The following is a 57,070-nucleotide window of genomic DNA, read 5'->3' as shown; positions in this document are numbered from 1 at the left end:
GGCCACTGGCCGTCCTGTCGGGCTCGGAGGTGCTCAGCTGCGCGGGGGTGAGCAGGGCTGACACCTCTGCACCCTAACGAGGATTAGCCATATTTATTGGCGTTGATGCTGGTGTGTCCGATATTGGCCGCCTTACTGAAGGCGAAGCCATCGGCCGCAATATTTCCGGCAGACGGCTCTCTTCGCGCACCTGGACGGCAGCGGCTACCTCTCCGGCAAGTGGGTCAACGTCCGCTCGGAGACCGGCTCGCCGGCCTACTCCGCCACCGGGGACTTCCGCTACACCCGCCACGCCGACGAGTTCGAGCAGGTGATGGCGTACTTCTGGGTCAACGAGGCGCAGGAGTACCTGCAGAGCCTCGGCTTCGGCAGCGAGCTGCCCGGCGCCAACAACAAGCCGCAGAACGTCCGCCTCGACCAGTGGGGCTCGGACAACTCCTTCTTCACCGACACCAAGAACGAGATCCGCTTCGGCAAGGGCGGGGTGGACGACGCCGAGGCCTGGCCGTCTCGGTCGGCCAGAACGCGGACGCCAAGTACGGCCGGCCCCGGCTCACCGACGAGGCCTGCGTCGCCGACTGGGACTCCACCGGCTACACGGCCGGCCCGGTCCACTGCCTGCGCCGCACGGTGGCCACCGCGCGCAGCATGTACGGCGACCAGGCCGCCGCGACGGTCCGCCAGGCCTTCGCCGCCCGGCAGATCCCCGGCCTGTAGCAGCTACTCCGTACGGCGTCCCGCGAGCACGGCCGCCCCGGCAACCGCCAGGGCGGCCAGCGCGACGGACTCGGCCAGGGCCGCCACCGGGAAGGTCACCTTCGCGGTGCGGGACGCCGTGATCAGCGACCGTACGACCGCGTTCGCCGGGGAACCGCTCGCCACCAGCACCAGGACGGCCGTACCGAGGCTCGCCGGGATGCCGTACTGCGAGCGCAGCAGCACCGGACGGCTGCACAGCGCACCCACCAGGACGCCGAGCAGCACGCACACCACCGTGCCGAGCAGTCCGGCGAGCAGCGCGTCCCGAAGGGGCGGGTCGGCGGCGTGCGGCTTCGCGGCGACCCGTCCGCTGATCGCCCAGACCGCGAGCAGCCCGGTCAGGCCCAGGGTCAGACCCGCGATCAGCGCGGCCAGCAGGGCGGCGAGATGCACCCGGGGCTGTCCGACCGCCGCGGCCAGGCAGGCCCGCGCGGCGGCGGGCTCCGCCGTCGCGGTGCAGCGCACGTACCAGGCGGTGATCGGTAGCAGTACGGCCGTGCCGAAGCCGTACGCGCCGAGCAGTGCCTCTCCTGCGGTCACTCCGATCACCATCAGCAGGACGTACGCCAGGAAGGGCGGCAGCCATCGCTGGGAGCGCAGCAGCAGCTCCAGCTGATAGCGGATCAGGACGTTCACTGCGCCTCCTCCTGCCGGACGGACCGGATGTGGGCGGGCCGTCGGCCGGTGAGCAGGAGGCGCAGCAGTGCGTCCGAGTGCCGGGCCCGCACCTCCAGCAGGGTGGCGCCGTCCTCGAGCGGCTTGCGGACGGGGGTGCCCGGCAGCCACTCGGGCAGCTCGCCCTCCACCTCGACGCGCACCAGCGGGCCCTCCTCGGCTGCCGTTTCGACGAGCCGGAGCTCGCCGCCCCGCACCGCGTGGGCGAAGGTGGTCAGGCCCGCGAGGCGGTTGGGGTCGTGGTCGACGAAGAGCACCCGGCCGCCCCGGGCCGCACGTTCGGCGGCGGCCTCGTCCAGCGTGGCGCGCGCCGCCTGGTCCAGGCCCGTCCAGGCTTCGTCCAGCAGGAGGACATCGGCCTCCGCCAGCAGGGCCTGGGCGACCGCGACCTTCTGACAGGTGCCCTTGGACAGCTCGCTCAGCGGGGTGCCGGCCCGGTCGGCGATGCCGAAACGGTCCAGCCAGTGGCCGGCCCGGCGGGCCGCCTCGGCCGCCGAGAGGCCGTGGATCCGGCCGAGGTGGTGCAGGTACGTCTGCGCATCGAAGGGCAGCGCGGGCGGGAAGCGTTCGGGAACGTAGGCCCGACGACCCGTCACCTCGACCCGCCCCGCGCTCGGCGGCTCGACCCCCGCGATCAGCCTCAGCAAGGTGGACTTGCCGCTCCCGTTCGCCCCCTCGATCCGCACCAGCTCGCCCGGGCCGACCGCGAGATCGACCCCGCGCAGGATCCACGGCGAGCGGCGACCGTACCTCTTGCTGATTCCGTGGAGTCTCACCGGCAACCCTTTCACCTTGCCCAGCAGCCTAGTTCGCCCATCCGGCCGCATTGGTCTTTCCGAACTGAGGATCCATAGGATGCGGGCCGTGACGATCACCACACGACGATTGCCGGCCCGGCTGGGCGGCCTGCTGGGAGCTCTGGCGATATCCGCCGGCGCCATGCTCAGCGCCGCACCCGCCCACGCCGACGAAACCACGCCCACCTCCTCCGAGGCCCCCCGAGTCGACCTCGTCCTCGACGTCAGCGGCTCGATGCGGGCCACCGACATCCAGGGCAAGAGCCGGATGGCGGTCGCCCAGCAGTCCCTGAACGAGGTGATCGACGCCCTGCCGGCCGAGACCGAGTTCGGCATCCGGACGCTCGGCGCGACCTACCCCGGCAACGACAAGACCGAGGGCTGCAAGGACACCAAGCAGCTCTACCCGATCGGGAAGACCAACAAGGTCGAGGCCAAGACCGCGGTGGCCACCCTGCGGCCCACCGGCTGGACCCCGATCGGCCTGGCCCTGCGCGGCGCCGCCCAGGACCTCGGCACCGGTACCACCACCCGCCGGGTGGTGCTGATCACCGACGGCGAGGACTCCTGCGCCCCGCCGGACCCGTGCGAGGTGGCCCGCGAACTGGCCGCCCAGGGAACCCACCTGGTGGTCGACACGCTCGGCCTGTCGCACGACGACAAGACCCGCCAGCAGCTGCTCTGCATCGCGAACGCCACCGGTGGCACCTACACCGACGTGCGCACCCAGGAACAGCTGACCGGCAAGGTCAAGCAGCTGGTCGGCCGCGCCGGGGACACCTACAAGGTGACGCCCGCCAAGGCCACCGGCACCGACAAGTGCGCCACCGCACCGCTGCTGACCCCCGGCGTCTACAGCGACCGGGAGAAGTTCTCCGAGCACCGGGTCTACCGCGTGCCCGTCAAGCCCGGCCAGGAGCTGCGCGCCTCGGTCAGCGTCTCGCTCGACCGCGCCGTCGCCCGGGACTACGGCGTGCTGCTGCAGGCCACCGACGCGAGCGGCCAGGAGCTGGTGCGCGGGACGGACGCCGGGAGCGGCCGTACGGACGTCGCCTCGACCGGCGTGCGCTGGTCGGCGCCCTCTGCCGGCTCCGCGTCCGCGTCTGCCTCTTCCTCTCCGTCTTCCTCCGGATCCGGTTCCTCGGCCGACCGTGCCGTCTGCCTGGTCGTCAGCAACTCCTTCGCCGCCCAGCCGGGTGTGCAGGCCGAGCCCGGTCTGCCGCTCGAACTGACGGTGGACGTGGCCGCTGCCTCCCCCGCCCCCGACGGCCCCGCCGCCGGGCTCGGCCGGGGCTGGGTGCTGCTGCTGGTGCTGACCGGTGCCGGACTGCTGACCGGCCTGGTCTTCGGCTGGATCGCACGCTGGCGGATCGCTGTCTGGCGGGAGAACTGACCATGCGTACCTCTCTCAAGGCAGCTCTGCTCGCCGTCGGCCTGGTGCCCGCGCTGGCCCCGGCCGCCGCGGCCGCCTCGCCGTCCGCCTCCTCCTCCGCCTCGCCGTCCCCGTCCGGTTCCGCGGCTCCCGTCGTGACCGCCGCGGGTACGTCCTTCCTGACCGCAACCACCCTCGCGCCGGGCCAGGACGCCCAGGTGGCCGCCTCCACCGGCGACTACCTGTACTGGGCCTTCGCCGCCGCCGAGGGCCAGACCGACACCGTCAAGGTCACCGTCACCCTGCCGCCCGCGGCCGACCGGCACGGGGCCCAGACCTGGTCGGTCGAGCTGTTCGACGGGCTGCGCCGCAGGCAGTCGTGCACGGCCGGGCCGCAGGACGCGACCGCCGAGACGGCCGCCGCATCGGTGACCATGAGCTGCACGCTCCGTCAGATCCGTTCCTGGGCCGAGCCGTGGTCGGGTGACCCGCTGCCTGGCACCTACTACGTCCGGCTGTCCGTGAGCGACGTCCAGGCCCAGGACCTCGGCCTGGCCGCACAGGTGCAGGTGCGGGTCACCGCCAAGGGCGGGGCGGACGACGCCCAGCCCGAGGGCGGCGAGCTGAAGGCCCCGCTGGTGCCGCCGGTGAACGCGGGCTCCACCGCCGCGCCGGGCGCGGCCGCTCCCACCGCCGCCGCGACCAGCCGGGCGGCGGCACCGGCCGAGGCCGAGTCCCACTGGTACTCCGACCTCTTCTCGGGCTGGAACACCCGCTGGTTCTGGACCCTCGGCGGCGGCGCGCTGGCCGCCCTGGCCGGCGTCGCGGGCTACACCCTCACCCGCCACCCGCGCGGCCACCGCCGCCCGGCCGCCCCGGCGCCCGTCCCCCGTCAGGCCCCGGCACCCCAGTACGACCAGTACCGCTCCTGAACACCCGTCCGGCCGGGCCCACGGCCCGGCCGGACGAACAGGTGTCGAGCCGATCGGTCACTTGCCGTCCCGGAGGATGATCTCGTCGATGGCCTTGGCGTGTGCGGCGACAACCTGGTCGAGGTCCGCCTTGTCCGTCAACTCCGGAACCTCGACGGTGATGGTGGTCGCGCCCTGCCGGGCAGAGGTGGGCACCGGTCCGTACATACCCAACGAGTTGCCCTCGCCGTGAGCTGACGTGCTGTAGCGCACGTTGGACGTGGAGGTACCGGGGCGGGGAGCGTTCCCGGCGAACGAACCGGCCCGCAGGGATGTGGGCACGTACGCGACGGCCCGGGACATCAGTTCGGTGGTGAGCGCGTCGTCGGCGGTCACCGCCGCCGAGTCCTTGACCGCCCCTGTGCGCGGGTCGATCCCCCGAGGGTCCACGAAAACGCCAGGTGCGTCACCGACCCCCTTCGTGAGTCGGTGCGCATGGACGCTGACAATCCGCTGGGGATTGAAGCGCTCCATCAGGCTGAGCAGAGCGCGTGTCTCGGGCAGCATCCGCTCGCTGCTGGTGGAGAACTTAGAGGTGTCGCGCGGAGTCCGGGGTTTCTCGCTGTAGATCGGGTTGCCGTGCTCGTCGCTCGGCAGTGTTTCCAGCTCGGGCTTCCCGCCTGCGCCCAGCTTCCGCGCTTCCTGGTAGCTCACACCGGGGAAGGGCAGGTTCCGGTTCGGCTCGACCTTTCCCGGCTTGGATCGCGCACTTCCCGCCGGCAGCAGGCGTGTCTCGAACGCCGGGCGCTCGCCATAGGGGTGGTGGGTGGCGACGATCAGTTCGGGGACGAGGATCGTGGTGAACCTGGGCGGCCTGCCCTCCGCCGACTCCTTGGCCAGTTGGGCGCGCAGCCGCTCGACGACCTCCCGCCCCTCGGGCTCGTTCCCGTGCACGCCACCGATGATCAGGGCTCGAAGGTCTGGCTCGGTCCCCGGGAACAGGTACACGGGAATGGGGTCGATCTTTCGCGGTGCCACACGGCCGGTGCCGACGTCCGGATCAGGATCCACCACCCCGGCGGCGATGTTGCCCGCCTCAGCCGCCCACGGGTGCGTACCGGTGGCCCGCCGACTGCGTTCTGTCAGGTCAGCCGCACTCCACAGGGGCTCAGGACCGGACCGGACGATCGTCTCGGCGAGCCACAGGTCATCGGGCTGCTGGGCGAAGCGGGCGCGTACCTCGCGGAGCACCGCGGGGTCGGCACGTTGCTCCGCGGGTTGGGAGCGTAGGGCGTCGAACACGGCGCCTTTGGTTGCGGCCGTGCGCACCGTCTCCGACAGCTCGGAGTGCTGTGCTGCGCCGACCGGCGCCGCACCGGAGACGGACGCCCGGCCGCCGGCCGCGACAACGTCGGCTGCCTGCCGCGCCTCGTTCTCCAAGGACGCCGTCGAGCCGTGACCCACGGGCGCGGCACCACCGTGTTGCTGCTGCAGCCCGTGTCGCTGTTGGAGGACGTGCGCGAACTCGTGGGCGAGCAGACGTCGGTGCTCGCGCGGGTAGCCGGCGGTGTCCATCGGGGCGATCCGGACTTCCTCGTCGCGTGCGGTGCCCTGCACACCGCCCGTAGCGCCGCTACCCCTCACCGAGACGCCCGAGAAGTCGGCACCGAACGCGCGCTCCAGGTCCGCCCGGATGCCACCGGGCAGGCCGCTGCCACCCTCATGGAGCGGCGCCCGGGCGACGTCCGCGGGTCTGGGGGCCCTGGTGGTGGTGTCGGCCTTCGGCTTACCCGGGACAGCGAACTCTGCCATCTCACCAGAGTCCCATCGGGGGAAACGGCCGTCGATAGCCCGTTGGCGTGACGACCGGCCCGGGCCCGGAATGCGATCACGGGCGGTTGCCCAACCTGACGATCACTCCGATCGGTCTGAACGGAGAAGTGGTTCTACAACGGCGGCAAGGGTTCGGTGGATCTGATCGCCGACATCACCGGCTACTTCGCCCGCTCGTTCTCCAATGGCTACACCGCCACCAACCCGGGCCGCCTGGTGGACACCAGGCTCGGGGTCGGCACGGCCAAGGGCTCGGTGCGCAGCGGCGGTTCGTTCACCGTGCAGATCGCCGGCAACAACGTGGGCCCGCTGCCCGCCGACGGCGTCACCGCCGTGGCGTTGAACGTCACCGTGACGGGCCCGCAGGGCGGCGGCTCCCTGACGGTCTTCCCGAACGGGACCGGGCTGCCGACGGCGTCCAACCGGAACTACAGCCCCGGCCAGACCATCGCCAACGCGGTGATCGCGCCGGTCGGAGCGGACGGGAAGATCAAGATCTACAACGGCAGCTGGGGCTCGGCCGACGTGGTCGTGGACGTCGTCGGCTACTACAGCCCGGCCCGCGCCAGCGCCTACCTGCCGATCACCCCGTTCCGTTGGCTGGACACGCGGAGCTGGGGCAAGGGGCCGCCGTACGACAGCAGCCGGTACCACATCTACTCGCGGTTCGGTGACCCGGGCGACACCGGGTTCGTCCTCAACACCACCGTCACCAACACCACCGGGGGCGGCTACCTCACCGTCTCGCCGGACCCGAACAACATCGATGCGTACAAGGGCAAGTACGCCGGCCGGCCGAACCGGCCGCTGGTCTCCACGCTGAACTGGAAGAAGGGCGAGACCGTGTCGAACCTGGTCCACGCGACGCCCGGCCCCGGCGGCATCATCGACGTCTGGAACACCGGCACCGGCTCCACTGACCTGGTCGTCGACGTCTTCGGGTACTACACCGTCTGAGCCAGGTACGCACCGCGATCCGACCGATTCGCCCGGCCGGACAGCCCGTCGATGCTGTTGGCGAATTGCGAGTGATCGGCTGCGGTGAGTGACGACGGTCTTCGAGACTTGTGCTCGGAGGCCGTCGCCCTGTTTTCGGGGGTTCGGGGTTGTCGATGCGTGAGGGTGAGCCGGGTGCGGTTCCGGTTGGGACCGAGCGGGTGGCGCGGGCAGCGTCCTTCCCACCCAGCCGCCATCAACGGCAGGGCCATGAGCCACCGACTCGACATCGCCGAGCCGAAGAAGCGCCTCGCCCACGGCCGGGTCGCCCAGACCATCCTGATCGCGCTGATGATCTGCACCCTCAACCTGCAGATCCGCCACGACTGGCAGCGCACCACCGGCAGCCGGACGCCCGACCTGGATCAGCCGCCCAGCGACGACGCCGGTGAAGACCCGTCACGATCACCAGCCACCCGAACAGCCGCCCGCCGCAATCCCCCTGACGAGCAGTCCTGCCGCGTCCTGAAGACCCTCTCTCCCGGCCGCGGCCGGCCCACCGAGTTCGCACACCGCCTCGAACGGGCCCGCGGAAAGCAGAAATCCCGCCCAGCCACATGGGCTGGGCGGGATCTCGTCAACCGCTCCCGAGCTAACTCGTGAACGGTCGTTGGGTGGGGTGTTCACGCGTGACCGTGACCAGGACCGCGAAGCACCGGTTGAAGATCGCTTCCCGCCGGGCAGGTGATCGTTTCCCGAAACTGAGTCGCTGGAGGTTGTGTGAAGCAGATTGCCAGGCTTGAACGGGAGTTGGAGCGCAGTCCGCTGACCCATAGCTGGGCGTATCAGCGGTGGACGCCGGCGCGGGTGAAGACGCTGATCGGAGGAGATCTCGGGAACCCCGATCCGCAGGGCGAGGCCTGAAAAGCACGCTGCCGCGCCGTCCGGGTCGGGCGGCGCGGCAGTCGGTGCCGATCGGGATCAGGACGCGAAGTAGCCGTTCAGGTCGGCGATCACGTGGGCGTCACCCCAGGCGTTGGCGAAGGTCACCCGGCCGTCCACGACCGGGACCACCACCAGGTTGGGGACGGTCTGGCCAGCCGTGTAATTGAGGTTGGAGACCCCCGGCCGGTCGATTCCGTGCGGGTAGACGGTCAGGTAGCTGCTCTTGGTCGGGTCGGTGACCGTGACGTTCAGCACGACGGCGGTCACGCCGGTCGCCGGAACGCCCGCCACCCCGGACAACTGGATGCTGACCAGGCCGCCCTGGCCGACCGCGCCGGCCCGGGCACCGATGCCCAGCCGGGTGTCCAGCAGCCGGACCGGGCCGGCGGCGGAGTACGTCGACCCGGTGGCCGAGTAGTACCCGGTGACGTCGGCGACCAGGTCGACCGAACCCCAGGCGTTGCGCACGTCGACCTTCCCGTTCACGACGGGGACCACCACCAGGTTGGGGACGATCTGGCCGGCCGTGAAGTTGAGGTTCGAGACCCCCGGCACCGCCTGGCCGTCCGGGTAAACGGTGACGTAACCGGCGTTCGTCGGGTTCACCGCGGTCACGTTCATCACCACCGCGGTCACCCCGGTCGCCGGGATGCCCTTCACACCCGCCACCTGCAGCGACACCACACCGCCCTGGCCGACCCGCGCCTTCGGGGCACCGATGCCCTCACGGGTGTCCAGGAACCGCGACGGCGTGATCGGGGTCAGCGCGGACCCGGTGCTGCCGTCGGTGTAGTAGCCGGTGACGTCGGCGACCAGGTCGACCGAACCCCAGGCGTTGCGCAGGTCGACCTTCCCGTTGGCGACCGGCACGGTCACCAGGTTGGGGACGATCTGGCCGGCCGTGAAGTTGAGGTTCGAGACCCCCGGCACCGCCTGGCCGTCCGGGTAAACGGTGACGTAACCGGCGTTCGTCGGGTTCACCGCGGTCACGTTCATCACCACCGCGGTCACCCCGGTCGCCGGGATGCCCTTCACACCCGCCACCTGCAGCGACACCACACCGCCCTGGCCGACCCGCGCCTTCGGGGCACCGATGCCCTCACGGGTGTCCAGGAACCGCGACGGCGTGATCGGGACGAGCCGACTCTTGGCCGGGTTCGCCGCGGCTGTCACGGTGTACGCCTTCGGGAAGTAGCCCGGCGAGGGCGTCCCCTGGGTGTAGCCGACGCCGTCCAGCACCACGTCGTACATGCCTGCCGTCAGACCGTTGGTGTCGACCAGCACGTTGAGCGCGGTGCCGTCGGCGCTGACCGAGACCGGCTTCATGACCGGCTGGTTGCTGTCCCAGCTCTCGCTATGGGCCAGCTTCACCTTGGTACCCAGGGTGAAGCCGGTGCCGTGGACGACAGCCTGGGTCAGCGTGCCGGCGGCGCCGGTCGCGGGGGTGACCCGGTCCAGCTGCGGGCCAGCCTGACGAGTGCAGCCGGAGTCGCAGACACCCTGCACGCTGTACTCGACCGGCGTCGCCACCTTGGCGGCGCTCAGGACCAGGACTGCCTGGCCTGCCACGGAATTGCTGGTGGCCTGGCACCTGGCGCCGAACGTGCCGTACGAACCGCCGCACTGGTACGTGAGGTTGTAGTCCACCCAGTCCGTGTTTCCGACTACGGTCAGGTACGGGTTCTCGACGCCGGTGGCGCTCGCGGTGCCGACGACGTTGAAGGCCTGGTTGGGCTTCATGTCGACCACGGCGCAGTAGGCGGTCGAGGACTCGGTCAGCACCCCGCTGCGCAGCGGGAAGCCGTCGACCGAGATCTTGTTCCCCGCGCACTCTGGCGCCCAGCCTTCCGCCGTACCGACCTTCCAGGTGTCCACATTGGTGTGGATGGTGCTGCCCTTGTACCCGGAGGCCAGCACGATCACCACGTAGGAGGTCGATCCGGTGACCCGACAGGCGATGCCCCACTGGGTGCAGACGAACTTGCCGTTGGCGTCGACGACCATGAGGAGCGTGGAGGGGTCGTAGCGCGAGCCGAGGGTCCGCGCGCTGAACCAGAACCTGTCCGTGGCAGCGCCGGTGACCCGGATGCAGCGGGAGTCCAGCGCCGAGGTCAGGTCGAACGGCATGGACGGTCCGCCGACCGTCATCGAGGCCGGAGTCGGGCAGGTCGCCGTCGGCGAGAGGTCGCGGCGCACCAGCTTGTAGGTGTCCGTGGCCTGCCAGCCGACTCCCACCAGCATCGCGGTGTACGGGACACTGGCGGTGAACGCACAGCTGCCGGTGGAGCTACCGCCGATGTTCGTGCAGGTCGGCGCATTGCCCGCCGCGTCGGCGAACTGAATCGAGGCGTACGCCTGGTTCTTGGTGTTGGTGTAGTCGTACATCTCGGCGGTGGAGTGCTGGTCGGCCGGCAGGCTCAGGCAGGCCTGCTGGACGTCCGCCGTCAGCGCGATCTCCGCGCCCCAGGCGCCACCGAACTTCGACTGCGGCCAAGTGGTGCACCCGGCCGCCTCGCCGGTCCGGTTGATCACCAGCTGGTAGGCCTTGGCCGGCGTCCCGCGCAGCACCGCGCGGAACGGTGCGGTGCCGGTCAGCTTGCAGACGGCGTACGAGTAGCCCCCGTTGTCGCACTGCTTGGCGCCGTTCGCGTCGTCGACCTCGACGGCGACGCTGGTGCCGTCGGCTGGCGGCCGGTTGAGCAGGTACAGGCCCTTCCCGGCGGCGGTCGGCAGGGTCAGGCAGAGCTGCTGCCCAGGCCCGCCGAACGTGCCCTTGGCCGCGCCGGACACCAGACCGTTGTCAGCGGTCGCGGTGCAGCCGCGGGTCTCCGTGGCCGAGTGGAAGGCCATGCCGAACGCACCGGCGTCGGCAACCTCCGGATTGACCGCCCAGATGTAGTCACCGGCGGCGAGGTCGCAGGATCCGATCGCGCACCCCCCGGCGGTCAGCGGAGTGCCGTCGGTCTTGAACAGCCCGCCGGAGGGGGCCGTGGCGGCCGACGCCGAGTTGAAGGAATAGTGGGAGGCCGCCGGCACCCGCAGGGTGCGGCAGCGCGCGGTGGCCGTGAGGTCCGGCGAGTCGCCGTACGCCTGCGGCTCCACCGTCACGCATCCCTCCGGCGTGGAGAGCCGTGCCGCGATGTAGTCATAGGTCTCGGCCCCGCCGAAGACCGGCTGAACGGTCAGCCGGAACGGCGCCGTGCCGGTGAGCGTGCAGTCGAAGCTGGTGCGCTGGTCGTACTGCGTGTTGCAGAGGTTCGCACCGGTCGCGTCGTAGACGGTCTGGACGACCCGGTACGAGGAGCTGTGGCTGCGCAGCACCTCGCCGGCCGCCATGTTCAGGTCGTAGCAGTCGGCCGCCATGCCGAGCGGCAGCGAGCCGTGGAAGACGGTCGGGGCCGCGAGGGTACGGTCGGCGGCGTTGACACTCTTGCAGCCGGTCATGGAGAGCAGCGGAACGTACGAGACCGCGATGGCAGTCTGCAGGCTCTCGTTGCTCTTCACCTTCAGGGTGTAGATGCCGGCCTGGCTAGTGGGGCAGCGCAGCCAGCCGTTCGAGCTGACGCCGGGCCTGTCGCAGGTCACGGCGGTTCCGTCCGGAGCCACCAGTGAGGGGTAGATCCAGTAGGCCGTCGAGCTGACCTGGACGAGGACCAGGTCCTTCTGCTTGAGCGTCACTGGGAAGGAGACGGTCTGGTTCGGGTCGATCGAGCAGCTGACCACGGTCTGCGGGTCAAGGGCCGCCGGGCATGGACCAGTTGGATCGGCCTGCTGGAGCGCCCGTGCCACGGCCTCGTGCTCGGCCTTGGGGTCGAGCTTCGGCACGGCTTTCGTCTTCGGCGCGGTCTGCGGCGACGAGTCCGCGGGGGCGGCGCTCGCCGCTCCGGCCGACGGGGCCGCCGCCGCGCTGTCCGGCTGCGGCGTGCTGGTGGCCGCCGGCGACAGCGCCGCCGCGTAGGCGGGGCTGGTCTGGCCGACCAGCGAGGCCAGGACGGTGAGCAGCAGGGCACCGGAGGCGATTGCGCCACCTCTGCCCTGTCTGTGTCGCACTCTTCTGACGAACGGCAGCAGTTTCATGAACTCCCCCCAGATGCAAACAGGCCCGACTCCTATGACCATCACAGGAGTCGCCAAGCAGGCGGAGTCTAGCGAGTCGCACACGCACCGGAAGCACCAGCGCCGCCGGACGGTTTCGGCTGACCCGGCAGGACTCGAACCTGCGACACGCCGCTTTGGAGACGGCTGCTCTGCCAACTGAGCTACGGACCAGTGCGTTGCCGAGGAATCGAACCTCGCCATCCCGGAGAGAGCAGGGGTTACAGCCCAACTTGCGTCCCAGCGCTCAACGCTTGGTGGTGAGCACGATGGTAGGGAGCGGGGGTCGTACGGCGCGAGCGAATTACCCGGCGGGCTCGGCTCGATCGAGACGACAGCGGGCCGGCATTTCAGCCCGGGTGCGTCCGAGGGCGTCTTCGGCCACAGCCTGACGGTCCCGGTCGCCGCCAGCCGACGCCACCCCACCGGCCACCCCCATGCCGGCAAGCGAGTCAGCAAGCACCCCCAGCTCGCCCTCGGGGCAGTCCTGGACACCCCGGGCAAGCGCATCGGCCCCAACGCCGTCCACGCACTCACCGCCCTGGCCCCGCTCGACCTCCCCCTCCGCCTGCTGGCCGCCGACCGCGCCTACACCGACCAGACCACCGAGCACTTCCAGCTGGACGCCCGCCGCCTGGGCTACCAGCTCGCCCTCGACTACAAGCAGAACCAGCGCGGCAAACAGGGCACCCACCTCGGCGCCATCCTCGTCGACGGCACCCTTGCCTGCCCCGGCATGCCCGATGCGCTCGCGAACGCGACCACCGGCCCGGACGACAAAACCGTCCGCGACCCCGACGAGAAGCTTCAAGAACGCCTCGCCCGGCGCGAGCCCTACTTCCTCAAGCACAAGCAGGGCCCGGACCCGAACGGGACCATCCGCCTGCAGTGCCCGCCGCCGGCCCCTCGCCCTCGGTCACGTGCCCCCGCTTCAACCGCGTTCACCAACCCCAGGCCGGCCTCCCCGTCGTCGTGGACCTCACCAACGCCCGCTCCACGGCGGCCCACCCCTCCGCCAAGCCGAGCATCCAGATCAGCCCCGCCGAGCGCCTGCGACCACCGCCGAAGAAGGAACTGCCGCGGATCTGCGAGAAGCCGACGATCACCGTCCACCCCGGCGACCTGGGCAAACTCGACAAGTTCCGCCAGGACCGCCACCACCTCAGCCCCGATTGGCACGACGCCTACAAGCCCATCCGGGCGCACAACGAGGGCCTGAACGGCCGGGCCAAAGGCCACCGCATCAACATCGCCGACCCCAAGAAGCGCCTCGCCCACGGCCGCGTCGCCCAGAGCATCCTGCTCGCCCTGATGATCTGCATGATCAACCTGCAGATCCTGCACGACTGGACCCGCACCAGCAGCTCCGAACTCATCGAGGCCGACTGCGGCCAGGACTATGACGGGCTCACCCCGATGCCACTCACCACCAACGGAATTCCCCCACCTACCGACTGACGAACAGTCCGTCCGCTTCCCGCAGACTCCGGCCCCCAGCCGCCGTTGGCCACCCGCCCAGCGGCGGCCCCGGCATGCCTCCCGCACCTCGGACCACCCCCGAACCACCGCCGCAGACCGCCGGACGTCACTCGCGAAGGCGGGCCGAGTTCGGACAGCGCCTCGAACAAGCCCACACAACGCAGAAATCCCGCCCAGCCACATGGGCTGGACGGGATCTCGTCAACCGCTCCCGAGCTAACTCGTGAACAGTCGTTGGGTGGAGCTGAGGGGATTCGAACCCCTGACCCCCTCGATGCGAACGAGGTGCGCTACCGGACTGCGCCACAGCCCCAACGAGAAGAAACTTTAGCACCTTCCGAGGAGGGCTCGTGACCACCCCCGGAGGCGGGCCGCCCCGCCGCAGGGCGCTGACCGGCGGCGGGGCGGGGGTGAGGCGGGGGATCGGGTTACTCGTTGGCGGCCCGGGGGCGGGTCACGTAGTCGTCCTCGGGCGGCGGCGGGGCCGCGTCCGCGTACTGGTCGAAGAGCGGGGTGTTCCGGGACTCGGCGGGACGGCCGGAGTCCCAGGTACCGCGAGCGCCGAGGTCGAGGCCGCGGCTGACGCGGGGGGCGACCGGGGCCGTCACGTACGTCGGCAGCGGGACGGGGACGGGCTCCCAGGAGTCGGGGCCGGCCGCGCTGCGTTCGCGCATGCCGTCCACCCACTCCTCGTGGTCGGTCGCCTCGACCAGGGCGGAGGCCCGGGTCTCGGGCTGGGCGCCCTGCTCTCCACCGTCGGCATGCTCGGCGGGGTCGGCGGCCAGGCGGAGGTGCGGGCGCCCGGCGTCGGCCGGGTGCGCCGCATCGTGGGGGGTGCGGCGCCGGCCCTGCTCCGGACGCTCCTCCTGCTCCCGCGAGTGCTCGCGTGGGTGCTCGCGTGGGTGCTCGCGTGAGCGTGCCCGTTCGCGGTCCCGGAGTCGCTCGGCGGCCTGGGCAGCACGGACGCGGTCCAGCTTGACCTCGTACCGCTGGCGCTCGAGCCGCCGGAGGTGGCCGATGTAGAGGGTGAGGAGGGCCGCCGGCAGGGCCGGGACCCAGAGGAAGGCCACACCCGCGACCGCCGCGACCACCGCACCGACCGCGAAGGCCATGAAGAGCGTGGTGACCATCCGGCGGCGTCGCGCCAGCAGCCGGGCCCGCCGCTCGGCCGAGCGGCGCGGTTCATCGCGCTGGGCGGCCTCGCGTTTGGCAGCCTCACGCTGGGCGGCATCGCGGCGTACGGGCTCATGGCGTACGGGCTCATGGCGTACCGGCTCACGCTCCGCCGCCACCGGTGCGGCAGGGGCGGGGTCCGGAGCAGACTCCGCCGCGGCCTCGCCCGGTGCGGGCGGTTCCTCGGCGGACGTGGACATGGAGGTGGACGGAGGGGTGGACACCGAGGTCGGGCTCGCATCCGGGGCCGAAGCCGAGGTCGAGGTCGAGTCGTCGTCGCGCGTGTCGTCGCCAAGGGCCCGGGACGCCCGCCGCTCCATGGCCGAACGACCGGCCAGCAGGCGGATCGCGGTACTGAAGCGTTCCGTCGGACGTGCCTCGTTGAGCTCGTCCTGCCTGCGGAGCCACATCGGCACCAGATAGGCAGCCCAGGCCCCTACGATGACCGCGTAGATAAGGCCGCTACTGCTCACGTTTCACACGGTACGGGCGCGGGGGAAGGCCTGGCAGCAATTTGGCACGGCGTGTCGTGTGATCAAGCTGATTCTCCGACTATTTTGCCGGTATTTGTGACCACTCGCCGGGGCACCGATGCCATATCGATATCTATTTCGAACATATATTCAATTACCGTACGCGCCACTCCGCCTGACCGACCGCCAGCGCTCCAGCATCCCCTCCGGGACCTCCTCGACCGTCAGTGCGTACACCAGGTGGTCCCGCCAGTCACCGTCGATGTGGAGATAGCGTGGGCGCATTCCCTCCTCGCGGAAGCCCAGCTTTTCCACCACCCGCCGGCTCGGCCGGTTCTCCGGCCGGATGCAGACCTCGATCCGGTGCAGGCCGAGAACCGAGAAGCAATAGTCCACGGAAAGCGCCACCGCCGTTGGCATGATGCCCCGGCCGGCCACCGACTCGTCGACCCAGTAGCCGACATTGGCCGAGCACATCGACCCCCAGGTGATGCCGCCCACCGTGAGCTGGCCGACCAGTTGGCCCTTGTGGAGCACGACGAAGGGCAGCATCCGGCCGGCCGCGGCCTCGCCGCGCAGGTATCGCACCATCTGCCGGTACGTCGGCCGGGGCCCGGCCGCACGCCCCGGCAGGGCGGGCGGGACGGTCGCCTCCCAGCGGCGCAGCCAGTCCCGGTTGCGCCGGCTGACGTCCTGCCAGGAGCGCTGGTCACGGACCCGGATCGGGCGCAGGGCGACGTCCCCCTCGTGGAGCTCGACCTGCCATCCGGCGTTCAGCGCGCTCTCCCCTCGGCCGCGGCACCGGTATCGGCAGCGGCATCGGGCCTGGGGTGGTCGCCTCCGCCGAGCTGGTCCACGGCGTGCGCCAGCAGCGGCGTCAGTACCGCGAGGCCGTCCTTGACCCCGCCGGTCGATCCCGGAAGGTTGACGATCAGGGTACGTCCGGCGAGGCCTGCCAGCCCCCGGGACAGGGCGGAGGTGGGTACCTTCTCCCGTCCGTACGCCCTGATGGCCTCGGCGATGCCGGGGATCTGACGGTCGATCACCCGGGCGGTCATCTCGGGAGTGAGGTCCATCGGCGAGATGCCGGTGCCGCCGGTGGTGAGCACGACGTCGTAGCCGGCGGCGACGGCCGCGCGCAGCGCCGCCTCGACGGGCTCGCCGTCGGGGACGACCTCAGGGCCGTCGACCTCGAAGCCCATCCCGCGCAGGCCGGCGACCAGCAGCGGGCCGCCCTTGTCCTCGTACACCCCGGCGGAGGCGCGGTTGGAGACGGTGACGGCGAGGGCCCTCATCGGGAGACCTCCGGGGCATGCCAGTCGCCGCTCTTGCCGCCGGTCTTGGTGAGCACGCGGACGTCCTCGATGGTGGCGCCCTTGTCGACGGCCTTCACCATGTCGATCACGGTCAGCCCGGCGACGGCGACCGCCGTCAGGGCCTCCATCTCGACGCCCGTCCGGTCGGCGGTCTTCACGGTGGCGGTGATCTCGACGGCCTCGTCGGTCACGGCGAGCTCGACCTTCACACCGGAGATGGCGATCGGGTGACAGAGCGGGATGAGGTCCGGGGTCTTCTTGGCGCCCATGATCCCGGCGATCCGCGCAACGGCGAGGGCATCGCCCTTGGGGACGCCCTCGCCGCGCAGCAGCTCGACCACGCGTGGCGCGACCCGCACCCGCCCGGCGGCCACCGCGGTCCGTACGGTGGTGGCCTTCTCGGAGACGTCGACCATTCGGGCGGCGCCGGTGTCGTCGACGTGGGTGAGGCGGTCGCCGTTGGGTGCGGTCACGGGAAAACTCCAGGGGTACGGTGCGAATACCGCGCTACCGTACCTCCCCGCCCCTTGGCTCGGCTCGCCTCCGGGCGCTCGTATCCGGCGCCGACACTCCTCGCTCGCCGTGCGGTCAGTCCGTCAGAAGGACCACATCAACGGTGCTGCCGGCCGCCACGGAGGTGGTGTCCTCGGGGACGGTGATCAGGCAGTTGGCCCGGGCGAGCGCGCCGACCAGGTGCGATCCCTCGCCGCCGACCGCCTGCACCGAGCCGTCCGGGGAGTACCAGCCGCGCAGGAACTGCCGCCGCCCCGCCGGGGACCGCAGGTCGGCGCCGCAGACGGCCTGCACGACCGGCCGGTGGATGTCGGGCGCGCCGAGCATTGTGCGGATCACCGGCCGGACGAAGAGCTCGAAGGAGATGTACGAGCTGACCGGGTTCCCGGGCAGGGCCAGCAGGGGGACGCCGTCGCCGATCCGGCCGAAGCCCTGCGGCTTGCCGGGCTGCATCCTCAGCCGGCGGAAGTCGACGCCGCCGTAGCTCTCGAAGACCTCCTTGACCACGTCGTACGCGCCGACGCTGACCCCGCCGCTGGTCACGATCAGGTCGGCCCGGCCGAGCTGGTCCTCCAGCACGGCGCGCAGGACCGCCGCGTCGTCGGGGACGCCGCCGACCCGGTAGGCGATGGCACCGGCGTCCCGGGCCGCGGCCGTGAGGGTGTAGCTGTTGGAGTCGGAGATCTGGCCCGGGCCCACCGGATCGCCGGGCTGGACGAGTTCGCTGCCGGTCGAGAGCACCACGACGCGCGGGCGCGGGCGGACCCGGACGGTGCCGCGGCCGATGGCGGCGAGCAGGCCGAGCTGGGTGGGGCCGAGCAGGGTGCCGGTGGTGAGGACCTGGTCCCCCGCCGCGATGTCGCTGCCCCGGCGGCGGATGTGGGCTCCCTCGGTGACCGGGCGGAGTACCCGGACCTCCTCGTTCTCGACGGGCGCACCCATGCTGTCGGCGGCCCGGCCGGAGCCGGTGCCGCCGTCCGTCCACTCGACGGGGGCGACGGCCTCGGCGCCGGGGGGCATCGGCGCGCCGGTCATGATCCGGGCGGCCTGGCCGGGGCCGATCTTGGGCAGTTCGCCCGCGCCCGCCGCGATGTCCCCGACGACGGTGAGCACCGACGGGTACTGCGAGGTGGCGCCCGCGGTGTCGGCGGTGCGGACCGCGTAGCCGTCCATCGAGCTGTTGTCGAAGGGCGGCAGGTCGCCGGCCGCGACCACGTCCTCGTCGAGGTGGCAGCCCTGGGCGTCGAGCAGTTGGAGCTCGATCGAGGGCAGCGGCGCGATGTGCCCGAGGACGTCGGCGAGGTGCTCGTCGACCGTCCACATGCGGGGGACCGGGCCCTCGGCCTCCGTGCAGCAGCTGCTCTCCGTGGACCCGGTCATCGCCTCACACTCGCCTTCTCAGTCGTCAGCCCTGCATCTCGGTGGCCACGAAGTCCTTGAGCCAGGAGCGGAACTCCGGGCCGAGGTCCTCACGCTCGCACGCCAGTCGGACGATAGCGCGAAGGTAGTCCGCGCGGTCGCCGGTGTCGTAGCGGCGGCCCTTGAACAGCACACCGTGCACCGGGCCGCCGGCGGTCTCGTCACGGGAGGCGAGCTCGCGCAGGGCGTCGGTGAGCTGGATCTCGCCGCCGCGGCCGGGCGCGGTCTCGCGCAGCACGTCGAAGACGGCCGGGTCGAGGATGTAGCGCCCGATCACGGCGTAGTTCGACGGGGCGTCGGCGGTCTCGGGCTTCTCGACCAGGTCGGTGATCCGGAAGACGTCCTCACCGAAGCCGTTGGGCTTCACCGCGGCGCAGCCGTACAGGTGGATCTGGGAGGGGTCGACCTCCATCAGCGCCACGACGGAGCCGCCCAGCTCCTGCTGCACCTCGATCATGCGGGAGAGCAGCGGGTCGCGCGGGTCGATCAGGTCGTCGCCGAGCAGGACGGCGAAGGGCTGGCCGGCCACGTGCTGCTCGGCGACCAGGACGGCGTGGCCGAGGCCCTTGGGGTCGCCCTGGCGGACGTAGTGCATGTTGGCGAGCTGGACGGACTCCTGGACGCGGCGCAGCCGGTCGTGGTCACCCTTACGGGCGAGCAGCTCCTCGAGCTCGTACGCCCGGTCGAAGTGGTCCTCGAGGGCTCGCTTGTTGCGGCCGGTGACCATCAGTATGTCGGAGAGGCCGGCGGCGGCAGCCTCCTCCACGACGTACTGGATGGCAGGCTTGTCGACGACCGGCAGCATCTCCTTGGGTGTCGCCTTGGTGGCCGGCAGGAAGCGGGTCCCCAGACCGGCAGCAGGCACAACGGCCTTCGTGACGGGGATGCGGGCGTTCGTCTCAGTCATGCGTTGACCTTACTAAGGCGTGTTTCCGCCGAGCTGAGAGCAGGGTTAACCGGTCATGAAGCCCTGTCCGGTCATGAGACCCCGTCGCGCGCAGCAGCCACAGCGGCAGCGGTGTTGGCAGCACCGGCGGAGGTGAGGGGAGCCTCTCCGGCACAGGGCGACAGATTACCGGGGTTTTCGGGCGCCTCGTCCGCTCCGGCGGTCCCGTCCGGACCGGGCCGTGGCCCGGCGCCGCGCCAGCAGTCGCCGCCCGCCGCCCGGGCATGGCCCAGGGCGCGGTCGGCGGAGCGCAGCAGCACCGCGGCGTGCGCACCGTCGGCCGGCATCACCGCGATGCCCACGGCGGCCGTCAGCCCGTTGCCCCCGGCCGGGCGGCTCGGCTCGGGACCCGACGGCGACCAGTCGAGCAGCTGGTGCCGGCGCACGGACCAGCAGAGCCGCTCGGCGACGTGCACCGCACCGTTCAGGTCGGTGTGCGGCAGCACCACCAGGAACTCCTCCCCGCCGTACCGGCCGAGGGTGTCCGAGCGGCGGATCTCCACGCTGAGGCGCTGGGCGAGGTCTCGGAGTATCGCGTTGCCCCGGCCGCGCCCGTGCTCGGCGACCACCGCCTCGAAGCCCGCGATCTCCAGCATCAGCAGAGCCAGCGGGCGCGCCTGCTCGGCGGCTTCGAGCCGGCGCACCCGCTCGATCTCGCGGTCCAGGGTGAGCTGGAGGTGGCGGTAGTTCCACACGCCGGTCAGCGGGTCGCAGGAGGCGGTGCGCTGCAGGACGTCACGCTCGGCCTCCAGCTCGGCGACCTGCCGGCGCAGCCCGGCCTCGCGGGCGGCGGCGCTCGCGGCGGCCCGGCGCAGGCGCAGCCCGGAGACCGCGGCGGTGGCCAGCGCGGGGGCGCTCAGCACGGCCAGGGCCTGGACCAGGAGCGGGGTGGACATCCGACGCCTTCCGCATGTCAGGCTCTTGAGCCGGCGCTCGACGCCGGCGGGAGCGAAACCATGGAGGATCCATTGCACAACGAGAAGGCCGCGCTGAGGTCACGGCTGCTCGCGGACCGCCGGGCACTGTCGCCCGAATGGCGGGAAAGTGCCGCCGCCGGACTGTCGGAACACGCCGCCGGGCTCGTTGTGCCGGGCCGGACGGTGGCCGCGTACGTCTCGGTCGGCGCCGAGCCGGGGACCAGGCCGCTGCTGGATGCGCTGCGCGCGCAGGGTGTCCGGGTGCTGCTGCCGGTCCTGCTGCCCGACAACGACCTGGACTGGGCGGAGTACCGGGGAGCCGGGCAGCTCGCTCCGGCGTCCCGCGGGCTGCTGGAGCCGACCGGGCCCCGGCTCGGGCCCGACGCGGTGTGCGAGGCGGCGCTGGTGCTGCTGCCGGGCCTGGCGGTGGACCGCCGCGGCCTGCGGCTGGGCCGGGGCGGCGGCTCGTACGACCGGGTCCTGGCCCGCCTGACCCGGGCTCAGGCGAAGCCGCTGCTGGCCACCCTGTTGTACGAGCACGAACTCCTCGACGAAGTCCCCGCCGAACCCCACGACCTCCCCGTCGACGCCGCGATCACCCCGTCGGGCGTCCACTGGACCAACCCACGCTGACGACCGACTTGTGCAGCCGGTCAGCCAAAACAGGGGCGCGAGGAACTGCGCGAGATCGGAAGGCGACTACCTATGCCCTTCCGCTTCGCGCAGTTCCTCGCGCCCTGAAGGTTGGCCCGCCCCTGAAAAGTTGGCCGGCGCCTCCGGTCAGCCTGCGCTGAGGACCAGCTTGTGCTTGGTCGCCTGCTCCACCGCGTCCGCCGACCAGGCCCACGGCAGCAGCTTGCCCGCGGCCCACAGCTCGGTCTGGTCGTTGTAGTTGGGGTGGAAGGCGTGGCCCGACGCCCCGCCGACGTTGATCCAGCGGGAGGCGTTGAAGTCGCTGAGGTCGACCACCATGCGCATCGAGGGGATCCAGTCCACCTGGTACCCGGCCGCCGCGTTCCACCCCGCCGCGTCGACGGCCGCGGTGCCACCGGAGAGCTGGTACGGCCCGCGGTTCAGCAGGCGGTGCACCAGGCCGGAGGCGATCGAGGAGTCGTCGCTGCCGAGCGTCTGCTCCTTGAGCGTCAGGGTGTGCAGACGGCCCCAGCTCCAGGTGGAGATGTCCTTGCTGAGCTTGGAGGTGAGATCCCGGCGGGCGTTCTTGAGGGCCTCGCCGAGGAGGTTGTTCAGGCCGTGCTGCTGGAGGTGGTCGGAGTCGATGTAGTCCCACCAGCCGTCGCCGGGCTGGGTCAGCAGGTTGCGTACGACCTCGGTCCACCGGTCGCCGCCGTCGGGCTGCGCCTGGCCCGCGTTGCGGGTGCCGCACTCGGTGACGGCGGTCGGCGTGCCGTTCAGCGCGTCGTCCGGCAGGGTGCTGTTGGTCTTCTGGCGGACCAGCAGGCAGTCGCCCTTGGCCCTGATGTCGGCCGGGAACTTCTGGCCGAAGGCGAGGGTGAGCAGCTGGCGCCAGACGGCGTTGTAGTACGCGGCGGCGGCCGAGTCGGCGTCCTGGTGGTAGTTCCAGTCCTTGAGCAGGTCCTGCGCCTCGCGGACGTACGGGTCGGAGACGTTGACCTTGAGCAGCAGCGGGACGAGCGTCTTGGCCATCACGCTGGTGTTGTCGAGCTGCATGGACTGCATGTCGTCCGGGGAGATCTTGCCGCCGTTCTTGAGGCGGGACTCGATCTGGTCGGTGATCTCCTTGGCGCGGGTGCCGTACTCCCAGTCGGTGGTGAGCAGGTACCGGTACGTCGGGTCGACCACGGCCTGGTTGGCGGTGACGATGTAGCCGGTCGCGGGGTTGAAGCTGTAGGGCAGGGACTTGAAGGGGACGTAGTCCTTCTTCCAGTCGTAGGCCGGGTCCCAGCCCGGGGCGGGGTAGCGGCCGTCGCCCTTGGCGCGCTGGGGGATCATGCCGGGGGCCTGGTAGCCGATGTTGCCCTTGGTGTCGGCGTAGATCAGGTTCTGGGCGGGGACGGCGAAGTCGGCTGCGGCCGACCGGAAGTCGTCCCAGCCGGCGGCGCGGTCCAGCTTGAAGACGGCGTCCATGGTCCTGCCCGGCGTGAGGGCCGTCCACTGCAGGGCGACGCCGTAGCCGGCCGCGCGGTCGGGCGCGGCGTTCCCGGCCGGGGCGTACTTGCCGACGTTCTGCTGCTCGGAGCTCTGGTCGGAGATCAGCGGGCCGTGGTTGGTGGTGCGGACGGTGATGGTGCGGTCCGTGCCACCGGCGACCTTGATGGTCTCCCTGCGGGTCTCGAACTTCACGTCCTTGCCGTCGACCTGGTAGGTGTCCGGGCCGGTGACCTTCTCCAGGTAGAGGTCGGTGACGTCGGCGCCGAGGTTGGTGAAGCCCCAGGAGATGTTCTGGTTGTGGCCGATCACGACGCCGGGCATGCCGGCGAAGGTGAAGCCGGCGGTGTCGTACGCGCAGGTGTTGCTGACGGTCCGGCAGTGCAGGCCCATCTGGTACCAGACGGAGGGCAGGCCGGGGCCGAGGTGCGGGTCGTTGGCGAGCAGCGGCTTGCCGGTGGTGGTGTGGTCACCACTGACCACCCACGAGTTGGAGCCGATGCCCTGGCCCTGCGGGCCGAGCAGCTGCGGCACGGCCGCCATCTTGCCCGAGAGGTCCTGCAGCAGGGCCTTGGTGGCGGCGCGGCCCTGGGCGAGCGGCACCTGGGTCGCGGACCCGTCGGCCGGCTTGTAGCCGCCGTCGGGCGCGACGCTTCCGGTCTTCACGATGGTGCCGTTGCGGGCGTACGGGTAGTCCGGGTAGAGCTGGGCGATCTTGTCCTGGCTGAAGTCCTGCGCCAGCAGCGAGCGGTCGATCTCCTCCTGCATGTTGCCGGAGAGGTTCCAGGCCATCGCCTTGAGCCAGGCCACCGAGTCGACGGGGCTCCACCGCTCGGGCTTGTAGTCGCCGTTCACCGCACCGAGCAGTGCGTACTCCAACGATGCGCTCTGGCCACCGGGGTGCTGGCCGAGCCAGACGTTCACGCCGTCCGCGTACGCCTGCAGGTACTTCTTGGCGTCGGCGGAGAGCTGGGTGTCGAACTCCTGCTGGGCCACCTGGCGCCAGCCCATGGTGCGCAGGAAGGAGTCGGTCTCGACCTGGCCGGAGCCGAACATCTCGGAGAGCCGGCCCGAGGTGATGTGCCGTCGGACGTCCATCTCCCAGAACCGGTCCTGGGCCTGCACGTAGCCCTGGGCGCGGAACAGGTCCTCGGGCGTGTCGGCGTACAGCTGCGGGATCCCGTTGGCGTCCCGCTTCACGTCCACCGGGGCGGACATCCCGGCCACCGTGATGCTGCCGGTCACGTCCGGGAACGAGGCCCGGACGGCGCTCACGGCCCAGTAGCCGGCGCCGGCCGTACCGGCCACGAGCAGGACGGTCAGCACGAGCACGATCAGACGGGCGCGCCGGAACTTCTTCGAGCGGGGCATCTGGGTCCTTGGCTGGGTCTGTTTGCGGCCGTGACAGGTCACCACATTAGGGCGACTCAAGTGGCGGACATGCACGGGGGACGTCCACGGTTGGATCAGGTGGACCTTACCTGTCTCGCTGGGCGGACTCGGATCATCAAAGAGCAGGTAAAATGTTAGACTGAGTAACGACTCATCAGCCGCCCCCTCCCTGCGCCGAGGTGCCCCTGCGTGACTGTCGACCACCTGAACCGCTTCCTGCTCGAGTTCTCCGTGATCCTCCTGGTCGCGGTGGTCGCCGTGCGCATCTCGTCCCGCTCCGGACTGCCCAGCCTGCTGATCTACCTGGGCATCGGCGTCGCCCTGGGCCAGAACGGCCTCGGCGTCACCTTCAACAACGCCTCGCTCACCCAGGTCCTCGGCTATGCGGCCCTGGTGGTGATCCTCGCCGAGGGCGGCCTGAAGACCAGCTGGCGGGCCATCAGACCGGTGATGCCGGCCGCCACCGCGCTGGCCACCGCCGGGGTCGCGGTGAGCGTCTTCGTCACCGCCGCGGGGGCGCACTGGCTGGCCGGCTTCGACTGGCGGGTCTCGCTGCTGCTCGGCGCGATCGTCTCCTCCACGGACGCGGCCGCGGTCTTCTCCGTGCTGCGGATGGTGCCGCTGCCGTCCCGGCTGACCGGCCTCCTCGAGGCGGAGTCCGGCTTCAACGACGCCCCGGTGGTGATCCTGGTGGTCGCCTTCGCCACCACCGGTCCGCTGGACCCCTGGTACGTCCTGGTCGGCACGATCATCGGCGAGCTGGCCATCGGCGCCGCCGTGGGCTACACGGTCGGCAGGCTCGGCGCGTACGGGATCAAGCACGTCGCACTGCCGTCCTCGGGCCTCTACCCGATCGCCGTCATGTCGCTGGCCGTGCTGGCGTACGCGGGGGGCGCCCTGCTGCACGGCTCCGGCTTCCTCGCCGTCTACATCGCCGCCGTGATCCTCGGCAACGCCAAGCTGCCGCACGGCCCCGCGGTCCGCGGCTTCGCCGACGGGCTGGCCTGGATCGGGCAGATCGGCATGTTCGTCGTGCTCGGTCTGCTCTGCAGCCCCGACACCATGGGGTCGGCGATCGTGCCTGCCCTGGTGATCGGCGCCGTGCTGGTCTTCCTGGCCCGGCCGGCCTCGGTGCTGGCGACGGTGACGCCGTTCAAGCTGCCCTGGCGCGAGCAGGCCCTGCTCAGCTGGGCCGGGCTGCGCGGCGCGGTGCCCATCGTGCTGGCGACCATCCCGCTGGTGGCGGAGGTGCCGCAGGCGCAGGAGGTCTTCAACATCGTCTTCATCCTGGTCGTCGTCTTCACTCTGCTCCAGGGCCCGACGCTGCCGCTGGTCGCCCGCTGGCTGCGCATCGGTGAGGGCTCGATGGGCCAGGACCTCGGCATCGAGTCGGCGCCGCTCGAGCGGCTGCACGGCCAGCTGCTCTCGGTGGCGCTCTCGGAGACCTCCCGGATGTCCGGCGTCGAGGTCGGCGAGCTGCGCCTGCCGGCCGGGGCCGCCGTGACGCTGGTGGTCCGGGAAGGCTCGAGCTTCGTCCCGGACAAGACGACGGTGCTGCGGGCCAGGGACGAGCTGCTGGTGGTCACCACCCCGGAGGTCAGCGAGGCGGCGGAGCGGCGGCTGCGGGCCGTGGACAAGGGCGGAAAGCTCGCCGGATGGCTTCGCGGACGCTAGGTTCGTGTGTTTTGCGCAACGTTCACCTTGCGTTGGCCGGACGAATTGGTTCAGAGCGCGTACCATCGTGGAGAAGCATCATTTCTTCAGCTACTTGAACACCCGCAACATCTGTCTGATGCAGAGTTGGCGCGACCGCTCGGCGGCCGCGGTCCGCAGCACTCTTCACTGCCCTCTGGCCCCCGCTTCCACGATCTGGCCAGCCGGACCCGGTATCACCCCGGTCGACGCGCGAGAGGACGACTCTCGGCGCCGTCGGGGCTTTCCCATGCCCCTTCCGCGCTACCAGGCAGCAGGAAGGCATGACCGTGACGGCCCGCCGAACGGTCGAAACCCCCATTCCGACGCGAGTTGGCTACGGTGCGCTGCTGCGCACCCCCGGCGCCTGGACGTTCCTGGTGCCCGCCTTCGCCGCGCGGCTCCCATACGCGATGCTCAGCCTGGGCATCGTGCTGCTGGTCTTCGACACCCACGGCTCGTACGGCACTGCCGGCGCCGTCGCGGCGGTCTCCGCCGTCTCCCAGGCCTTCGTCGGCCCGCAGACCGGTCGGCTCGCCGACCGGTACGGGCAGGCCGCCGTGCTGCTGCCCAGCGTCGCCCTGCACGCGCTCTCGGTCGGTGCGCTGATCGCACTCGCCCTGGGGCACGCCCCGGTCTGGACGCTGTTCCTGGCAGCCGCTCCGGCGGGTGCCAGCGTGCCGCAGATCGGCGCGATGGTCCGGGCCCGCTGGGTCGGCAAGCTGTCCGCCGACTCCCCCAAGACCCTGAACACCGCGTTCGCCTTCGAGTCCGTGACGGACGAGTTCACCTTCGTGGTCGGCCCGGTGCTGGCCACCGCCATCGCGACCGGGGTCTCGCCGTCCGCCGGGCTGATCGCCGAGGCCGCGCTGACCGTGGTCGGCGGACTGGCCTTCGCCGCCCAGCGCCGCACCGCCCCGGCCCGCCACCCGCGGGTGCCGGGCGCGCGGCGGGTGTCCGCCCTGGCCTCGCCGGGCGTACGGCTGCTGGCCGGCTCGTTCCTGGGCGTCGGGACGGTCTTCGGAGCCATGCAGGTCTCCGTGACCGCCTTCGCCGAGGCGGCGGGCCAGCCCGGCGTCAGCGGCACCGTCTACGGCATCTTCGCGGGCGGCAGCATGCTGGCCGGCGTGCTGTACGGCATGGTCGCCTGGCGGCGCTCGGCCCGGCAGCGGATGCTGGGCAGCTACGCACTGCTGGTCCTGGGCTGCTCCACGCTCTGGGCGATGCCCAACCTGACCGCCCTCGCGGTCGCCGGGCTGGTCTGCGGACTGGCCATCGCACCGACGCTGATCACCGGCTACACCCTGGTCGAGACGCTGGTCGCGGACGGCGCCAAGACCGAGGCCTTCACCTGGCTGACCGGCGCGATCGGCCTGGGTCTGGCCGCGGGCTCCACCGCGGCCGGGCAGCTGATCGACGGGTACGGCGCTTCGGCCGGGTTCGTCGTACCGGTGGCCGGGGCCGGGCTCGGCCTGGCCGCGCTGGTGTCGCTGCGACGGCTGCTGGTCGCGCCCAGCACGCCGAGCCGCACCGTCGCCCGGAGCAGCGCCTCGCCGGCGCTGGCGGGTGTCGGGAAGGGCTGAGGCCGTCCTCCGCCGGAGGTAGCTCACACCAGGAGCGCTGGACTGATCCAGCGGAATGCCGCATCATTGACCGTCGTTAGCACTCATCAGGCGAGAGTGCCAGGGGGAAGTGCAGGAGGAAGACAAGTGCCCACGTACCAGTACCAGTGCACCGAGTGCGGCAACGGCCTCGAGGCGGTGCAGAAGTTCACCGACGAGGCGCTGACCACGTGCCCGGACTGCGAGGGGAAGCTCCGCAAGGTCTTCTCGGCGGTGGGCGTGGTCTTCAAGGGCTCGGGCTTCTACCGCACCGACAGCCGCTCCTCGTCGAGCAGCACGGTGAGCTCGTCCTCGTCGTCGGCCTCCTCGACCTCGTCGTCGACCTCGTCGGCGCCGTCCACTGCCGCCGCACCCGCGGCTGCGGCGTCGAGCACGAGCGGCAGCGCTGCCGGCTAGCGCTGCCAGCTGACGCAGACACACGTGGAACGTCATGCGTGAAGGGCCCGGGATTCTCTGATCCCGGGCCCTTTTTATACGACTGCGTCACTCCTGTGAGTGACAACAGTTATCCACAGGCCGGGGTTGTCCACAGGAATTCGGTGAGGTATTCCCGGTCCATTGCGGAGGCCGCACTCTGATCTCGCGAGTCCGGTACCGGGCTCGCGAACTCCGATCCGAGGCGGTGCCCAGCGATGACCACGTACCTTGCGCCCCTGCTGCCCCTCTCCCCCGTGACCGTGTCGTCCCACCACTCGCAGCACCCGCAGCACTCGCGTGCCGCTGCGCCCGCGGCGGCACCCGCCGTCCCGCCGCGGCGCGCCGTCCCGGCCTTCCCGCCGATCCGGCGTGGCGCGGGTGGGCGGCACCGGCTCCAGCAGGCCGTCCGGCACCGGCCCGGGGTGGTGGTGGCCGGGCTGCTCGCCGCCGCCACCGCTCTGGCGTCCGGGCCGCTCCGTCCGGGCTCGCCTCCCCCGGCCGCAAGCTCCGCGGCGGCCGCCGAACCGGCCGGCACCCCCCGCTGCACCGGCACGCCGCCGGCCGGCCGATGATCCCTCCGAACAGCCCGGACCCGTCAACCGGGCGACCCGACATTCACCCGTGACCTTTCGATGCCGCTGTCGTTCAGCGCGGCATGAAGGGCTTCAAGGAATTCCTGCTCCGCGGCAATATCATCGACCTCGCCGTGGCTGTCGTCATCGGTGCGGCATTCACGAACATCATCAACGCCTTCGTGAAAGGCGTCATCAATCCCCTCATCGGTCTGTTCGGCAGCAAGGACCTGGCGACCTACGCCTCCTGCCTCAAGGGCCCCTGCAGCAAGGACGCGGCGGGCAACGTCACCTCCGGCATCTACATCCTGTGGGGCTCCGTGCTGAGCGCCGCACTGCAGTTCGTGATCACGGCCGCAGTCGTCTACTTCGTGCTCATCGTCCCCATGCGGCGCTACATGGCCGGCCGTCAGACGCCCGAGGAGGTGGCGGCCGACGCCGAGGCCAAGGAGGTGGTCCTGCTCACCGAGATCCGCGACGCCCTGGTCCGCCAGGCCTGAGGCCCCACTATCCGTGGTGCGGCGGCCGCTGGCTCAGGTACCAGTCCAGGCCGCGTCCGCCGCCCCCGTCCGAGCCGCCCGGGCGCTCACCCCAGCCACTGTCCGTGTCGTCGCCGGTCTGCCGGTCCAGCGGGTCGTCGAAGACCAGCTTCGCCTTCGGCCGGTCCGGCTTGTCGGAGGTGCTCACGGCCTCCGGCCGCTCTGCCCGCTGCTCGCCCATCTGTCCCGCTCCTCCGGTCTCTCCAGCACAGCTCATACCGCCCTTTCAGCGTAGGCCGCACAGAACCCCCGGTTCGACCGAAGCCGTACCGGGGGCCATGGCGGAGCGGGTGGGAGGCGGCTCAGGCGGCCTCGAAGCCCGCGTGGTCGGCGATCTTCTTGAGTTCGGCCAGGGCGTGCTTCTCGATCTGGCGGATCCGCTCCCGGGTGAGCCCGTGCTGCTTGCCCACCTCCGTCAGCGTGCGCTCGCGGCCGTCCTCCATCCCGTAGCGGGAGCGGATGATCGAGGCCGTCCGGTCGTCGAGGCGGCCGATCAGGTCGTCCAGTTCCTCGCGGCGGAGCATCACCATCACGGCGTCCTCCGGGGAGGTCGCGCCGGTGTCCTCGACCAGGTCGCCGAACTGGGTCTCGCCCTCGTCGTCGACCGACATGTTCAGACTGACCGGGTCCCGGGCCCAGTCCAGTACGTCCTTGACGCGCTGCTCGGTGGTGTCGAGCTCCGCCGCGACCTCGGCGGGGTCGGCCTCCCGGCCCAGCTCCTTCGCCTTCTCACGCTGCACCCGGCGGATCCGCCCGAGCTCCTCGACCAGGTGCACGGGCAGGCGGATGGTGCGCGACTGGTCGGCGATCGACCGGGTGATCGCCTGCCGGATCCACCACGTCGCGTAGGTCGAGAACTTGAAGCCCTTGGCGTAGTCGAACTTCTCGACCGCCCGTACCAGGCCGGCGTTGCCTTCCTGGATCAGGTCGAGCAGCGGGAGGCCGCTGCGCGGGTAGCGCCGGGCCACGGCGACCACCAGTCGCAGATTGGAACGGATGAAGACGTCCTTCGCCCGCTCGGCATCCTCGGCTATCGCCTCCAGCTCCTCACGCTTCGCACCCTTGGGCAGGGCGTCCTCTTCCAGCAGGTGCTGGGCGTAGACGCCCGCCTCGATGCGCAGCGAGAGCTCGACCTCCTCGGCGGCATCGAGCAGGGGAGTCCTGGCGATCTCGTCGAGGTACATGCCGACAAGGTCGCGGTCGGCCTCAAGGTTGTTGGGGCGGGCCGAGCGGGTCCGGTCGGCCCTGTCGCGAACGACGGCACGAGTGGCCATGCTTGCTCCCTTGCTGCTGGTGCCGGGTCTGCCTTGGTATTCGCCCCGCCGGGGCGAGCCCGGGGCAAAGAGATGCGGGCCTCGTGGAGGCTCACACGTAACGATCCAACGCACAGAATTCGGACAACATTCCCAACTCGCCCAGATTCTTCCGGCGATGCAGTATCCTGCAGATTTTTCCCCGTGATCATCAACCATGGGTGACCGCGCCGACACCTGGAGTTCAGCCGCAGTGCGGCCCACCGCCTCCGTATCGGAACAACGAACGACACCGGCCGTCCGCAGCTTCTCCCCACAAAAGATGCCAAATTGCTATCGGCGCGGAGCCGGAACCAAGCCTCCCGCTGGGAAGGTGTCAGCCATGCACCCGTCCACCGACGCCGGCCCCGCAGACTCCGGGGCCGACGCCGCCCCCGACCCACGCCATCACCGGCGGCTACTGAGAGCCGCGGGGCTGGCACTGGGCTGCGCCGCCCTGCTCGGGGTACTGCTGGCCCTGGTGCAGAGCGGCTGGGGTCCGCTGGCCCGACTGGACCACGGATGGGTCGACTCGCTGCACGGCTACGCCCGCCGCCACACCGTGTGGACCGCCTCGGTGCAGACGCTCTCCGACATCGGCGGGACGATCACCATGCGCACCCTGCTCGGGCTGGCGGCCGTCTGGCTCTGGGCGATCGGCGCCCGGGCCCTCGCCGCCTGGGCCGCCGTGCAGTGCCTGGTCGGCTGGTTGGTCAACTGGGCGGGCAAGGCCGCCGTCGGCCGCGCGCGGCCGCACTTCGTGGACCCGGTCGCCCACGCGTCCGGTGCGGCCTTCCCGTCCGGCCACGCGCTCGCCTCCGCGATCACCTGCGCCGCGCTGGTGATCCTGGTCTGGCCGCAGGCCAACCGGGCCGGACGGGCGGTCGCCGTCACCGTCGCAACGCTGACCGTGCTCACGATCGGCTGGACCAGGATCGCGCTGGGGGTGCACTGGCCCAGCGACGTGCTGGGCGGCTGGCTGGCCGCCGGCCTCGTCCTGGGCGGGGTGACGGTCGCGGTGGAGCTGTGGCGGCCCGGCGCGCTGACCCGGGACGTCCGGCGGGTCAACTGGCGAACCAGACCCCGGGTGCAGCGCGTCCTGGCTTCCGGAAGCTCCTCGCCGCCGCCACCGCGGGAGGGCCGCTGAGCAGCGGATCCTGACGGACAGTGAGAAACGTCACACTGCCGCCCGGCGGCACGGGGGAGGGATCGGGGCAGTGGCTCACCAACCAAATCAGTCCGTACCGGCACCGTCCAAATGGCCACAAAACCGGGCAATCGACCCGGATCCGAGCCTCACGGCGGCGGCCGCTGCGCCGCTGAGCAGCCCGCGGAGATCTCCAGCACACGGCACAGGGGTCCACACGGAGTGCCGCCGTAGGGCAGACTTCTCCGGCTGGGTGCTCCTGCGCCCGACCCGGGGGAACCAAGCACGACGGCGCGGACCGAGCCGGTCGTACGAGGCAGCACCGGCTCCGTACACCGAGGCTCCTTACACCGAAGATGCGCCGGACAGCCGCTGCGGAGGCCCCGCAGCCCCACTGCCCAGGCACCGAGTGACGGGGGTCCGATGACCATGCACACGACGGACGAGTCCTCCGGCTCGTACGCGGACCCGCCCACCATGCCGCTCCGGCAGCTTCCCACCGGGCCCGCCGGCCAGTACGGCGGTCAGTACGGAAGCGGTCAGTACGGCGGCGGCCAGCCGACCGTCCAGCTCGGCCAGCAGGTGCCCGGTCAGCGCCGGGCCGAGGACGAGCCGCAGGAAGCCCCGGCGGCCAAGGCCTCCTCCACCGCCCGCAACGGCCTGATCATGGCCCTGGGCTCGCTCACCTCCCGCGCCCTCGGCTTCGTCCGGGCCGGCGTGATCGCCGGTGCCCTGGGCGCCGGCCCGCTCGGCACCGGTTACGCGGTGGCGACGATGCTCCCGAACACCGTCTACATCATGCTCATCGGCGGCGTGCTGAACTCGGTCTTCGTGCCCGAGCTGGTACGCGCCGCCCAGACCCATCAGGACCGCGGCGTCGCCTACACCAACCGCCTGCTCACGGTCTGCGGGGTCGCGCTGCTGGTGATCACCCTCGCGGCCTCCGTGGGCGCGCCCTGGGTGGTGGACACCTACGCCCACTACGGGCCGGACGAGCAGGTCCAACGGGACCTGACGGTCGCGCTCGCCCGCTACTGCCTTCCGGCGATCCTGTTCTACGGGCTCTTCGGCCTCCTCGGGCAGGTGCTCAACTCGCGGGACAAGTTCGGCGCGATGATGTGGGCCCCGGTGCTCAACAACGTCGTGGTCATCTCCGTCTTCGGGCTGTACATGGCCATCTGCACCCACGCCGAGAACGCCGGGCAGATGACCTCGGGCGCGACCATGCTGCTCGGCCTGGGCAGCGCCTTCGGCATCCTCGTCCAAGCGCTGGCACTTCTGCCCTCGCTGCGCTCGTCCGGCTTCCGCTATCAGCCACGCTTCGACTGGCGCGGCTCCGGTCTGATGACCCCGCTCCGCGCAGCCGGCTGGGCGCTGCTGCTCGTGGTGGTCACCCAGCTCGCGTTCCTGGCCATCACCCGCCTCGCCACCGGAGCCGAGTCGCAGGCCATCCACGAGGGCCTTCCCTCGGGCCTCAGCTACGTCTCGTACAACAACGCCTACCTGCTCTTCGTCGTCCCGCAGGGCATCATCACGATCTCGCTGGTCACCGCGATCCTGCCGAGCATGTCCCGTGCGGTGAGCGCGGGCCGGTTCGAGGACCTCGGCGCCGAGCTGTCGCAGACCCTTCGGAGCTCGGCCGGCATGATCGTGCCGGCCGCCGCGCTCTTCATCGCGCTCGCCCCGCAGATCACCGGACTCGCCTACGGTCACGGCCAGACGACACACTTCGCCGTCTCCGTGATGGCCCAGATGCTGATGGTCTTCGGGATCGGCCTCCCGGCCTTCTGCGCCCAGTACGCCCTGGCACGCGGCTTCTACGCGATGAGCGACGCCCGGACGCCGTTCTGGCTGACCACGGTGATCGCGGGCAGCAACGTGGCGCTCTCCGCCGTCGCGTACTTCCTGCTGCCGGCCCGCTGGATCATCGTCGGCATGGGCGGCGCGCACACCGCGGCCGCCACCATCGGCATGATCATCACCGGCCGCGCCCTCGGGCGCCGGCTGCGCGCCGAGGCCGCGGCCGCGCTGCCCGCCGACGCCACCGTGGAGCTCGGCGGCGCCCGTCGCCCGAGCACCCGCAGCGGTCTGGACGGCGGCCGGGTGGTGCTGCTGCACCTGTCGCTCGCGCTGGCCTGCGCGCCGGGTGCGCTGGCCGCGCACTGGATCGCCGCCCGCTGCGGCAGCGCGCTGGGCGGCGGCATGATCGGCAACCTGGCCGGCCTCTCCGCCGGGTCGCTCGCCGTCCTGCTCTCGCTCTTCGTGCTGGCCCGCCCGCTGGGCGCCGGCGCGGCGGTGGCGCCGCTGGCGCGCAAGCTGCGGATCCCGTACCCGGCCCCGGCCGCCGTCGGCGGTAAGCACCGCCGTTAGGAACCCCGGAAGAGGAGCCTGCCGGGCCTCCTGACGGACCGTCCGACGCTCCGTCAGGAGGCGCTTCGTATCCCGCCTGTTCGTCCGCGGCCCGCGGCGTGTCGAACCGACCCCGGTCGATGGTGGGCACTCGATCAGGTGTTAGCGTCGGCCCAGCCTCCGAGTGATCAGGCGCACCGGCAAGCCACGACCAGCCGACCGAGTGCCCCCTGGAGGCCCGCATACGCGCCCGGCCCCCACAGCCGGTTCGGACACGGGAAGGTCCACAGACTCCGTTGACTGCCACACACCGAGCACACCGCGCCTCGCACCGCCGCAGACACAAGCTGCGGATACCGCTGGCGGTCACCGCCGCCGCTGCCGCCACTGCCACCGGGTTCGCCCTGTTCGCCGGCGCGAGCACCACTCCCGCCGCCGCCTCGGCGGGGTCGGACGCGCTGCAGCGCCAGTTCGCCGCCGCGGCCGCCGAGTTCCACGTGCCGCAGAGCGTGCTGCTGGCGCTCTCGTACCAGGAGACCCGCTGGGAGTCCCACCAGGGGCAGCCGAGCACCACGGGCAACTACAACGTGATGGGCCTGACCCAGGTCGATCCCGCCGCCGTGGCCATCACCCAGGGCGAGGAAGGCGGCGCCGGCGAGGACGCCCACGCCGTCGCGAAGTCCGCCGCCACGCCGAGCAGCACGACCGCACCGATCGACAGCCCTGCACTGCACACCCTGGAGGCCGCCGCGCGCCTGATCGGTCAGCCGACGGCTGCGTTGCGCACCGACACCGCGCAGAGTGTCCGTGGCGGCGCCGCATTGATCGCCAAGTACCAGAAGGAGATCGGCAAGCCCGCCTCCGCTGACGCCTCCGCCTGGTACGACGCGGTGGTGCGCTTCAGTCAGTCGCCGGCTGCCGACGGCGGGCGGCAGTTCGCCGACCGTGTGTACAGAACGATCAAGACCGGCGCCGAGCGGACGACCGTCGAGGGACAGCACGTCACTCTGGGGCCCAACGCCCAGGTGTCGACCCCAGTGCTCGCGGCTTCGCCGCGCGACGTGTCCACCGTCGAGTGCCCACCGACCCTGAACTGCGACATCGTCAATGCCGCCTACCAGTCGACGGGAAGCGGTAGCTCGTTGAGCTACGGCAATTACGCCAAGTTCAACCGTCCGGCAGACGGTCAGGACATCCGTTACATCATCGTCCACGACACCGAGGGCGCCTACGATGGTGCGCTCTCGGTCTTCAAGAACCCGGCCAAGCAGGCTAGCGCCCACTACCTGGTCGGGGGCAACAACAACAAGGTGACCCAGCTGGTGGCCACCAAGGATGTCGCCTGGCATGCGGGCAACCGCTATGTGAACATGCATAGCATCGGGATCGAGCATGAGGGCTGGGCCATCCCCAACGCTTCCTGGTACACCGATCAGCAGTACCAGAACTCCGCGCTGCTCACCAAGTACCTGGCCGACCGCTTCGGCGTCCCGCTGGACCGCCAGCACATTCTCGGTCACGACGACGTTCCCGTCCCCGCGTACAACCTCGGCGGCGAGCACTGGGATCCGGGGACGCTCTGGGACTGGGACCACTACATGGACCTGCTCGGCTCACCGATCAGGTCCAACGGCGGCGGCTCGCTGCTCGTCGGCGGAAAGGTCGTCATCGACCCTCCGCTGACCACGGCCAACCAGCCGAGCGTCACCGGTTGCGGCCCCGACCCGAGCAGGGAGTACCCTGGCCAGCCCTGCCCCACCATGCCGGGAAACTTCGTCTACCTGTACACCGGCCCCGGCACCAGCTACGCGCTGGTGAACAGTGGCGGGACCGACGCCTCTGACGGTCGCGCCAAGGCGGTGTCGGGACAGTCCTTCGTCATTGCAGACCTCAAGGGTGACTGGACAGCCATCTGGTTCGGCGGCTCCAAGGCCTGGTTCTACAACCCGAACGGCCAGAACGGCGTTGCGGATGACCGGACGAAGCAGCTCCTGGTCAAGCCGAAGAACAACGACGCCCCGGTGTACGGGCGTGCCTTCCCCGAGGCCTTGGCGTATCCGGCCGGCATCAAGGCGGACGACGTCACCCCGCTCTCTCCTACAGCCACCGTCCCGACCGGACAGCTCTACGCCGTTCTCGGTTCCGGCCCGGTGATCAGTGACAACTACCACGTGGCGAACGACGACGGCTCCGACTGGGCCAAGAACAGTGTGATCGTTGGCTCGACCAAGTATTACGAGATCCGGTACAACCACCGGATCGCGTACGTGAAGGCTGACGACGTCGACGTGGTCGCCGCTACCACGCCCGCGCCGAGCGGCTACACCCCCTTCGGCCCGACCCGCCTGCTGGACACCCGGTCCGGTCTCGGCGCGCCGGCGGCGAAGGTCGGCGCCGACCGCACCGTCTCGCTGCAGGTCACCGGCGGCGACACCGGCGTGCCCGCCAACGCCACCTCGGTGATCCTGAACGTCACCGCCGTCGCGCCCACGTCCAACGGCTTCGTGACGGTCTACCCGGACGGGCAGCCCCGCCCGCTGGCGTCGAACCTCAACTTCAGTGCCGGGCAGGTCATCCCGAACCTCGTGGTCGTCCCGGTCGTCAACGGCAAGGTCAACTTCTACAACCGGGCCGGCAGCGTCGACCTGCTCGCCGACATCACCGGCTACTACACGCCGGACGGCACCTCGAAGCTGACCACCACCACGCCGACCCGTCTGCTGGACACCCGGGAGGGCACCGGCGCGCCCAAGGCGCAGGTCGGCGCCGGCGGTGAGGTGACCCTGCAGGTCGCCGGCAACGCGGGCGTGCCCGCCAACGCCACGGGCGTGATCCTCAACGTCACGGCGACCGGCCCGACCGCCGACAGCTTCGTGACGGTCTACCCGCACGGAAGCACCATGCCCACCGTCTCCAACCTCAACTTCACCGCCGGGCAGACGATCCCGAACCTGGTGATCGTCCCGATCACCGACGGCAAGGTCAGCCTCTTCAACCGGGCCGGCAGCGTCGACCTGCTCGCCGACATCACCGGCTACTACGCGCCCGACGGCGCCTCGACCTTCACCAGCGCGGGCCCGACCCGGCTGCTGGACACCCGGTCCGGCCTCGGCGCACCGCAGGCCAAGGTCGGCGCCGGCAGCACCCTGACCCTCCAGGTCGCCGGCAAGGCCGGGCTGCCGAGCTCCGGGGTGACGGCCGTGGTCCTCAACGTCACCGCGGTGCTCCCCTCGGCGGACAGTTTCGTCACCGTCTACCCGGACGGCACCACCCGCCCGAACGTCTCCAACCTCAACTTCAAGGCCGGCCAGGTGATCCCGAACCTGGTCGTCGTCCCGGTCGTGAACGGCAAGGTCGCCTTCTTCAACCGGGCCGGAAGCGCCGACCTGCTGGCCGACATCACCGGCTACTACACCAACTGACGCCTGGTCCGCACAGCACTGTGGCCCCGGCTCCCGCTACGGCGGGGGCCGGGGCCACAGCTGTTGTCCGGTGGATCAGGGGGCGTAGTAGCCGTTGATGTCGGCGATGAGCTCCACGCTGCCCGCGCTTCCGTTGAAGAAGCTGTTCTGGCCGGACTCGCTGGTCGCGACGACCACCTGGTTCGGGATGGTCAGGCCGGCCGTCCAGTTGAGGTTGGAGGCCGTCGGACGAGTGGCCCCCTGCGGGTAGACCGTCAGGTAGCCGGGCGCGGTTCCGCCGGTCACGGTGACGTTCAGGGCCACTGCGGTGGCGTTCGAGTAGCCGACGTCACGGACGACCTGGACCTGGCCGGCGCCGACCGGCTTGGCCGGCTGCCACTCGCCGATGCCGTCCGAGAACCACGGCGCCCGGGTGTCGATCACGCGCCGCGGCGCGACCGCGTGGTACTTGTCGCCGCCGGTCGCGGTGAAGTACCCGGCCAGGTCCGCGACGACCTGGACCGTCCCCGAGCCGCCGCCGCTGTACAGCGAGACCTTGCCGTCCTTGACCGGGACGGTGACCAGGTTCGGGATCGTCTGTCCCTTCGACCAGTTGAGGTTCGAGGCCGTCGGACGGTCACCGCCGTGCGGGTACGCGGTCAGGTAGCCGTGGTCGGTCGGCTCGGTCACCGTGACGTTCAGGGTCACGGCGGTCAGGCCGGTGGCCGGGACGCCGTTCACGCCCGCCACCTGCAGGTCCAGCGTGCCGCCCGCCGACAGCGGCGCCTTGGGGGCGCCGGTGCCGTACCGGGTGTCCAGCAGCCGGTGCGGCGTGGTCGAGGTGAAGCCGCTGCCCGTGGTGCTGAAGTAGCCGAGCAGGTCGGCGAGCACGTGCACGGTGCCGCTGCTGCCGTTGTAGAACGACACCTTGCCGTCCTTCACCTGGACGGTCACCAGGTTCGGGATGGTCTGCCCCGCGGTCCAGTTGAGGTTCGAGGCCGTCGGGCGGTCGTCCCCGTGCGGGAAGACCGTCAGGTATCCGGCAGCGGCGGCCTCGGTCACCGTCACGTTCATCGTCACGGCCGTGACCCCGTCCGCCGGGACGCCGTTCAGACCCGTGAGCGGCAGCTCGACGGTGCCGTGCGCCGGTACGGCACCCGCATCGACGCCCGTACCGCCACGGGTGTCGAGCACCCGGACCGGGCCGACCGGCGTGTAGCGGGTACCGAAGTTGTCCAGCTCGTGCGCACCGCGGTCGCGTCGGCCCGAGCCGGTGCCGGTGTCGGCCACCCACGGGTCGTCCACGGCGCGGACGTCGAACCTGTCGCCGGCCGGCATGCCGGGCGCGTTCTCGTCCGCCGAGTCGACGATCGGGGAGGCCTTGCCGCCCGAGTCGCCCTCCCAGCCGCGCAGCTCGGCCTCGCCGATGACGTCGTGGTCCCCCTGGCCGGTGGCGGCGGCGAACAGGGCGACGTCGTCGTACGTCTTGCCCGCCCAGCTGTAGGCGGGGCTGCCGTCCTGGGCGTCGTACACGTTGTACGCGACCTTGGTACCGGTCACCGCCTCGGCGGCCACCCGCAGGCCGACGAAGGTCGAGGCCTCCGCGCAGAGCGGGTTGAGGTGGTTGTTCGCGTCCGAGGTCGAGATCACGTTGTTCTCGACGGTCGCGCCCGTGGACGCCCCGGCCAGCTCGACCACGTCGTGGCACTGGGCCGAGAAGGTGTTGCCGACGATCACGGTGCCCGGCGCCGAGTCCGCCACGACGCCGGTGAGCCGCGAGGTACGGAGGTCGTTGGCCGAGATCACCGTGCCCTGGACCCCGGACTCCAGCTTGGCGAAGCCGCCCGTACCGACGGTGCCGTTCTGCACGAGCGTCACCGCCTTGGCGGACCCGGTGACCCGGACGGCCGGGAACCCGTAGATGTTGCCCGAGGGCATGCCGCCCGAGAGCAGGCTCTGGGAGATCGTGACGTCGGAGCCGCCGTCGACCAGCACCGCCTCCTGCTTGGCATTGACGTCGACGTTGCGGATCCGGACGTGCTCCGCTCCCTTGAGCGCGAAGCCGTGCGCGAAGGAGCTGTTCCACCCGCCGCCGACCCGGGTGTCCGGGAAGGGATACCCGGTCAGCGGGCCGATCGTGCCCGTGAAGGTGATCGGGGCCTGGGCGGTGCCCGAGTGGGTGATGGTGACCTGCTCGGGGTAGTCGCCCGAAGCGATGTTCACCGTCTGGCCGGCCTGCACCTTGGCGGCGGCCGCCGAGATGGTGCAGTACGGCTGCAGCTGGGTGCCCTGGCCGGAGTCGGAGCAGTGCGCCCCGGCCGCGTTGTTGACGTAGAGGTTCGCGCCGTCGGCCGCCGCGACGCTGGCGCCGAGGGCCGGCAGGCCCACGACGCCGAGCACCACGGCGCCGGTCAGAGCGCCTATTCGTGTCTTGATGATGCCCCCCAAAGGCGAAAGAAGTGGATTCGCTCGCCCACCGGAAGGGGGTTGTACCACCGCATCCGATGAACGGTGCGCGGATCATTTCACACGGCTTTCACCTGCGGTGACGGGGTGCCCCCTGAGGGGGCGTCACCCTGCCGTCACAGCTGGGGCCCGACGGGAGTGGGCCGCTCGAGGATCTCCACCACGGCGGACGTCCAGTTGAATCCCAGCCCGATTCCCGTCATCAGGACCCGCTGACCGGGCTCCAGCAGCCCCTCACGGCCGAGGTGGTCCAGGGCGCCGAACTGGTCGGTCGCACCCGCGTGGCCGATCTCCCGCCCCCACTGCCAGAGCGTCCGGTCCAGGTCCAGGCCCAGCGGCTCCAGAACCTCCTGCTGCAGCATCGTCCGGCCGAAGTTGGGGAAGATGAGGTGATCGGCGTCCGAGGGGCGTATCCCCGCCTCATCCGTCGCGACCGCCACCGCCTTGATCAGCGAGGCGTTCATCCGCCGGAAGATCTCCGACAGGCCCATCCCGTTGGACGCGAAGCCCTTCATACGGTTGATCAGGCTGATCGGGTACGCGTCCGCGTCGCTCGGGTCGGGGTTGGCCCGGAACGGCAGGTCGCCGCGCTGGGCACCCTCCAGCTCCGCGCGGCTCTCGGTCGCCACCGACAGCACCCGGGCGAAGCCGGGCTGCCGGGAGAGCACCGCGGCACTCGCACCGTCACCCAGCACCAGCCCGGTGTACGCCCGCCAGCGGTCCCAGACCGGCTCGGCGAAGCGGTCCGAGGCGGTGATCAGGGCTGCGGTGCGGTCGGTCCCGGCCGCCAGGTAGGCCGCGGCCAGCTCGATCGCGGCCATGCCGCCGTTGGACTGCTGCCGGACCTCGAAAGCGACGCCGTGCCCGCCCAGGACCTCGTGCTGCAGATAGGAGCCGACGTTCCATCCGTCCAGGCCGCAGAACCCGGTGGTGGCGTGCAGCAGGAGCCCGAAGTCGCTCTGCGCGAGGCCTGCCTGACGTACCGCCAGCGTGCCTGCGCGGGCGGCCATCTCCGGCTGGGAGTCGTCGTCCCCGGCCACGGTCGCGCTGAGCTGCCCGGTACGCCGCCGGGTCCCCTCGTCGTACCAGCCGGCATCGATGGCCTTGTCCACCGGCACCGGTTTCGGGTACCACGAGCCGACGCCGGATATGTACAGGTCCTCGTACTTCATCTGTGCACTTCCTTCCGATTCCGAAACATCATCGAGACGGGGAGGCCTGAGGGCGGACGGTCAGCACCGGGGCCTCAGAGCCAGGAGGTTCTGCTCGAGCTGTGCACCGATCGCGTCGAACAGCCCTATCCAGGAGGTGTTGAACCCGTCCGGGCCCTCCGCCTCGGCCGGCGCCACGGTCTCCCGCGGACCCGACGGCGCCGGCCCGGCGGCACTCTCCCGGGCGAGGGCCCGCGTGCTCGCCCTGCCGATCCCGGAGCCCCCTCCGGTGACCCGCGTGACCTTGCCAATGAATCGTGAAGTCATCAGGATTCCCCCTGTACCCGGGCTGAAGGGAACGGCGGCAGCGGCGGCCGGCCGATTCGTCAGACGGCGGCCGACGCGGGTGCCGGAACTCCCTTGTCGTGGAGCATGGCGACGGTGTTCTCGATGGTCTTCGCGGCCTCGATCTCCCAGTCGTCGACGCTGACCCCGTAGTGCTTCTGCAGGATCACCGCCAGTTCGACCAGGACGAGCGAGTCCAGCTCCATCGTTTCGAACTCGGCGGTGAGCTCGAGGGTCTCGGTGGGAATCTCGTACTTCTCCACCAGGATCTCGACAATGTGCTCGGCAATTCGCATGTCGATACGCTTCTCGGTCGCGCTCATCGCGATTCCTCTCGCTTTCCTGTCTGCTTCTTCTGCACCTCTCCGGCGCAGTTTTCGTTCAAGGGGTCAGACGACGTCGACGTCCGGCCAGACCAGCGCGGTCGAGCCCCAGGCGAGGCCGCCGCCGAAGGCGGTCATGAGCACCCGGTCACCCGGCTTGACGGCCCCGCCGTTCACGGCGTCGGCCAGGGCGAGAGGGATGGACGCCGCGGAGGTGTTGCCCACCCGGTCGAGGTTCACCACCGCGCGCTCACGCTCGACGCCGAGCAGATCGGCCAGCGAGTGGAGGATGCGGACGTTGGCCTGGTGCCCGACCAGGCGGTCGACGGACTCCGTCGGCCAGCCGATCCGCTCGAGCAGGGCGGCGGAGGACTCGCCCATCCTGTTCACCGCGTGGGCGAAGACCTGCTTGCCCTGCATCGAGAAGTAGTACGCGGACGGGTCGGGGGCGGTGCCCTCCGAGCGCTGCCGGGAGCCGCCGGCCGGGATGCTGATCAGGTCCGGGTACTCGCCGTCGCTGCCGAGGTCGAAGCCGAGCAGCGCTCCGGGCTCGCCCGCGGTGCCGGCCTCCAGCACGATCGCCCCCGCGCCGTCACCGAAGATCACCGAGGTGGTCCGGTCCTCCGGGTTGAGGATGGTGGAGTACGTCTCCGCACCGATCACCAGAACGCGCTCGGCCAGTCCCGCCACGATCAGGCTCGACGCGGCGGCCGTGGCGTAGACGAAGCCGGCGCAGACGGCGGAGACGTCGAAGGCGGGCACCGTCCCCTGCCCGAGGCGGGCGGCGACGGCCGGGGCGGTCGCCGGGCAGGGGTGGTCGGGGGTGGTGGTGGCCAGGACCACCGCGTCGACCTTCTCGACGCCTGCGGCCTTGAGCGCGCGGGCCCCCGCCTCGAAGGCGAGATCGCCCGTCGCCGTCCCCTGGTCGGCCCAGTGGCGCTGCCGGATCCCGGTCCGGGTCCTGATCCACTCGTCGCTCGTCTCGAGCCGCCCGGACAGTTCCTCGTTGCTGACCACACGCGGGGGAAGATAGGTCCCCAGTCCCTTGAGAACCGCGACGCGCTGCTCGGACTGCGGCGTAATGCTCATGGCCTTGGCCTCCACACAGGGAATTGGGTACGTATCCGCGCTGACGGCAACTGCCTTCCATGGAATTGGAATGCGAACGCGCCGGGCCGGGCAAATTCCGGAAATCTACTCTGTCAGGTGGCCCGGGGGCCGCAATTGACCAGAGCTCGCCTTTCAGCTGGGCTTCTGCTGCAGGCTGTCGAGCAGTTCTTCCGCCCAGGCCTCCGAGTAGGCCGTGAAGTCCGGGAAACCGCCGTCATAGGGGTCTCCCGTCCACCGGTAGGTGGCGCCCGGGTTGTGCACATCGACGCCGGCGGCGGTGAACATGTGCGGGCTGCCCTGGACCCGCGGGCCGCTGGCCACCGCGAAGTCCCGGTAGATCTCGGCCCGCCCCGCACCACGCTCCAGCGCCTCGGCCAGCGCCGCCTCGTCCACCGACTCGCACTCCGCGGCGACGTCGAGGATCTCCGACGGGACGCTGATGCACCGGCCCTGGGCGTAGAAGGCGCGGCGCAGCGCGGTGTCCAGCTCGTCGCTGGCCGCCAGGCCGCCGACGGCCGGGGCCTTGGCGGCCTGGACGGCCTCCATCGCGGGCAGCGTCGTCACCGGGTAGCTCCACTCGGGCGACGACCACAGCCGCCAACCCAGCTCGGGAGCCTTGGCCCCGATCGCCACGATCTCGGCGTCGATGATCGGCTTGGGTGTGGACTGACGGTTGAACAGCTCCAGCGGGAAGACCCGGTGGTCGACGAGGAGTTGCTCACCGCGCCGCCGGGCTGCGGCGTGCAGGGTGTGCAGGGCCAGGGTCGCCCAGGGGCAGCCGATGTCCGACCAGACGGTCACCGTCCCCAGGTCGGGCGAGAACAGTCCGTCCGTGCTCTGCGGGGCGTCCGGCGTGGGGCGCGTGCCTGGTTCGACCTGCGTGGCCATGAGTCTCTCCTCCGGGCCGTAGGGGGTTGCAATGCCGACGTGCGGCATGGCGGCATTCTGGCCAGGGCCCCACACCCGACGGAACCGGCGCCCGGTGACTCCGTCACCTCTCTTGCGGCTCCCCGGACCTGACGAAGTGACTCCCTCCGGGTCGACCGCGCATCCCCCACTGTCGAACCATCGTCAGAGTCCCTTCCCATCCGTTTTATTGAAAATTAAATTCACATAGCGTGCTGAGTCAGAGCGAAAGGTGTTCACCATGTCCGTCCTGGACGAGCGAGCGATCCCGGACAGCGCCAGCCCACCGCAGCCGCGCATGACGCGGCGGCAGCGAGCGATCCTGGTACTGCTGCTCAGCACGACGTTCCTGCTCGCCGCCGACTTCTCCCTGCTCAACGTGGCCATCCCGGTCATCGGCGACGGACTCGGCTTCGCGGTCGGGGACCTGCAGTGGATCGCCACGGCGTTCGCCCTCACCGCCGCCGGGTTCACGCTGCTCTTCGGCCGCGTCGCCGACATCTACGGCCGCCGCCGGATCTTCCTGGCCGGCATCGCGCTCCTGGTGCTGTCCTCGCTGGTCGGGGGCGCGGCGAACGAGCCCGCCGTCCTGATCGCGGCGCGGGTCGCCCAGGGTGTGGCCACCGCGATGGCCACCCCGTCCGCCCTGGCCCTGCTCACCACGTCGTTCCCCGAGGGTCCGCTGCGCGCGAAGGCGCTGGGTGTGAACGGCGCGATGATCTCGGCCGGATTCACCGTCGGCGCGGTCGTCGGCGGCCTGCTCACCGACCTGCTGAGCTGGCGCTGGGCCTTCCTGATCAACGTGCCGGTCGGCGTTGCGATCATCGTCCTCACCCCGCTGCTGCTCGCCGAGAGCAAGATCACCGAGCGGGCCAGGATGGACGTGCCCGGCGCGGTCACCGTGAGCGTCGGCCTGGTCTCGCTGGTGTACGGCGTCTCCCGGGCCGGCGGCCTGGGCTGGGGCAGCCCGCTGGTGCTCGGCTTCATCGCACTCGGCGTCGTCCTGCTCGGCGCGTTCTGGCGGATCGAGCTGCGCTCGGACGCCCCGCTCGCCTCCGTGTGGATCCTGCGCAAGCCGAGCGTGCGGTGGGGCAACTTCGGCGGCCTGATCGCCATCACCATGCAGACCGCGGTGATCTTCCTGGCCACCCTCTATCTGCAGGAGGTCATCGGGTACTCGGCGATGGCCACCGGTCTCGCCTTCTCGGTACTGGGCGTCTCGGCCTTCCTCGGCGGGGTCATCGCCCCGCGGATCGTCGGCCGCTTCGGCAACCGCCTCGGCCTGGTCAGCGGCATGGTGCTGCAGGCGGTCGCGCCGCTCGGGATGTTCCTGGTCGCCGGGGACAGCAGCAGCATCGCCCTGGTGCTCGCCGCGCTGACGGTGGGCGCCTTCGGCCACCTGACCGCCGTCGTCTCGTACATGATCACCGCGACCTCCGGCCTCCCCGACGAGGAGCAGGGGCTCGCCACCGGTCTGGCCACGATGACCCAGCAGGTGGGCCTCGCCGCGGGCATCCCGGTGCTGAGCGCCGTCGCGACCAGCCGCATCCACGCCCTGGAGGCGACCCACTCGACGAGCGAGGCGGTGCTCTCGGGCGTCCGCCTGGCCCTGGCCATCGACGCGGGCGTGGTGCTGCTCGCCGCCCTGGTCATCGCGCTCCTCCTTCGCCGCTCGACCGAGGAGCGGGCAGCCGCAGCGCTCTGACCAGGTGGACAGACCAGGGTCTGCCGGACACTCAGGTCGGTGAGTCTGACGGCGACGGGTACGTCGCCCGGCTCACCGACCTGAGACGTGCTCACCCGGCGCGGATGCATCCCGGAGGCCCCGGTCGGCCGACTCCCGTCTGCCCGGCCCCGAGGGCGGCTCGGGCGCGGGTCCAGGTGGCCGTCGGGTCGAATCCCTCAGCCTGCCACGTGGTTGAGGCCAGGGTGCCGCGCCCCTTGTACCGGCGCATGATCGCGACGTGGGGTGGCCAGGCGATGAAGCGGTGCAGAGCGGCCGCGTCGCTCCACACGGCGACGGCACCGCACCGACGGGCCGTGGGGACCGCCCACAGCCACAACCCGTGCGCCCCCTCCAGCTCAGCCCAGTCCGCCGCGAGCCGGCGGGCCGCGCGGTAGACGCCGGGCAGGTCCGCGATCCTGTCGAGCGTGAAGTCGGTGACGCTGACCAGTACCGGGCCGCCGTGGCCGTGGTCCTGGCCGGGCGTCCAGGAGGACCTCAGCATGTCGTGTCGCAGACTGCGGTGCCCTGGGGCGAGCCGGCTGCCGCATCCCGGACCGGGCTCCGCCAGTCCGGCGACCGGCCCAGGGCCGTCAGGATCAGCTCCAGCGGGCCCGCGTCGGGGTCCGCGGCCAGCGCCGGCCGGAAGGGGCTGCCCGGGGCGACCCGGGAGTCGCCGTCCGGCACTGCGCGGGCGATCGGCAGCGCGGCTTGCAGGAGTTCGGGCCCGGGGTCGTACGCGAGACCGAGACTGCGGGCGACGTCCCAGCTGTGCACCACGTAGTCGATGAGGTGGAAGCCGATGGCCCGGGCTGCGGGGAACGTCCGGGCTGCGGTGAATTCGGGGAGGGTGAGGGCGCGGTCCGGGGCGGCCACGGTCGCGAACGCCGCGATGACCTGCTCGGCTGCCTCGCCGTACTGCTCGACGGCGTCCCCGCCGAGCGGCCGGACCTCCCAGTGCGTCAGGTCCTGGCCGTGCCCGAGCGCGGCCGCCGCAAATCCCCGGTGCTGGGCCGTCATGTGGGCGAGCAGATCGCTCAGCGCCCACGCTGCGCAGGGCGTCGGCAGGGGCAGATCCTCGGGGGTCACCTGGCCCACCAGGGTCACGCTGTCCCGGACCGCCTGGGCATGGAGGCGTCGTGTGCGGTCGAAGTCCGTCCGCTCCCAATCCGTATGCATGTGCTTACGATCTGCGTGAGCATATGAATTGTCAACGGGTATTTTCGTGGCCATGGCCGAGAACGCAGCTCACGGGAGCGGGAGCACCACACCGCGGGGAGGGCCGGCCCGCCCCGACCTCGCGGCGATGGTCGTGCCGCTCGGCCGTGCCCTGATGGCCGCTGAGCAGCCGATCCTCGACGCCCACGGCCTGACCATGTGGGCGTATTCGGTGCTGCTGCACCTCGACGAGACGCCGATCCGCACCCAGGCCGCACTCGCCGAGGCCATCCGGGCGGACAAGACCCGCATCATCGCCGTCCTCGACGACCTGGCGGCCCGCGAACTGATCCGCCGCCAGCCCGACCCCCTTGACCGGCGGGTGCGCCTGCTGTCGCTCACCGCCGAGGGCCGGCGGCTGCGGGACGCCGTCCAATCCGCCGTCCAGGAGGGCGAGGAGCGCCTGCTCGCCCAGCTGCCGGCCGCGGACCGCAACGGATTCCTCCGGGCTCTGCGGAGCCTGTCCACCCTCCCGGTCCTGACCCTGACGAAGCCCGGACCGGGGACGGGCCAGGGTCCGACTGCGGCCGAGTACTAGCCGACCCGCTCGGCCAGGAAGTCCTCCCAGGTCCGCTCGCCCACAGCAGCCCCCTCGAGAGACAGATTCTCGGCGGCCCGGTACGCGCGGCCGGCCTTTCCCGGCATCCGTACCGGCATCATCAACCGGCGCTTGCCGCGTGCCTGCAGGTGTCCGCGAGCCAGATCGGCCATCCCGTACACCTTCGGCCCGGCCAGGTCGGGTACCAGGCCGGCCGGCTTGCCGAGCGTCAGTTCCACGAGCCGGGCGGCCACCTCGCGCGAGTCGACCGGCTGGAACCGCAGTCCGCCCGGGACCGGGATCACCGGAAGCTTCGCCATCTTCTCCACCACCGTCAGGACCAGGTCGTGGAACTGGGCGGCACGCAGCGTCGTCCACGGGATGCCGGAGTCGGCCACGGCCTGCTCCGCGCCCAGCTTGGCCTTGAAGTAGCCCAGCGGGACCTTGTCCGCCCCGATGACCGAGATGTACACCAGGTGCCGCACCCCCGCCTTCGACGCGGCCCGCACCAGGTTCCGGGTCGCCTCGTCGTCGCCCTTGGGGCCACCCGCGAGGTGCAGGACGATCTCGACCCCGTCCACCGCGGCCTCGATCCCCTCGCCCTTGAGCAGGTCGCCGGCCACGTACTCGATGCCGTCCCCGGACTCACGGCGGTGCCGGCTGAGCACCCGCACCTCGCGGCCCGCTGCCCGCAGCAGGGGGACGACGTGGCCGCCAAGCGTGCCGGTGCCGCCGGTGACCAGGATGGGTGAGGTCGTCACGGTGATCTCCAATTCGCTCGCCCGGGAGTCGATCTCCCGGATACAACCGTTGCGTTCGTGGGTCTACAGCTATGACCCGCCGCGAGGAAGGAATGTGACACGGTGGACGAGAGTGCACGGCTGATAGAGCGCTTCGAGGAGCACCGGCCCCGTCTGCGAGCGGTGGCCTACCGGATGCTCGGTTCGCTCACCGAGGCCGATGACGCCGTCCAGGAAGCCTGGCTGCGCCTCGATCGCACCGACACCAGCGACGTCGAGAACCTTGCCGGGTGGTTGACCACGGTGGTGGCACGGGTGTGCCTGAACATGCTGCGCTCGCGCGAGCAGCGGCGCGAGGACCCTCTCGAGCTGCGTATGCCCGACCCGGTCATCAGCAACGAGAAGGGGGTCGACCCCGAGCAGGAAGCGCTGCTGGCCGACTCGGTCGGGCTGGCGCTGCTGGTGGTGCTGGAGACGCTGGCGCCGGCCGAGCGGCTCGCGTTCGTGCTGCACGACATGTTCGCCGTGCCCTTCGACGAGATCGCTCCGATGATCGAGCGGTCCCCGGCCGCCACGAGGCAACTCGCGAGCCGCGCCCGCCGCCGGGTGCAGGGGCAGGCCCCCGTTCCCGACCCTGACCGCACCCGTCAGCGTGAGATCGTCAACGCGTTCTTCGCCGCCGCCCGCGACGGCGACTTCGAGGGGCTCGTCGCCGTGCTCGACCCCGAGGTCGTGCTGCGGTCCGACGGCGGCGTCGCGCGTGCCCGCCACACCGTCGTGATCTCCGGCGCACGGACCGTGGCCGGCCAGGCGGTCACCTTCAGCCGCTTCTCCCCGTTCGTACGACCGGCACTGATCAACGGAGCCGCCGGCGTGGTGGTCGCCGCAGAGGGCCGACCGCTGTCCGTCATGGCCTTCACCGTCACGGACGGGAGGATCGTCGCCATCGACGTCCTGTCCGACCCCGAACGCCTCCACCGGCTCGACCTGACGGTCCTCGACGACTAGCACGGCAACGGTGTCCGCCGTGACGAGGCCTCAGCCCATGGGCTGAGGCCTCGTCGTGCTCGGTGTCAGAACTCGCACGTGCCAGAACTCGCACGTAGGCGAGCCGCTACCGCTTGGCGTAGTCCCCGAAGCCCGTCCAGTCGACGACCACGGATGGCTCATCGCCGACGACCCAGGCGTCGTGACCGGGCGGGATGATCCCGAAGTCGCCCGGGCCGTATTCCGTCTCCTCGCCGTCATCCAGCACGACCTTCATGCGCCCTGAGATGAAGTAGGCCGTGTGGAAGGCCTGGCAACTGTCGGTCCCCGCGATCGGCTTGATGTGCTTGGACCACTGCCAGCCGGGCTCGAACGTCGACCGACCCACCGCCCCGGCGTCGAGGTTGACGAGTTCGAGCTTGCCCTTGCCCGCTTCGAACTGGCGGATTTCCTCAGCCGAATCGAAGCTCTTGCGAACGAGACCAGCCATCGGGACTCTCCTAGTTCGATCATTGCCCCACCGCCATCGTCATGCGGGCACGCCGTGATCGCATCCTGGGGGTTCCCGCCCCGGTGACCGGACCGACGACAAAGGGCCGGCTCCCGAGGTTCATACCTCGTGAGCCGGCCCTTTCCACGCGCGTCGCCGTCTCCGGCGGTGTGCCCCAGGCAGGATTCGAACCTGCGACACCGGCTTTAGGAGAGCCGTGCTCTATCCCCTGAGCTACTGAGGCGGGGGTGCGTCCGGCCTGTTGGTGACGGCCGCGCAACCTCCGACAGGGTACCGGATCTGATCCGTGGAGATCGCCCCCTATTCGCAGGACACCTGGTGCGGGCAGGTCGGGTGGATGACCCGAGGGGCGGTGGGGCGGTGTGTACGCTGGATCACTCGTAGAACTGGGGGACGGCGGGCGGATGACCATCGGGACCGGACTGACGGCGCGTCAACTGATCGACCTGCTGCTCGATCCGGGCAGTTTCACCTGCTGGGACGTCCCGGTCGAGGCTGCCCCGGCGGACGAGGGGTACCGGGCGGCGCTGGGGAGGGCCCGCGAGCGGACCGGGCTGGACGAGGCCGTCACGACGGGGCACGGCCTGGTGGCGGGCCGGCCGGTGGCGCTGGTGGTGTCGGAGTTCGGCTTCCTGGGCGGCTCGATCGGGGTGGCGACCGCCGAGCGGATCACGCTGGCGGTGGAGCGGGCGACGGCCGAGCGGCTGCCGCTGCTTGCTCTGCCCGTCTCGGGCGGGACGCGGATGCAGGAGGGCTCGGCGGCCTTCCTCTGCATGGTCCGGATCACCGCCGCCGTGCAGGCCCACCAGGCCGCCGGCCTGCCGTACCTGACCTATCTGCGCAGCCCCACCATGGGCGGCGTGTTCGCCTCCTGGGGGACGCTGGGCCATCTGGTGCTGGCCGAGCCCGGTGCGCGCCTGGGGTTCCTCGGGCCGCGGGTGTACGAGGAGCTGCGCGGCGTCCAGCTGCCCGCCGAGGTGCAGCGCGCCGAGACGCTCGCCGCACGGGGGCTCATCGACGCCGTGGTGCCGCCGGGCGAGCTGGCGGGTGTCCTGGACCGCGCGCTCGCGGTGCTCGGTGGCCGGCCGGCCACCCCGACGGCAGGGGTGGAACGGGAAGAGGCCGCGGCCCCGCCGCCGGACGCCTGGGAGGCCGTGCGGCGGACGCGACGGCCGGAGCGCCCCGGGGCCCGGGAGCTGCTCGACCGGACGGCCGAGGGCCTGCTGCCGCTGTCAGCTCCGGGCGGCGGGAGCGGCGGTGGGAACGGCGGCGGGAGCGGCGCTCTGGTCCGTGCGCTGGCGAGCTTCCAAGGGCAGCCGGCGGTGGTGGTCGGACAGCAGCGGCAAGTGACCGGCAGCGATCGCCCGTTCACCGCCGCCGACCTGCAGTGCGTCCGCCGCACGGCGCGGATGGCGGAGCAGCTCGGCCTGCCGCTGGTGACGGTGGTGGACACCGCCGGTGCCGAGCTCTCGGTGCAGGCCGAGCTGGACGGGGTGGCCCTGGAGATCGCCCGGTGCCTGAACACGCTGGTGGCCCTGCGCACCCCCGTGCTCGCGGTGCTGCTCGGCCAGGGCTCGGGGGGCGGCGCGCTCGCGCTGCTGCCTGCCGACCGCGTCCTCGCCGCCCAGCACGCCTGGCTGGCGCCGCTGCCGCCCGAGGGCGCCTCGGCCATCGTCCACCGGGACGGCGACCATGCCGCCGAGCTGGCGCGAGCACAGGGCATCGGCGCGTACGACCTGGCGGCGGTCGGTCTGGTGGACGAGGTGCTGCCCGAGTACCCCGACGCGGCCGAGGAGCCGGCCGAGTTCTGCGCCCGGGTGGGCAGCGCCGTCGCGTCGGCCCTGGCCGCGCTGGCGGCGGAGCCGGAGGCGGCGCGGCTGGCGGCCAGGGCGCGCCGTAACCGGCGCCTGGGGAGCGCTCGGCCGTAGGGCCCGCGCCCGCGCGAGAACCGAGCGGAGCGGGTCTCACGTATTCTGTCGTCCGGTTTGCACATTTAGGGTGACTTTGAGTCATTTCTACGGATGATCAGATAAGCCTCTTGAGCTACTCCCTCCCGAGATCACTCGCGCGCAGCGCCTGGCTGTGGCCCGCCCTGGCGGCGCTGGTGGTCGGCCTCTTCCGGATCCGCCGGCCCGAGCTCTGGCGGGACGAGGTGTCGAGCTGGAGCGCCGCCACCCGAAGCCTGGGCGACCTGTTCGGAATGCTCGGGAACGTCGACGCCAGCAACGGCGCGTACTACGTGCTGCTGCACGTCTGGACCACCGCCCTCGGCGACTCGGTGCTCAGCCTGCGCCTCCCCTCCGCGCTGGCCATGGCCGGTGCCGCGGCCTTCGCCGCGCTCACGGCGCAGCGGCTCTTCGACAGCCGGGTGGCCGGGCTCGGCGCCGGGCTGCTGCTCGCGACCGTCCCCACGATCTCCCGGTACGCCCAGGAGGCCCGGGCGTACGCGGCGGTCACCTGCGCGGTCGCGGCGGCGACCTGGTTCCTGCTGCGGGCCCTGGACCGGCCCGGCATCCGCCGCTGGGCCTGGTACTGCCTCGCCATGGCGGTCGCCGCGACCCTCCACCTCGTCTCGCTCAGCAGTCTGGGCGGACAGCTCGTCCTGGTCGCGGCCCACTGGCGGGGCGGAAGAGGGCAGAGACGGGCGGAGAACCGCAGGGTGCTGTGGCAGTTCCCACTCGCCGTCCTGGTGTTCATGGCCCCGGCCGTCCCGGTGATGCTGCTCGGGCAGCAGCAGTCCGGGCGGCAGCTCGGCTGGATCCTCACCCCGTCGCAGCGGGATCTGCGGTTCTTCTGGCAGGGCCTGTTCGGTTCGTACCACGTGCTCTACGCCTTCCTGGCGCTGGCCGCCCTCGCGCTGCTGTGGCCCGGACGCCGCTGGGCCGCGTTCCAGCTGCTGCTGGTCGCCTCGGTGCCCGTGGTCGGCGTCTGGCTGGTCTCGCAGGGCCACACCTCGTACTTCCTCGACCGCTATCTGCTCTTCACGCTGCCCGCGTGGGCCTCGCTGTCGGGAGGCGGGATCGGGGCGTTGCACGCCGCGCTGCGGAGGGCGGTGCCCCGGCGCCTCGCGGTGGTCCTGGCGGTCGCGCTGGTCGCCGTACCGGCCCTGCTCGGGCTGTCCGAGCAGCAGCAGCTGCGGGACGTCACCGCGCACACCGGCACCGACTACCGGGGTGCGGCGGAGCTGGCGGCGGCCGGCTACCGGGCCGGGGACGGGGTCGTGGCGGTCGCCGGATGGGAGGCGTGGATGATGGTCGGACCGGCCGTTGCCTACTATCTGCCGGAAGACGTCCGCCCGAGACCGCTCTTCATCGAGCGGACCGCCGCCCAGGCGGACGACCTGTACCCGGTCGAGTGCCCGGTGCCCCTGAGGTGCATCGGTGACGAGACCCGGGTGTGGGTCGTTACCATCGGCACTGGTGATGACCCGTACCAGAGCCTTCCTGCCGGGCAGGCGGCGGCACTGCGGGCGGTCTTCATCCCGACAGAGGTCCGGCATGTCCGCGGACTGACGGTGTCACTGCTGGTACGCAGGCATCCGTAGACCAACGTGAAAGGCACAGACGTGACTGCCCCTGAGGAGAGCACCTTCGCCGATCTCGGCAAGGTGCTGGTGATCATCCCGACCTACAACGAGGCCGAGAACGTCGAGCGGATCACCTCCCGGGTCCGTACCGCCGTCCCCGAGGTCCACGTCCTGGTGGCCGACGACAACAGCCCCGACGGCACCGGCGAACTCGCCGACAAGATCGCCGCCGAGGACGACCACGTCCACGTCATGCACCGCAAGGGCAAGGAAGGCCTCGGCGCCGCCTACCTGGCCGGCTTCCGCTGGGGCATCGACAACGGCTACGACGTCCTCGTCGAGATGGACGCCGACGGCTCCCACCAGCCCGAGGAACTCCACCGCCTGCTCACCGCCCTGCGCACCGCCGACCTCGTCCAGGGCTCCCGCTGGGTCCCCGGCGGCAAGGTCGTCAACTGGCCCAAGTCCCGCCTGCTGATCTCCCGCGGCGGCTCCCTCTACTCCCGCCTCATGCTCGGCGTCCCCATCAAGGACGTCACCGGCGGCTACCGCGCCTTCCGCAAGGAGACCCTCCTCGGCCTCGGCATGGACGAGGTCGCCTCCGCCGGCTACTGCTTCCAGGTCGACCTCGCCTGGCGCACCGTGAAGGCCGGCTTCAAGGTCGTCGAGGTCCCCATCACCTTCGTCGAACGCGAATTCGGCGCCTCCAAGATGAGCCGCGCCATCCTCGTCGAAGCCCTCTGGCGCGTCACCGGCTGGGGCATCGGATCCCGCATCCAGAAGCTCACCGGAAAGAAGCCCGGGAAGAAGTAACGCCGACCAGAAGGCGGCCCAGCGGCAGCGGGCCCCGTGCACCCGAACGGTGCACGGGGCCCGCTGCCGTCCGGGTGCGGGGCGGGCGGCTCCGGGTGACCATGAAGCCCCCGAGTCCCGGAGGTGCGTGTGCCTGAGTCACCGGGTCAGGCTGGGCCGGGGTCCGGCCGGTGGGCCCGTACCAAGGGCAGGGCCGCCGCCATGGCCGCCACTGCGAAGGCCATGCCTGACCAGGTGCCGATGGTCGGCCGGGCCGTCCACCAGCTCCTCCGGGTGAGCCTGCTGGACAATGCCACCAGGCTGGCCGCGCAGGCCTTCCTCAGCGCGCTGCCGGCCCTGTTCGTGGTGGCGGTCTTCGCCCCGGCGACGGTGCGGGACGGTGTGACCAACACGCTCCGCGACCAGCTGGGGGTGAAGGGGGCCACGCAGGAGCAGGTACGGCAGGTGATGTCGGCCCCGCACGACGAAGTGGCGCAGAGCTTCGGTGCGTTCGGCGCGCTGGTGACGCTGCTGTCGGCGACGGCGTTGAGCCGTGCCATGCAGCGGGTCTGCGAACGGTGCTGGGAGCTGCCCAAGAGCGGCACCAGGGTGGCGGCCTGGCGCTGGCTGGCCTGGCTGATGGTGTGGCTGGTCTTCCTGGTCTTCCAGGCGCCGATCCGCGAGGGCTTCGGCGTGGGGGCGTGGCTCGGCGTGCCGCTGATCTTCGTGGCCTCGACCGCACTGTGGTGGTGGACGCAGCACCTGCTGCTGGGCGGCCGCGTGCGCTGGTACCCGCTGTTGCCGGGGGCCCTGCTGTGCGGCGCTGCGGTGGTGGGGCTGGGGATCGCCGCGAAGTACTACCTGCCCGGAGCGGTGTCACGCAGCATCACGAAGTTCGGCCCGTACGGGGTGGTGTTCACCTCGCTGTCCTGGCTGATCGTGGTGTTCACGGCCGTGACGCTGGCGATCGCACTGGGGCGGGTGATCTCGGAGGAGCCGGTGGCCGCGCAGTTGCTGGGGACGCCCACCGAGCCGGGCGCGTGGGGCGGGCGCAAGTGACGCCCGCCCCACGGGCCGTCAGAGGAAGCGCAGCAGGCGCGACAGGATGGACGGCGGCGCCAGGTCGGACTTGAGGGTGACCGGCACCTCGACCTTGCCCTCGCCCTCCCCCGCCGTGATGGTGCCCACCTGGGTGCCGGCCTTGGCACTGTGGCCGAGCTTGGCGCTGTCGAGCTTGACCTCGGCGGTGATGCCGGACCAGCCGGCCACCGTGACGTCCTTGGCGGCGACGACCGGCGCCCGGCCGCCAAGACCGTCGTCGACGTAGCCCACCACATCGCCCTGCTTGGCCAGCGTCTGGCCGGCCAGGCCGCTCTGCACGGTGTTGATGATCTTCAGACTGGGCGTCTGGGCGACCTTCGCCAGGTCCACGCCCTTGACCGCGGGCTGGCCCAGGGTGACGCCGAGGATCAGCCGCTTGGTGCCGCCGATCTCCTTCACGGCGGCCCACATCAGGCAGGAGCCGGCCGGGGTCGAGGAGCCGGTCTTGACGCCGATGACGCTGCCCCGCTGGGTGTAGACCAGGTCGTTGGTGTTGGAGATCCGCTCGCCGTTGTAGCGCATCTCGGGCTCGGCGACGATCTGCCGGAAGATGTCGTCCTTCATGACCTGCTCGGCGAGCTTGAGCTGGTCCGTCGCGGTGCTCTTGGTGGCCGAGTCGTACCCGGCCGGGTCGGCGTAGGTGGTGTTGGTCATGCCGAGCTTGGCGGCCTGGTCGTTCATCTTCTTGATGAACGCCTCCTCCGAGCCGGCGTCCCAGCGGGCGAGCAGCCGGGCGACGTTGTTGGCCGAGGGCAGCATCAGCAGTTCGAGCGCCTGGTACTCGCTGAGCTGCTGGCCCTCGGCCAGCTTGGCCCGGGACTGGTCACCGTCGGTGGACTCCGCGGCGGCCTGCTTGTCCACGGTGATGCTGGGGCCGTTCTCACCCTTCTTGAGCGGGTGGGCCTGCAGGATCAGGTAGGCGTTCATCACCTTGGTGACGCTGGCGATCGGTGCCGGGGTCTGCTGCCCCGAGCTCCCCAGACTGCCCACGCCGACCACCTCGGCGGCAGCCTGGCCCTTGGCCGGCCAGGGCACGGTCAGGGTGTCGCCGCCGAAGGTGTACGAGCGGGCGAGGGAGAGCTTGGCCTGGGGGCCGGGCAGCGGGCGCAGCAGCTGGGCGACGACCACCACGCCGAGGACGAAGGCCAGGAAGACCGCCCAGATGGTGGCCCGCTTGACCCCCCGCTGGAACGGGGTGACCTGGCGGGCGCTGAGGGCGGCCAGCACCTCCATGGCCTCGGAGGTGGTCTCGGGCATCGACAGCGGGGCAGGGCCGGGCTGCAGGCCGGCTTCGGGCTCCAGCGCAGGACCGGGCTGCGGGGCCGGCGGTGCGGGCGGGACCGGGGGCATCGGCGGCGGTACCGGTCCCGGGTCGGGGACCGGCAGCGGCGTGGGTGCCGGGGTCGGCTCGGGTACCGGACGCGGGGCCGGGCGCGGCGCGGGGCCGGGCTCGGGCTCGGGGGTCGGTTCCGGTTCGGGGGTCGGTTCCGGTTCGGGGGTCGGTTCCGGTTCGGGGGTCGGCTCGGGTTCCGGGGTGGGCTCGGGCACCGGCTCGGGGACCGTACCGACCGAGGGCTTCCCGGGGGCCGCGTCCACCTTCAGCGCGGCGCCCGCCGACTCCCGCCCGTCCCGCATCGCGAGACGCGGGTCGGCCTTCGCCGGCTCCGCGGACTCCGCGGCCGACGCGGTCGCCGCGCCAGCCCCGCCGTCCTTGCCCTCCTCGGCGTCCTTGTCATCCTTGCCGCTCACCGGGGGTGCGAGCACCTCCGGGGGCAGTCGCAACGCGGTGGTCGTGTTGTCCACCGGCAGTCGGAGCGCCGTGGTCCTGGTGTCCACATCGCGGACCCTCAGTTGCACGGTGGAGCTGCTCTGCTCCGTACCGGTGGCGGCCTCCTCGGCCGTCACCTCGGGTACGGACGCCTCCGCTTCCCCGTCGCGCCGGACACTGTCGGGGGACTCGCCCACGTGACCCATCCTCCTCATCCGCCCGCCGGCCGCCCGCCGCTCGAGCCCCGGTCGGCCCGTCCCGAACCGACCCGGACCGACCTGACGATCAACACATGACTTTGCGCGGCTTCTCGCCGCGCACCTGTAGCTGTACAGTCTCCGCCACCGGCGGCCGATCCGGCCGCCCACACCCCGCCCGACCGGCCGTTATTCTCCCGTCCGGGCCCTCCTGCGGCCGTTCCCAGGGTCAGACGCGAGGCCTGCGGCCCGTGGTTCCAGGCCTCCGGGGCAAGGTCACGATTCGGAGGCGTACTCGACAAGCCACTGTGAGAGGCGTCACTCTGTCATTCATCCACGCGGGGAGGCTTGGATGGGCAAGAGCCGCAGAACAATTCCCGAGGAACTCTTGTTGCTCGCTCTGGACCCGACCACGGGCACCACGGCGCAGCCGCAGACCCTCGACCTCGGACTCGCCGGGGCACAGCTCGTCGAGCTGTCCCTGGCCGGACGGATAGTCCCGGACGGGGACCGGATCGCCGTGGTGCTGCCACGGCCGACCGGCGACCCGACTCTGGAC

The 57,070-nt window shown here is 71.3% G+C and carries 50 protein-coding genes and 3 tRNA genes (2 of these 53 only partly in view); 24 read left to right on the top strand and 29 right to left on the bottom strand.

Going from position 1 to position 57,070, the window contains the following annotated elements; genetic code table 11:
- Positions 1-6 carry the beginning of an FtsW/RodA/SpoVE family cell cycle protein gene (locus FB465_RS20940; RefSeq protein ID WP_145792754.1) on the bottom strand. 1,344 nt of this gene lie to the left of the window's left edge, so only the first 6 of its 1,350 coding nucleotides appear in the window; it begins with the start codon at positions 4-6; the stop codon falls past the left edge of the window.
- A 414-nt stretch (positions 7-420) separates the two neighbouring features.
- Between FB465_RS20940 and FB465_RS36350 the strand changes: the two genes are divergently transcribed.
- A complete protein-coding gene (locus FB465_RS36350; RefSeq protein ID WP_211785826.1) occupies positions 421-717 on the top strand; it encodes a hypothetical protein in 297 nt (98 codons plus the stop codon).
- A 3-nt stretch (positions 718-720) separates the two neighbouring features.
- Here FB465_RS36350 and FB465_RS20930 read toward each other — a convergent pair whose 3' ends face one another.
- Positions 721-1,395: an ABC transporter gene (locus tag FB465_RS20930; protein ID WP_145792753.1), complete on the bottom strand. Its 675-nt coding sequence runs from the start codon at positions 1,393-1,395 to the stop codon at positions 721-723.
- Complete coding sequence (locus tag FB465_RS20925) at positions 1,392-2,210, bottom strand: ATP-binding cassette domain-containing protein (protein ID WP_170290652.1); 819 nt, start codon at positions 2,208-2,210, stop codon at positions 1,392-1,394. Before FB465_RS20925 ends, FB465_RS20930 begins: the two co-directional genes overlap by 4 nt.
- Positions 2,211-2,298: 88 nt before the next feature.
- Here FB465_RS20925 and FB465_RS20920 point away from each other — a divergent pair, with 88 nt between their 5' ends.
- Positions 2,299-3,624, top strand: a complete 1,326-nt coding sequence (locus tag FB465_RS20920) for a VWA domain-containing protein (RefSeq protein WP_425461196.1) — start codon at positions 2,299-2,301, stop codon at positions 3,622-3,624.
- A 2-nt stretch (positions 3,625-3,626) separates the two neighbouring features.
- Positions 3,627-4,535 (top strand): peptidase, encoded by a 909-nt coding sequence (locus FB465_RS20915; RefSeq protein ID WP_145792749.1) that lies wholly within the window; start codon positions 3,627-3,629, stop codon positions 4,533-4,535.
- A gap of 57 nt (positions 4,536-4,592) precedes the next feature.
- On the opposite strand, the gene FB465_RS20910 is transcribed toward FB465_RS20915, so the two are convergent.
- On the bottom strand, positions 4,593-6,326 hold the full coding sequence (locus FB465_RS20910; protein WP_145792747.1) for an eCIS core domain-containing protein: 1,734 nt from the start codon (positions 6,324-6,326) through the stop codon (positions 4,593-4,595).
- A gap of 156 nt (positions 6,327-6,482) precedes the next feature.
- On the opposite strand from FB465_RS20910, the gene FB465_RS20905 reads away from it, so the two are divergent.
- The 3 genes from FB465_RS20905 (at position 6,483) to FB465_RS35920 (ending at position 8,207) form a co-directional block, all read left to right on the top strand.
- Entirely contained in the window at positions 6,483-7,304 is an 822-nt protein-coding gene (locus FB465_RS20905; protein ID WP_145792745.1) for a hypothetical protein, read from the top strand.
- A gap of 249 nt (positions 7,305-7,553) precedes the next feature.
- A complete protein-coding gene (locus FB465_RS20900; RefSeq protein WP_145792743.1) occupies positions 7,554-7,946 on the top strand; it encodes a hypothetical protein in 393 nt (130 codons plus the stop codon).
- A 117-nt stretch (positions 7,947-8,063) separates the two neighbouring features.
- A complete protein-coding gene (locus FB465_RS35920) occupies positions 8,064-8,207 on the top strand; it encodes a hypothetical protein (protein ID WP_170290438.1) in 144 nt (47 codons plus the stop codon).
- Between the two features lie 57 nt (positions 8,208-8,264).
- Here the strand turns inward: FB465_RS35920 and FB465_RS37050 are convergent, their stop codons facing one another.
- The 3 genes from FB465_RS37050 to FB465_RS20885 all read right to left on the bottom strand — a co-directional run bounded on the left by FB465_RS37050 (position 8,265) and on the right by FB465_RS20885 (position 13,134).
- Positions 8,265-12,278: a hypothetical protein gene (locus tag FB465_RS37050; RefSeq protein ID WP_145792741.1), complete on the bottom strand. Its 4,014-nt coding sequence runs from the start codon at positions 12,276-12,278 to the stop codon at positions 8,265-8,267.
- Between the two features lie 146 nt (positions 12,279-12,424).
- Positions 12,425-12,497, bottom strand: a tRNA-Trp gene (locus FB465_RS20890).
- A gap of 130 nt (positions 12,498-12,627) precedes the next feature.
- Positions 12,628-13,134 (bottom strand): hypothetical protein, encoded by a 507-nt coding sequence (locus FB465_RS20885; protein WP_145792739.1) that lies wholly within the window; start codon positions 13,132-13,134, stop codon positions 12,628-12,630.
- A gap of 161 nt (positions 13,135-13,295) precedes the next feature.
- Here FB465_RS20885 and FB465_RS20880 point away from each other — a divergent pair, with 161 nt between their 5' ends.
- The gene (locus FB465_RS20880; RefSeq protein WP_145792738.1) at positions 13,296-13,781 is read left to right on the top strand and encodes a hypothetical protein; all 486 of its coding nucleotides are present in this window, start codon (positions 13,296-13,298) and stop codon (positions 13,779-13,781) included.
- A 260-nt stretch (positions 13,782-14,041) separates the two neighbouring features.
- On the opposite strand, the gene FB465_RS20875 is transcribed toward FB465_RS20880, so the two are convergent.
- The 8 genes from FB465_RS20875 to FB465_RS20840 all read right to left on the bottom strand — a co-directional run bounded on the left by FB465_RS20875 (position 14,042) and on the right by FB465_RS20840 (position 20,538).
- A tRNA-Ala gene (locus tag FB465_RS20875) sits at positions 14,042-14,115 on the bottom strand.
- A 115-nt stretch (positions 14,116-14,230) separates the two neighbouring features.
- The gene (locus FB465_RS20870; protein WP_145792736.1) at positions 14,231-15,448 is read right to left on the bottom strand and encodes a gephyrin-like molybdotransferase receptor GlpR; all 1,218 of its coding nucleotides are present in this window, start codon (positions 15,446-15,448) and stop codon (positions 14,231-14,233) included.
- A 150-nt stretch (positions 15,449-15,598) separates the two neighbouring features.
- Positions 15,599-16,225 (bottom strand): GNAT family N-acetyltransferase, encoded by a 627-nt coding sequence (locus tag FB465_RS20865; protein WP_145792734.1) that lies wholly within the window; start codon positions 16,223-16,225, stop codon positions 15,599-15,601.
- Positions 16,222-16,743 (bottom strand): MogA/MoaB family molybdenum cofactor biosynthesis protein, encoded by a 522-nt coding sequence (locus tag FB465_RS20860; RefSeq protein WP_145792732.1) that lies wholly within the window; start codon positions 16,741-16,743, stop codon positions 16,222-16,224. The genes FB465_RS20865 and FB465_RS20860 overlap by 4 nt, the downstream gene beginning before the upstream one ends.
- Complete coding sequence (moaC, locus tag FB465_RS20855) at positions 16,740-17,180, bottom strand: cyclic pyranopterin monophosphate synthase MoaC (RefSeq protein ID WP_145797482.1); 441 nt, start codon at positions 17,178-17,180, stop codon at positions 16,740-16,742. Before moaC ends, FB465_RS20860 begins: the two co-directional genes overlap by 4 nt.
- A 172-nt stretch (positions 17,181-17,352) precedes the next feature.
- On the bottom strand, positions 17,353-18,657 hold the full coding sequence (gene glp / locus FB465_RS20850) for a molybdotransferase-like divisome protein Glp (RefSeq protein ID WP_145792730.1): 1,305 nt from the start codon (positions 18,655-18,657) through the stop codon (positions 17,353-17,355).
- 25 nt (positions 18,658-18,682) lie between these two features.
- Positions 18,683-19,603, bottom strand: coding sequence for a UTP--glucose-1-phosphate uridylyltransferase GalU (galU, locus tag FB465_RS20845; protein WP_145792728.1), 921 nt, complete (start codon positions 19,601-19,603; stop codon positions 18,683-18,685).
- A gap of 71 nt (positions 19,604-19,674) precedes the next feature.
- Positions 19,675-20,538, bottom strand: coding sequence for a GGDEF domain-containing protein (locus FB465_RS20840; protein WP_145792727.1), 864 nt, complete (start codon positions 20,536-20,538; stop codon positions 19,675-19,677).
- Between the two features lie 60 nt (positions 20,539-20,598).
- Between FB465_RS20840 and FB465_RS20835 the strand changes: the two genes are divergently transcribed.
- Entirely contained in the window at positions 20,599-21,192 is a 594-nt protein-coding gene (locus FB465_RS20835; protein WP_145792725.1) for a 5-formyltetrahydrofolate cyclo-ligase, read from the top strand.
- A 147-nt stretch (positions 21,193-21,339) separates the two neighbouring features.
- Here the strand turns inward: FB465_RS20835 and FB465_RS20830 are convergent, their stop codons facing one another.
- Positions 21,340-24,057: a penicillin acylase family protein gene (locus FB465_RS20830; RefSeq protein ID WP_145792723.1), complete on the bottom strand. Its 2,718-nt coding sequence runs from the start codon at positions 24,055-24,057 to the stop codon at positions 21,340-21,342.
- A 210-nt stretch (positions 24,058-24,267) separates the two neighbouring features.
- Here FB465_RS20830 and FB465_RS20825 point away from each other — a divergent pair, with 210 nt between their 5' ends.
- The 5 genes from FB465_RS20825 (at position 24,268) to mscL (ending at position 28,881) form a co-directional block, all read left to right on the top strand.
- Positions 24,268-25,752, top strand: a complete 1,485-nt coding sequence (locus FB465_RS20825) for a potassium/proton antiporter (RefSeq protein WP_145792721.1) — start codon at positions 24,268-24,270, stop codon at positions 25,750-25,752.
- Between the two features lie 302 nt (positions 25,753-26,054).
- Positions 26,055-27,353, top strand: coding sequence for an MFS transporter (locus FB465_RS20820; protein ID WP_145792719.1), 1,299 nt, complete (start codon positions 26,055-26,057; stop codon positions 27,351-27,353).
- A 126-nt stretch (positions 27,354-27,479) separates the two neighbouring features.
- On the top strand, positions 27,480-27,788 hold the full coding sequence (locus FB465_RS20815) for an FmdB family zinc ribbon protein (protein WP_145792717.1): 309 nt from the start codon (positions 27,480-27,482) through the stop codon (positions 27,786-27,788).
- A 236-nt stretch (positions 27,789-28,024) separates the two neighbouring features.
- Positions 28,025-28,381: a hypothetical protein gene (locus tag FB465_RS20810; protein ID WP_145792715.1), complete on the top strand. Its 357-nt coding sequence runs from the start codon at positions 28,025-28,027 to the stop codon at positions 28,379-28,381.
- 83 nt (positions 28,382-28,464) lie between these two features.
- The gene (gene mscL / locus FB465_RS20805; RefSeq protein WP_145792713.1) at positions 28,465-28,881 is read left to right on the top strand and encodes a large conductance mechanosensitive channel protein MscL; all 417 of its coding nucleotides are present in this window, start codon (positions 28,465-28,467) and stop codon (positions 28,879-28,881) included.
- A 7-nt stretch (positions 28,882-28,888) separates the two neighbouring features.
- On the opposite strand, the gene FB465_RS20800 is transcribed toward mscL, so the two are convergent.
- Complete coding sequence (locus FB465_RS20800; protein WP_170290651.1) at positions 28,889-29,101, bottom strand: hypothetical protein; 213 nt, start codon at positions 29,099-29,101, stop codon at positions 28,889-28,891.
- A 121-nt stretch (positions 29,102-29,222) separates the two neighbouring features.
- Positions 29,223-30,194: a sigma-70 family RNA polymerase sigma factor gene (locus FB465_RS20795; RefSeq protein WP_145792711.1), complete on the bottom strand. Its 972-nt coding sequence runs from the start codon at positions 30,192-30,194 to the stop codon at positions 29,223-29,225.
- A 361-nt stretch (positions 30,195-30,555) separates the two neighbouring features.
- On the opposite strand from FB465_RS20795, the gene FB465_RS20790 reads away from it, so the two are divergent.
- The 3 genes from FB465_RS20790 (at position 30,556) to FB465_RS20780 (ending at position 37,130) form a co-directional block, all read left to right on the top strand.
- Positions 30,556-31,359 (top strand): phosphatase PAP2 family protein, encoded by an 804-nt coding sequence (locus tag FB465_RS20790; RefSeq protein WP_145792709.1) that lies wholly within the window; start codon positions 30,556-30,558, stop codon positions 31,357-31,359.
- A gap of 423 nt (positions 31,360-31,782) precedes the next feature.
- Positions 31,783-33,729: a murein biosynthesis integral membrane protein MurJ gene (murJ, locus tag FB465_RS20785; protein ID WP_246192754.1), complete on the top strand. Its 1,947-nt coding sequence runs from the start codon at positions 31,783-31,785 to the stop codon at positions 33,727-33,729.
- Positions 33,730-34,004: 275 nt separating this feature from the next.
- A complete protein-coding gene (locus tag FB465_RS20780) occupies positions 34,005-37,130 on the top strand; it encodes an N-acetylmuramoyl-L-alanine amidase (RefSeq protein ID WP_145792707.1) in 3,126 nt (1,041 codons plus the stop codon).
- A gap of 75 nt (positions 37,131-37,205) precedes the next feature.
- Here FB465_RS20780 and FB465_RS20775 read toward each other — a convergent pair whose 3' ends face one another.
- The 5 genes from FB465_RS20775 to FB465_RS20750 form a co-directional block, all read right to left on the bottom strand.
- Positions 37,206-39,557, bottom strand: coding sequence for a right-handed parallel beta-helix repeat-containing protein (locus FB465_RS20775; protein ID WP_170290650.1), 2,352 nt, complete (start codon positions 39,555-39,557; stop codon positions 37,206-37,208).
- Between the two features lie 134 nt (positions 39,558-39,691).
- Positions 39,692-40,747 (bottom strand): ketoacyl-ACP synthase III family protein, encoded by a 1,056-nt coding sequence (locus FB465_RS20770; protein ID WP_145792704.1) that lies wholly within the window; start codon positions 40,745-40,747, stop codon positions 39,692-39,694.
- A 365-nt stretch (positions 40,748-41,112) separates the two neighbouring features.
- Positions 41,113-41,394, bottom strand: coding sequence for an acyl carrier protein (locus FB465_RS20760; protein ID WP_145792702.1), 282 nt, complete (start codon positions 41,392-41,394; stop codon positions 41,113-41,115).
- 66 nt (positions 41,395-41,460) lie between these two features.
- A complete protein-coding gene (locus tag FB465_RS20755; protein WP_145792700.1) occupies positions 41,461-42,483 on the bottom strand; it encodes a beta-ketoacyl-ACP synthase III in 1,023 nt (340 codons plus the stop codon).
- Positions 42,484-42,636: 153 nt separating this feature from the next.
- Positions 42,637-43,392, bottom strand: coding sequence for a DsbA family oxidoreductase (locus tag FB465_RS20750; RefSeq protein WP_145792698.1), 756 nt, complete (start codon positions 43,390-43,392; stop codon positions 42,637-42,639).
- Positions 43,393-43,651: 259 nt separating this feature from the next.
- Between FB465_RS20750 and FB465_RS20745 the strand changes: the two genes are divergently transcribed.
- A complete protein-coding gene (locus FB465_RS20745; RefSeq protein ID WP_145792696.1) occupies positions 43,652-45,115 on the top strand; it encodes an MFS transporter in 1,464 nt (487 codons plus the stop codon).
- A gap of 91 nt (positions 45,116-45,206) precedes the next feature.
- Here FB465_RS20745 and FB465_RS20740 read toward each other — a convergent pair whose 3' ends face one another.
- Both FB465_RS20740 and FB465_RS20735 read right to left on the bottom strand, forming a co-directional pair.
- A complete protein-coding gene (locus FB465_RS20740; protein WP_145792694.1) occupies positions 45,207-45,638 on the bottom strand; it encodes a hypothetical protein in 432 nt (143 codons plus the stop codon).
- Complete coding sequence (locus tag FB465_RS20735) at positions 45,632-46,312, bottom strand: TIGR03086 family metal-binding protein (RefSeq protein ID WP_145792692.1); 681 nt, start codon at positions 46,310-46,312, stop codon at positions 45,632-45,634. Before FB465_RS20735 ends, FB465_RS20740 begins: the two co-directional genes overlap by 7 nt.
- Positions 46,313-46,364: 52 nt before the next feature.
- Between FB465_RS20735 and FB465_RS20730 the strand changes: the two genes are divergently transcribed.
- Complete coding sequence (locus tag FB465_RS20730) at positions 46,365-46,889, top strand: MarR family winged helix-turn-helix transcriptional regulator (RefSeq protein ID WP_145792691.1); 525 nt, start codon at positions 46,365-46,367, stop codon at positions 46,887-46,889.
- On the opposite strand, the gene FB465_RS20725 is transcribed toward FB465_RS20730, so the two are convergent.
- Positions 46,886-47,650 (bottom strand): SDR family oxidoreductase, encoded by a 765-nt coding sequence (locus tag FB465_RS20725; protein ID WP_425461195.1) that lies wholly within the window; start codon positions 47,648-47,650, stop codon positions 46,886-46,888. The two genes, FB465_RS20730 and FB465_RS20725, sit on opposite strands and share 4 nt — an antisense overlap.
- A 102-nt stretch (positions 47,651-47,752) precedes the next feature.
- On the opposite strand from FB465_RS20725, the gene sigJ reads away from it, so the two are divergent.
- A complete protein-coding gene (gene sigJ, locus FB465_RS20720; protein WP_145792689.1) occupies positions 47,753-48,637 on the top strand; it encodes an RNA polymerase sigma factor SigJ in 885 nt (294 codons plus the stop codon).
- Positions 48,638-48,743: 106 nt separating this feature from the next.
- Here the strand turns inward: sigJ and FB465_RS20715 are convergent, their stop codons facing one another.
- Entirely contained in the window at positions 48,744-49,106 is a 363-nt protein-coding gene (locus tag FB465_RS20715) for a cupin domain-containing protein (RefSeq protein ID WP_145792687.1), read from the bottom strand.
- Between the two features lie 171 nt (positions 49,107-49,277).
- A tRNA-Arg gene (locus FB465_RS20710) sits at positions 49,278-49,350 on the bottom strand.
- A 181-nt stretch (positions 49,351-49,531) separates the two neighbouring features.
- On the opposite strand from FB465_RS20710, the gene FB465_RS20705 reads away from it, so the two are divergent.
- From FB465_RS20705 to FB465_RS20690, 4 genes are all read left to right on the top strand, one after another.
- Positions 49,532-51,055, top strand: a complete 1,524-nt coding sequence (locus tag FB465_RS20705; RefSeq protein ID WP_170290649.1) for a carboxyl transferase domain-containing protein — start codon at positions 49,532-49,534, stop codon at positions 51,053-51,055.
- A gap of 110 nt (positions 51,056-51,165) precedes the next feature.
- Positions 51,166-52,671, top strand: coding sequence for a glycosyltransferase family 39 protein (locus FB465_RS20700; RefSeq protein ID WP_145792685.1), 1,506 nt, complete (start codon positions 51,166-51,168; stop codon positions 52,669-52,671).
- Positions 52,672-52,692: 21 nt separating this feature from the next.
- Positions 52,693-53,466, top strand: a complete 774-nt coding sequence (locus tag FB465_RS20695; protein WP_246192753.1) for a polyprenol monophosphomannose synthase — start codon at positions 52,693-52,695, stop codon at positions 53,464-53,466.
- A 201-nt stretch (positions 53,467-53,667) separates the two neighbouring features.
- Positions 53,668-54,504, top strand: coding sequence for a YhjD/YihY/BrkB family envelope integrity protein (locus FB465_RS20690; protein WP_145792682.1), 837 nt, complete (start codon positions 53,668-53,670; stop codon positions 54,502-54,504).
- 18 nt (positions 54,505-54,522) lie between these two features.
- Here FB465_RS20690 and FB465_RS20685 read toward each other — a convergent pair whose 3' ends face one another.
- Positions 54,523-56,511, bottom strand: a complete 1,989-nt coding sequence (locus tag FB465_RS20685) for a D-alanyl-D-alanine carboxypeptidase family protein (protein WP_170290648.1) — start codon at positions 56,509-56,511, stop codon at positions 54,523-54,525.
- A 352-nt stretch (positions 56,512-56,863) separates the two neighbouring features.
- Between FB465_RS20685 and FB465_RS20675 the strand changes: the two genes are divergently transcribed.
- Positions 56,864-57,070: the 5' end (the start) of a GOLPH3/VPS74 family protein gene (locus FB465_RS20675; RefSeq protein WP_145792679.1), read on the top strand. 552 nt of this gene lie beyond the right edge of the window; the window shows 207 of its 759 coding nt (coding positions 1-207); it begins with the start codon at positions 56,864-56,866; the stop codon falls past the right edge of the window.

Origin of the sequence: Kitasatospora atroaurantiaca, assembly GCF_007828955.1 — a bacterium.
Taxonomy (GTDB): domain Bacteria; phylum Actinomycetota; class Actinomycetes; order Streptomycetales; family Streptomycetaceae; genus Kitasatospora; species Kitasatospora atroaurantiaca.
This window is presented reverse-complemented; position numbering and strand designations above follow the sequence as displayed.

What these genes read in the sequence shown, in the direction of transcription:
- FB465_RS20915 (WP_145792749.1), top strand. Translation starts at nt 3,627, where the DNA reads ATGCGTACCTCTCTCAAGGCAGCTCTGCTCGCCGTCGGCCTGGTGCCC.
- FB465_RS20910 (WP_145792747.1), bottom strand. Translation starts at nt 6,326, where the DNA reads ATGGCAGAGTTCGCTGTCCCGGGTAAGCCGAAGGCCGACACCACCACC.
- FB465_RS20900 (WP_145792743.1), top strand. Translation starts at nt 7,554, where the DNA reads ATGAGCCACCGACTCGACATCGCCGAGCCGAAGAAGCGCCTCGCCCAC.
- FB465_RS20860 (WP_145792732.1), bottom strand. Translation starts at nt 16,743, where the DNA reads ATGAGGGCCCTCGCCGTCACCGTCTCCAACCGCGCCTCCGCCGGGGTG.
- moaC (WP_145797482.1), bottom strand. Translation starts at nt 17,180, where the DNA reads ATGGTCGACGTCTCCGAGAAGGCCACCACCGTACGGACCGCGGTGGCC.
- glp (WP_145792730.1), bottom strand. Translation starts at nt 18,657, where the DNA reads ATGACCGGGTCCACGGAGAGCAGCTGCTGCACGGAGGCCGAGGGCCCG.
- galU (WP_145792728.1), bottom strand. Translation starts at nt 19,603, where the DNA reads ATGACTGAGACGAACGCCCGCATCCCCGTCACGAAGGCCGTTGTGCCT.
- FB465_RS20840 (WP_145792727.1), bottom strand. Translation starts at nt 20,538, where the DNA reads ATGTCCACCCCGCTCCTGGTCCAGGCCCTGGCCGTGCTGAGCGCCCCC.
- FB465_RS20835 (WP_145792725.1), top strand. Translation starts at nt 20,599, where the DNA reads ATGGAGGATCCATTGCACAACGAGAAGGCCGCGCTGAGGTCACGGCTG.
- FB465_RS20830 (WP_145792723.1), bottom strand. Translation starts at nt 24,057, where the DNA reads ATGCCCCGCTCGAAGAAGTTCCGGCGCGCCCGTCTGATCGTGCTCGTG.
- FB465_RS20820 (WP_145792719.1), top strand. Translation starts at nt 26,055, where the DNA reads ATGACCGTGACGGCCCGCCGAACGGTCGAAACCCCCATTCCGACGCGA.
- FB465_RS20810 (WP_145792715.1), top strand. Translation starts at nt 28,025, where the DNA reads ATGACCACGTACCTTGCGCCCCTGCTGCCCCTCTCCCCCGTGACCGTG.
- mscL (WP_145792713.1), top strand. Translation starts at nt 28,465, where the DNA reads ATGAAGGGCTTCAAGGAATTCCTGCTCCGCGGCAATATCATCGACCTC.
- FB465_RS20800 (WP_170290651.1), bottom strand. Translation starts at nt 29,101, where the DNA reads ATGGGCGAGCAGCGGGCAGAGCGGCCGGAGGCCGTGAGCACCTCCGAC.
- FB465_RS20795 (WP_145792711.1), bottom strand. Translation starts at nt 30,194, where the DNA reads ATGGCCACTCGTGCCGTCGTTCGCGACAGGGCCGACCGGACCCGCTCG.
- FB465_RS20790 (WP_145792709.1), top strand. Translation starts at nt 30,556, where the DNA reads ATGCACCCGTCCACCGACGCCGGCCCCGCAGACTCCGGGGCCGACGCC.
- murJ (WP_246192754.1), top strand. Translation starts at nt 31,783, where the DNA reads ATGACCATGCACACGACGGACGAGTCCTCCGGCTCGTACGCGGACCCG.
- FB465_RS20770 (WP_145792704.1), bottom strand. Translation starts at nt 40,747, where the DNA reads ATGAAGTACGAGGACCTGTACATATCCGGCGTCGGCTCGTGGTACCCG.
- FB465_RS20760 (WP_145792702.1), bottom strand. Translation starts at nt 41,394, where the DNA reads ATGAGCGCGACCGAGAAGCGTATCGACATGCGAATTGCCGAGCACATT.
- FB465_RS20755 (WP_145792700.1), bottom strand. Translation starts at nt 42,483, where the DNA reads ATGAGCATTACGCCGCAGTCCGAGCAGCGCGTCGCGGTTCTCAAGGGA.
- FB465_RS20750 (WP_145792698.1), bottom strand. Translation starts at nt 43,392, where the DNA reads ATGGCCACGCAGGTCGAACCAGGCACGCGCCCCACGCCGGACGCCCCG.
- FB465_RS20745 (WP_145792696.1), top strand. Translation starts at nt 43,652, where the DNA reads ATGTCCGTCCTGGACGAGCGAGCGATCCCGGACAGCGCCAGCCCACCG.
- FB465_RS20740 (WP_145792694.1), bottom strand. Translation starts at nt 45,638, where the DNA reads ATGCTGAGGTCCTCCTGGACGCCCGGCCAGGACCACGGCCACGGCGGC.
- FB465_RS20735 (WP_145792692.1), bottom strand. Translation starts at nt 46,312, where the DNA reads ATGCATACGGATTGGGAGCGGACGGACTTCGACCGCACACGACGCCTC.
- FB465_RS20730 (WP_145792691.1), top strand. Translation starts at nt 46,365, where the DNA reads ATGGCCGAGAACGCAGCTCACGGGAGCGGGAGCACCACACCGCGGGGA.
- FB465_RS20715 (WP_145792687.1), bottom strand. Translation starts at nt 49,106, where the DNA reads ATGGCTGGTCTCGTTCGCAAGAGCTTCGATTCGGCTGAGGAAATCCGC.
- FB465_RS20705 (WP_170290649.1), top strand. Translation starts at nt 49,532, where the DNA reads ATGACCATCGGGACCGGACTGACGGCGCGTCAACTGATCGACCTGCTG.
- FB465_RS20690 (WP_145792682.1), top strand. Translation starts at nt 53,668, where the DNA reads ATGGCCGCCACTGCGAAGGCCATGCCTGACCAGGTGCCGATGGTCGGC.